The organism is Ruegeria sp. CDSC002 (assembly GCF_059610905.1).
The window spans coordinates 57,091-112,182 of the sequence record NZ_JBXWOM010000002.1; the positions used below are offsets into that span (position 1 = coordinate 57,091).

At 58.1% G+C, this 55,092-nt stretch carries 58 protein-coding genes and 1 pseudogene (2 of these 59 cut by a window edge); 34 read left to right on the forward strand and 25 right to left on the reverse strand.

What is annotated here, in order from left to right; translation table 11 throughout:
• Nucleotides 1-1,120 carry the 5' portion of a heparinase II/III family protein gene (locus tag AC2FJE_RS04335; RefSeq protein ID WP_496697185.1) on the reverse strand. It extends 620 nt beyond the left edge of the window, so the window shows 1,120 of its 1,740 coding nt (coding positions 1-1,120); its start codon is at nt 1,118-1,120; the stop codon falls past the left edge of the window.
• A 90-nt stretch (nt 1,121-1,210) separates the two neighbouring features.
• Nucleotides 1,211-2,467: an RsmB/NOP family class I SAM-dependent RNA methyltransferase gene (locus AC2FJE_RS04340; protein ID WP_496760675.1), complete on the reverse strand. Its 1,257-nt coding sequence runs from the start codon at nt 2,465-2,467 to the stop codon at nt 1,211-1,213.
• A gap of 89 nt (nt 2,468-2,556) precedes the next feature.
• Between AC2FJE_RS04340 and AC2FJE_RS04345 the strand changes: the two genes are divergently transcribed.
• On the forward strand, nt 2,557-2,739 hold the full coding sequence (locus AC2FJE_RS04345) for a DUF1674 domain-containing protein (RefSeq protein ID WP_170550772.1): 183 nt from the start codon (nt 2,557-2,559) through the stop codon (nt 2,737-2,739).
• Nucleotides 2,740-2,743: 4 nt separating this feature from the next.
• On the opposite strand, the gene AC2FJE_RS04350 is transcribed toward AC2FJE_RS04345, so the two are convergent.
• Nucleotides 2,744-3,598, reverse strand: coding sequence for a LysR family transcriptional regulator (locus AC2FJE_RS04350; RefSeq protein WP_496755340.1), 855 nt, complete (start codon nt 3,596-3,598; stop codon nt 2,744-2,746).
• Nucleotides 3,599-3,697: 99 nt separating this feature from the next.
• Between AC2FJE_RS04350 and tmpA the strand changes: the two genes are divergently transcribed.
• From tmpA to AC2FJE_RS04370, 4 genes are all read left to right on the forward strand, one after another.
• Entirely contained in the window at nt 3,698-4,834 is a 1,137-nt protein-coding gene (tmpA, locus tag AC2FJE_RS04355; RefSeq protein ID WP_058274955.1) for a 2-trimethylaminoethylphosphonate dioxygenase, read from the forward strand.
• A complete protein-coding gene (tmpB, locus tag AC2FJE_RS04360) occupies nt 4,831-5,421 on the forward strand; it encodes a (R)-1-hydroxy-2-trimethylaminoethylphosphonate oxygenase (protein WP_282170215.1) in 591 nt (196 codons plus the stop codon). Before tmpA ends, tmpB begins: the two co-directional genes overlap by 4 nt.
• Entirely contained in the window at nt 5,418-6,086 is a 669-nt protein-coding gene (locus tag AC2FJE_RS04365) for an ureidoglycolate lyase (protein WP_109313582.1), read from the forward strand. Before tmpB ends, AC2FJE_RS04365 begins: the two co-directional genes overlap by 4 nt.
• 98 nt (nt 6,087-6,184) lie before the next feature.
• Nucleotides 6,185-7,045, forward strand: coding sequence for a hypothetical protein (locus AC2FJE_RS04370; protein WP_496755341.1), 861 nt, complete (start codon nt 6,185-6,187; stop codon nt 7,043-7,045).
• A 414-nt stretch (nt 7,046-7,459) separates the two neighbouring features.
• Here the strand turns inward: AC2FJE_RS04370 and dapB are convergent, their stop codons facing one another.
• On the reverse strand, nt 7,460-8,269 hold the full coding sequence (dapB, locus tag AC2FJE_RS04375; RefSeq protein ID WP_496739577.1) for a 4-hydroxy-tetrahydrodipicolinate reductase: 810 nt from the start codon (nt 8,267-8,269) through the stop codon (nt 7,460-7,462).
• 91 nt (nt 8,270-8,360) lie between these two features.
• On the opposite strand from dapB, the gene rbfA reads away from it, so the two are divergent.
• The 7 genes from rbfA (at nt 8,361) to AC2FJE_RS04410 (ending at nt 13,147) form a co-directional block, all read left to right on the forward strand.
• The gene (rbfA, locus tag AC2FJE_RS04380; RefSeq protein ID WP_058274960.1) at nt 8,361-8,756 is read left to right on the forward strand and encodes a 30S ribosome-binding factor RbfA; all 396 of its coding nucleotides are present in this window, start codon (nt 8,361-8,363) and stop codon (nt 8,754-8,756) included.
• A complete protein-coding gene (locus AC2FJE_RS04385; protein WP_496755342.1) occupies nt 8,753-9,490 on the forward strand; it encodes a phosphodiester glycosidase family protein in 738 nt (245 codons plus the stop codon). The genes rbfA and AC2FJE_RS04385 overlap by 4 nt, the downstream gene beginning before the upstream one ends.
• A gap of 60 nt (nt 9,491-9,550) precedes the next feature.
• A complete protein-coding gene (gene truB, locus AC2FJE_RS04390) occupies nt 9,551-10,456 on the forward strand; it encodes a tRNA pseudouridine(55) synthase TruB (RefSeq protein ID WP_496755343.1) in 906 nt (301 codons plus the stop codon).
• Nucleotides 10,457-10,477: 21 nt separating this feature from the next.
• Nucleotides 10,478-10,981, forward strand: coding sequence for a DUF1643 domain-containing protein (locus AC2FJE_RS04395; protein ID WP_282170211.1), 504 nt, complete (start codon nt 10,478-10,480; stop codon nt 10,979-10,981).
• Nucleotides 10,982-11,076: 95 nt separating this feature from the next.
• Nucleotides 11,077-12,084, forward strand: coding sequence for a calcium-binding protein (locus tag AC2FJE_RS04400; protein WP_282170210.1), 1,008 nt, complete (start codon nt 11,077-11,079; stop codon nt 12,082-12,084).
• Nucleotides 12,085-12,227: 143 nt separating this feature from the next.
• Nucleotides 12,228-12,497: a 30S ribosomal protein S15 gene (rpsO, locus tag AC2FJE_RS04405; protein WP_039543122.1), complete on the forward strand. Its 270-nt coding sequence runs from the start codon at nt 12,228-12,230 to the stop codon at nt 12,495-12,497.
• Between the two features lie 224 nt (nt 12,498-12,721).
• A complete protein-coding gene (locus AC2FJE_RS04410; protein WP_282170209.1) occupies nt 12,722-13,147 on the forward strand; it encodes a VOC family protein in 426 nt (141 codons plus the stop codon).
• Between the two features lie 45 nt (nt 13,148-13,192).
• Here AC2FJE_RS04410 and AC2FJE_RS04415 read toward each other — a convergent pair whose 3' ends face one another.
• On the reverse strand, nt 13,193-14,161 hold the full coding sequence (locus AC2FJE_RS04415) for a LysR family transcriptional regulator (protein WP_496760676.1): 969 nt from the start codon (nt 14,159-14,161) through the stop codon (nt 13,193-13,195).
• 80 nt (nt 14,162-14,241) lie between these two features.
• On the opposite strand from AC2FJE_RS04415, the gene AC2FJE_RS04420 reads away from it, so the two are divergent.
• The 4 genes from AC2FJE_RS04420 to AC2FJE_RS04435 are packed head-to-tail and all read left to right on the forward strand — an operon-like array spanning nt 14,242 to nt 21,834.
• Nucleotides 14,242-15,771, forward strand: coding sequence for a trimethylamine methyltransferase family protein (locus AC2FJE_RS04420; protein WP_496760677.1), 1,530 nt, complete (start codon nt 14,242-14,244; stop codon nt 15,769-15,771).
• Nucleotides 15,771-18,137, forward strand: a complete 2,367-nt coding sequence (locus AC2FJE_RS04425) for a GcvT family protein (protein ID WP_496760678.1) — start codon at nt 15,771-15,773, stop codon at nt 18,135-18,137. Before AC2FJE_RS04420 ends, AC2FJE_RS04425 begins: the two co-directional genes overlap by 1 nt.
• Nucleotides 18,134-20,512 (forward strand): GcvT family protein, encoded by a 2,379-nt coding sequence (locus tag AC2FJE_RS04430; protein ID WP_496760679.1) that lies wholly within the window; start codon nt 18,134-18,136, stop codon nt 20,510-20,512. The genes AC2FJE_RS04425 and AC2FJE_RS04430 overlap by 4 nt, the downstream gene beginning before the upstream one ends.
• Nucleotides 20,509-21,834 (forward strand): aspartate aminotransferase family protein, encoded by a 1,326-nt coding sequence (locus tag AC2FJE_RS04435; protein WP_496755349.1) that lies wholly within the window; start codon nt 20,509-20,511, stop codon nt 21,832-21,834. The genes AC2FJE_RS04430 and AC2FJE_RS04435 overlap by 4 nt, the downstream gene beginning before the upstream one ends.
• A gap of 117 nt (nt 21,835-21,951) precedes the next feature.
• Here the strand turns inward: AC2FJE_RS04435 and AC2FJE_RS04440 are convergent, their stop codons facing one another.
• Entirely contained in the window at nt 21,952-23,553 is a 1,602-nt protein-coding gene (locus tag AC2FJE_RS04440; protein ID WP_282119569.1) for a BCCT family transporter, read from the reverse strand.
• 255 nt (nt 23,554-23,808) lie between these two features.
• Between AC2FJE_RS04440 and AC2FJE_RS04445 the strand changes: the two genes are divergently transcribed.
• From AC2FJE_RS04445 to AC2FJE_RS04455, 3 genes are all read left to right on the forward strand, one after another.
• The gene (locus AC2FJE_RS04445; protein WP_496755350.1) at nt 23,809-24,693 is read left to right on the forward strand and encodes a hypothetical protein; all 885 of its coding nucleotides are present in this window, start codon (nt 23,809-23,811) and stop codon (nt 24,691-24,693) included.
• Nucleotides 24,694-24,886: 193 nt separating this feature from the next.
• Nucleotides 24,887-27,037, forward strand: coding sequence for a polyribonucleotide nucleotidyltransferase (pnp, locus tag AC2FJE_RS04450; RefSeq protein WP_496755351.1), 2,151 nt, complete (start codon nt 24,887-24,889; stop codon nt 27,035-27,037).
• 228 nt (nt 27,038-27,265) lie between these two features.
• Nucleotides 27,266-28,285: a Hint domain-containing protein gene (locus AC2FJE_RS04455; protein WP_496755352.1), complete on the forward strand. Its 1,020-nt coding sequence runs from the start codon at nt 27,266-27,268 to the stop codon at nt 28,283-28,285.
• A 70-nt stretch (nt 28,286-28,355) separates the two neighbouring features.
• Here AC2FJE_RS04455 and AC2FJE_RS04460 read toward each other — a convergent pair whose 3' ends face one another.
• Nucleotides 28,356-28,991 (reverse strand): DUF1326 domain-containing protein, encoded by a 636-nt coding sequence (locus tag AC2FJE_RS04460; RefSeq protein WP_282170200.1) that lies wholly within the window; start codon nt 28,989-28,991, stop codon nt 28,356-28,358.
• A 236-nt stretch (nt 28,992-29,227) separates the two neighbouring features.
• On the opposite strand from AC2FJE_RS04460, the gene AC2FJE_RS04465 reads away from it, so the two are divergent.
• The 4 genes from AC2FJE_RS04465 to AC2FJE_RS04480 all read left to right on the forward strand — a co-directional run bounded on the left by AC2FJE_RS04465 (nt 29,228) and on the right by AC2FJE_RS04480 (nt 31,678).
• Nucleotides 29,228-29,500: a PepSY domain-containing protein gene (locus AC2FJE_RS04465; protein ID WP_282170199.1), complete on the forward strand. Its 273-nt coding sequence runs from the start codon at nt 29,228-29,230 to the stop codon at nt 29,498-29,500.
• Between the two features lie 23 nt (nt 29,501-29,523).
• Nucleotides 29,524-30,045: a helix-turn-helix transcriptional regulator gene (locus tag AC2FJE_RS04470; protein WP_109313601.1), complete on the forward strand. Its 522-nt coding sequence runs from the start codon at nt 29,524-29,526 to the stop codon at nt 30,043-30,045.
• Nucleotides 30,046-30,195: 150 nt separating this feature from the next.
• Nucleotides 30,196-30,885, forward strand: coding sequence for an outer membrane protein (locus AC2FJE_RS04475; protein ID WP_282170198.1), 690 nt, complete (start codon nt 30,196-30,198; stop codon nt 30,883-30,885).
• A gap of 70 nt (nt 30,886-30,955) precedes the next feature.
• Complete coding sequence (locus AC2FJE_RS04480; RefSeq protein ID WP_282170197.1) at nt 30,956-31,678, forward strand: glycosyltransferase family 25 protein; 723 nt, start codon at nt 30,956-30,958, stop codon at nt 31,676-31,678.
• A gap of 57 nt (nt 31,679-31,735) precedes the next feature.
• On the opposite strand, the gene AC2FJE_RS04485 is transcribed toward AC2FJE_RS04480, so the two are convergent.
• Nucleotides 31,736-32,386 carry a peroxiredoxin gene (locus tag AC2FJE_RS04485; RefSeq protein WP_058274981.1) on the reverse strand — a complete coding sequence of 217 codons (651 nt, stop codon included), beginning with the start codon at nt 32,384-32,386 and terminating at the stop codon, nt 31,736-31,738.
• A 206-nt stretch (nt 32,387-32,592) separates the two neighbouring features.
• Here AC2FJE_RS04485 and AC2FJE_RS04490 point away from each other — a divergent pair, with 206 nt between their 5' ends.
• Nucleotides 32,593-34,032, forward strand: a complete 1,440-nt coding sequence (locus tag AC2FJE_RS04490; protein ID WP_496760680.1) for an aldehyde dehydrogenase family protein — start codon at nt 32,593-32,595, stop codon at nt 34,030-34,032.
• Nucleotides 34,033-34,090: 58 nt separating this feature from the next.
• Here AC2FJE_RS04490 and AC2FJE_RS04495 read toward each other — a convergent pair whose 3' ends face one another.
• The 3 genes from AC2FJE_RS04495 to AC2FJE_RS04505 all read right to left on the reverse strand — a co-directional run bounded on the left by AC2FJE_RS04495 (nt 34,091) and on the right by AC2FJE_RS04505 (nt 36,500).
• A complete protein-coding gene (locus AC2FJE_RS04495) occupies nt 34,091-34,525 on the reverse strand; it encodes a glyoxalase superfamily protein (protein WP_496755355.1) in 435 nt (144 codons plus the stop codon).
• Nucleotides 34,526-34,703: 178 nt separating this feature from the next.
• The gene (locus AC2FJE_RS04500; RefSeq protein ID WP_496760681.1) at nt 34,704-35,597 is read right to left on the reverse strand and encodes a cation diffusion facilitator family transporter; all 894 of its coding nucleotides are present in this window, start codon (nt 35,595-35,597) and stop codon (nt 34,704-34,706) included.
• 51 nt (nt 35,598-35,648) lie between these two features.
• The gene (locus AC2FJE_RS04505; RefSeq protein WP_058275230.1) at nt 35,649-36,500 is read right to left on the reverse strand and encodes a methylated-DNA--[protein]-cysteine S-methyltransferase; all 852 of its coding nucleotides are present in this window, start codon (nt 36,498-36,500) and stop codon (nt 35,649-35,651) included.
• A gap of 118 nt (nt 36,501-36,618) precedes the next feature.
• On the opposite strand from AC2FJE_RS04505, the gene nth reads away from it, so the two are divergent.
• Both nth and AC2FJE_RS04515 read left to right on the forward strand, forming a co-directional pair.
• A complete protein-coding gene (gene nth, locus AC2FJE_RS04510; RefSeq protein ID WP_282170193.1) occupies nt 36,619-37,263 on the forward strand; it encodes an endonuclease III in 645 nt (214 codons plus the stop codon).
• Entirely contained in the window at nt 37,260-38,249 is a 990-nt protein-coding gene (locus AC2FJE_RS04515) for an adenosine kinase (RefSeq protein ID WP_282170192.1), read from the forward strand. The genes nth and AC2FJE_RS04515 overlap by 4 nt, the downstream gene beginning before the upstream one ends.
• 8 nt (nt 38,250-38,257) lie before the next feature.
• Here the strand turns inward: AC2FJE_RS04515 and AC2FJE_RS04520 are convergent, their stop codons facing one another.
• The 4 genes from AC2FJE_RS04520 to sigZ all read right to left on the reverse strand — a co-directional run bounded on the left by AC2FJE_RS04520 (nt 38,258) and on the right by sigZ (nt 41,854).
• Entirely contained in the window at nt 38,258-39,097 is an 840-nt protein-coding gene (locus tag AC2FJE_RS04520; protein ID WP_496760682.1) for a DUF547 domain-containing protein, read from the reverse strand.
• The gene (locus AC2FJE_RS04525; RefSeq protein ID WP_496755359.1) at nt 39,094-40,467 is read right to left on the reverse strand and encodes a radical SAM protein; all 1,374 of its coding nucleotides are present in this window, start codon (nt 40,465-40,467) and stop codon (nt 39,094-39,096) included. Before AC2FJE_RS04525 ends, AC2FJE_RS04520 begins: the two co-directional genes overlap by 4 nt.
• 72 nt (nt 40,468-40,539) lie before the next feature.
• A complete protein-coding gene (locus tag AC2FJE_RS04530; RefSeq protein WP_496755360.1) occupies nt 40,540-41,250 on the reverse strand; it encodes a glutathione S-transferase family protein in 711 nt (236 codons plus the stop codon).
• A 64-nt stretch (nt 41,251-41,314) separates the two neighbouring features.
• The gene (sigZ, locus tag AC2FJE_RS04535; RefSeq protein WP_496760683.1) at nt 41,315-41,854 is read right to left on the reverse strand and encodes an RNA polymerase sigma factor SigZ; all 540 of its coding nucleotides are present in this window, start codon (nt 41,852-41,854) and stop codon (nt 41,315-41,317) included.
• 186 nt (nt 41,855-42,040) lie between these two features.
• Between sigZ and AC2FJE_RS04540 the strand changes: the two genes are divergently transcribed.
• Complete coding sequence (locus AC2FJE_RS04540; protein ID WP_109313614.1) at nt 42,041-42,685, forward strand: NYN domain-containing protein; 645 nt, start codon at nt 42,041-42,043, stop codon at nt 42,683-42,685.
• Here AC2FJE_RS04540 and AC2FJE_RS04545 read toward each other — a convergent pair.
• The gene (locus tag AC2FJE_RS04545) at nt 42,682-43,176 is read right to left on the reverse strand and encodes an RNA pyrophosphohydrolase (RefSeq protein WP_496760684.1); all 495 of its coding nucleotides are present in this window, start codon (nt 43,174-43,176) and stop codon (nt 42,682-42,684) included. The genes AC2FJE_RS04540 and AC2FJE_RS04545 overlap by 4 nt on opposite strands.
• A gap of 138 nt (nt 43,177-43,314) precedes the next feature.
• Here AC2FJE_RS04545 and AC2FJE_RS04550 point away from each other — a divergent pair, with 138 nt between their 5' ends.
• The 3 genes from AC2FJE_RS04550 (at nt 43,315) to AC2FJE_RS04560 (ending at nt 46,064) form a co-directional block, all read left to right on the forward strand.
• On the forward strand, nt 43,315-45,342 hold the full coding sequence (locus tag AC2FJE_RS04550) for an NADPH-dependent 2,4-dienoyl-CoA reductase (RefSeq protein WP_282170185.1): 2,028 nt from the start codon (nt 43,315-43,317) through the stop codon (nt 45,340-45,342).
• Between the two features lie 96 nt (nt 45,343-45,438).
• Complete coding sequence (locus AC2FJE_RS04555) at nt 45,439-45,690, forward strand: hypothetical protein (RefSeq protein WP_496755361.1); 252 nt, start codon at nt 45,439-45,441, stop codon at nt 45,688-45,690.
• Nucleotides 45,687-46,064, forward strand: coding sequence for a hypothetical protein (locus AC2FJE_RS04560; RefSeq protein WP_109313618.1), 378 nt, complete (start codon nt 45,687-45,689; stop codon nt 46,062-46,064). The genes AC2FJE_RS04555 and AC2FJE_RS04560 overlap by 4 nt, the downstream gene beginning before the upstream one ends.
• Before the next feature lie 26 nt (nt 46,065-46,090).
• Here AC2FJE_RS04560 and AC2FJE_RS04565 read toward each other — a convergent pair whose 3' ends face one another.
• Nucleotides 46,091-46,531, reverse strand: a complete 441-nt coding sequence (locus AC2FJE_RS04565; RefSeq protein ID WP_282119589.1) for a DUF4399 domain-containing protein — start codon at nt 46,529-46,531, stop codon at nt 46,091-46,093.
• Between the two features lie 228 nt (nt 46,532-46,759).
• On the opposite strand from AC2FJE_RS04565, the gene AC2FJE_RS04570 reads away from it, so the two are divergent.
• Nucleotides 46,760-47,665: a LysR family transcriptional regulator gene (locus tag AC2FJE_RS04570; protein ID WP_282170182.1), complete on the forward strand. Its 906-nt coding sequence runs from the start codon at nt 46,760-46,762 to the stop codon at nt 47,663-47,665.
• Nucleotides 47,666-47,749: 84 nt separating this feature from the next.
• Here AC2FJE_RS04570 and AC2FJE_RS04575 read toward each other — a convergent pair whose 3' ends face one another.
• The 5 genes from AC2FJE_RS04575 to AC2FJE_RS04595 form a co-directional block, all read right to left on the reverse strand.
• Entirely contained in the window at nt 47,750-48,652 is a 903-nt protein-coding gene (locus AC2FJE_RS04575; protein WP_282119591.1) for an OmpA family protein, read from the reverse strand.
• The gene (locus AC2FJE_RS04580) at nt 48,649-49,221 is read right to left on the reverse strand and encodes a peroxidase-related enzyme (RefSeq protein ID WP_282119592.1); all 573 of its coding nucleotides are present in this window, start codon (nt 49,219-49,221) and stop codon (nt 48,649-48,651) included. The genes AC2FJE_RS04575 and AC2FJE_RS04580 overlap by 4 nt, the downstream gene beginning before the upstream one ends.
• Nucleotides 49,222-49,226: 5 nt before the next feature.
• A complete protein-coding gene (locus AC2FJE_RS04585; protein ID WP_282119593.1) occupies nt 49,227-49,946 on the reverse strand; it encodes a GNAT family N-acetyltransferase in 720 nt (239 codons plus the stop codon).
• The gene (locus AC2FJE_RS04590) at nt 49,943-50,665 is read right to left on the reverse strand and encodes a competence/damage-inducible protein A (protein ID WP_496755363.1); all 723 of its coding nucleotides are present in this window, start codon (nt 50,663-50,665) and stop codon (nt 49,943-49,945) included. Before AC2FJE_RS04590 ends, AC2FJE_RS04585 begins: the two co-directional genes overlap by 4 nt.
• Before the next feature lie 70 nt (nt 50,666-50,735).
• Nucleotides 50,736-51,299, reverse strand: a complete 564-nt coding sequence (locus AC2FJE_RS04595; RefSeq protein ID WP_496755364.1) for a TetR/AcrR family transcriptional regulator — start codon at nt 51,297-51,299, stop codon at nt 50,736-50,738.
• Between the two features lie 99 nt (nt 51,300-51,398).
• Here AC2FJE_RS04595 and AC2FJE_RS04600 point away from each other — a divergent pair, with 99 nt between their 5' ends.
• Nucleotides 51,399-52,154 carry an SDR family NAD(P)-dependent oxidoreductase gene (locus tag AC2FJE_RS04600; RefSeq protein ID WP_496755365.1) on the forward strand — a complete coding sequence of 252 codons (756 nt, stop codon included), beginning with the start codon at nt 51,399-51,401 and terminating at the stop codon, nt 52,152-52,154.
• A gap of 39 nt (nt 52,155-52,193) precedes the next feature.
• Nucleotides 52,194-52,910, forward strand: a complete 717-nt coding sequence (gene sfsA / locus AC2FJE_RS04605; protein WP_496760685.1) for a DNA/RNA nuclease SfsA — start codon at nt 52,194-52,196, stop codon at nt 52,908-52,910.
• Between the two features lie 27 nt (nt 52,911-52,937).
• Here sfsA and AC2FJE_RS04610 read toward each other — a convergent pair whose 3' ends face one another.
• Nucleotides 52,938-53,753, reverse strand: coding sequence for a class I SAM-dependent methyltransferase (locus AC2FJE_RS04610; protein ID WP_496755367.1), 816 nt, complete (start codon nt 53,751-53,753; stop codon nt 52,938-52,940).
• A 200-nt stretch (nt 53,754-53,953) separates the two neighbouring features.
• On the opposite strand from AC2FJE_RS04610, the gene map reads away from it, so the two are divergent.
• The gene (gene map / locus AC2FJE_RS04615; protein WP_282119598.1) at nt 53,954-54,766 is read left to right on the forward strand and encodes a type I methionyl aminopeptidase; all 813 of its coding nucleotides are present in this window, start codon (nt 53,954-53,956) and stop codon (nt 54,764-54,766) included.
• Here the strand turns inward: map and AC2FJE_RS04620 are convergent.
• Nucleotides 54,754-54,933: a hypothetical protein gene (locus tag AC2FJE_RS04620; RefSeq protein WP_496755368.1), complete on the reverse strand. Its 180-nt coding sequence runs from the start codon at nt 54,931-54,933 to the stop codon at nt 54,754-54,756. The genes map and AC2FJE_RS04620 overlap by 13 nt on opposite strands.
• Nucleotides 54,934-54,956: 23 nt before the next feature.
• Nucleotides 54,957-55,092 (reverse strand): annotated as a pseudogene (locus tag AC2FJE_RS04625) (HAD family hydrolase) (it continues 500 nt past the right edge of the window).

A 55,092-nucleotide genomic window follows, 5' to 3' on the forward strand; every position in this document is an offset into this window, starting at 1 on the left:
ACGGTGTCGCCCGACCCGCACGCCGCCATTCCGTCCCAAAGCTTTCGCCCGATCCGCAATTGACCACCAGTGGTCTGCGGCCCGACGTCAGTTCGAACGCCAGGGTCGAAGCATGGGCGTTGTATGACGCCGCCCCCTTGGGTGGAGTGGCAGCATCCACAATCACGCTGGTTCTGGCCGCATAAAGTCGGGCAAATCCCATGGACAGCCCCGTGGTGTGATGTGGCCTGACACCGCTTTGCGCCAGTGCCTGATCCAAACGCCCTTCGACACCGCGCCCACCGCCGTGAAACCGGGCCAAAGCCCCGTCCGCATGGCGCAGGCTGCGCAAGGTGGGGGCCATGCGTTTGATGGCACTTGCCTGCGCCCCGGGCGTGCCCCGGCCCAACGCGCTGAGCGCGGCCGAGGTCCATGAAAGCAGCATAAAGACCTCAAGCAGCTCTTCGGGGTTGCGGGTTGGGATACCGCCCTGTTCGTCTACCTGACTGTCACACTCGCGTGCCAAAGCACGAAGGGCAGGATCAGCCATTTGCTCCAACCCCTCCAGCGCCAGACCAGCCTGCACCAGCCCGGCAAGCGCCTCAAACCGGGGAAGACCGGGAGTCGCTGCCTTCCAGCGCTTGGACAAAAACCATGTCTGTTGGGCCAACGAACGAAAAAACATCCTGCTTTGATGTTCATCTGCGCCGCGCAACAGGAAAATCGCATGGTTGATCCAGCGTATAACGCGCCGACCGGTCAGATCAGGTGCCCAGCCCGGCCCCTGACCGCGGCCATGCGCGTTAATCCAGCCCCAGACCCACCGCTGGGCCTTTTCACGCGCGCGCATATCGCCAACAGCCGCCAGATCGTCGAGCCAGGCAAAGCCGTGGCGTTCATTGTCAAAACCGGTACTGGGCGCGGTCACATCCCACAGCTCGGTATCCTGAGCCTCGACCAAAAAGCCTGCGAACAGCAGATTTCCGGCGACCAACTGACGCCCGCGCGCAAATGAGCCGACCGTGCGTGGTTCCGGCTCGCCAACAAACCCCGAGACCGCTTTGCGACGCTGGCTGAGCCGCGCGTAGAGACGGTTCTGAAACCGTGTCCACTGATTGGTCATGGTATCTGTCTTCGACATGACGCTCGTTACTCTGCCCCTTGCGCTCTGCTGGCGCCTGAGACCCAACGATAGACCGGGGCGATCGTCAAGTCATCGAAAAGCGTGCTTCTACGCCGATTTGTTCAAGCGTGCGATGTAGAACCCATCCATTCCACCAAGATCAGCCCAGTAATCGGGCCGCAGACGCAGGCCGCCTTCCTCGGTGATCCATTCGGACTCGATTCCGGCAATGGTCAAAGCCGCCCGATCCACCGACATATCGGGGTGTTGGTCCAGCGCTTCTTCGACCTGCACCTCGCCCTCATCCGGCAGGAGAGAACAAGTGCAATAGACCAGCCGCCCGCCGGGTTTCAGCAAGCTCCAGGCGTGGGCCAGCATCCGGGCCTGCAGCTCGATCAGCTCACCGAATTCCGATCCGTCTTTGGCAAAAGGCAAGTCAGGGTGCCTGCGGATCGTTCCCGTGGCAGAACACGGCGCGTCCAAAAGGATGGCGTCATACTGGCCCTGATGTTCAAGCGCGTCGCCCGCGACGACAGTGGCTTTCAGCCCGGTGCGTTTGAGGTTCTCATGCACCCGCGCCAATCGCGTTTCCGAAACGTCGAGCGCCGTAACATCGGCCCCAGCCGCCGCTAGTTGCAGTGTTTTTCCACCCGGAGCGGCGCAAAGGTCGAGGATCTTTTCGCCCAATTTCGGGGCAAGTATGCACACTGGAATAGCGGCCGCCGCGTCCTGCACCCACCAATCACCTTTGCCATAGCCCGGAAGGGCAGTGACCTGACCGGCATCATGCAGCCGCGTCGAACCGGTCGGCAGGACTTCACCCGGTCCGCTGGCACCCGGCTTCACAGTCAGGTCAAGCGGTGCGCCGGCAAATTGCACCTTTTCCATTCCCGCGATTGCATCCTCCCCCCAGGCCATGATCAGCGGATCACGCAGCCATTCGGGCAAACGCGGCACGCGCATTTTGGGCCATGCTTCGGGCCCTTCGGCGGCCACTTTACGCAACACGGCATTCACCAGGCCTTTCAGCCGTCCGTGCTTGCGTGAACGCCCTACAATGTCGACCATTGAATTCACCACACCATGTGCCGCTTCACCGTGGCACAGCTCGACCGCGCCAAGGCGCAGGGCATTATGCACAGTCAAAGCGGGGGTACGGTTCAGGTGGTTTTCCAGCAGACGATCCGCACGCTCCAACCCGCGCAAGGTTTCCAGCGTCAGACGTTGCGCCCGCGCGCGATCTTCAGGGGCCAACCGGTCCAGCGCACCGGCGGCCAGACATTCGGACAGCAGGCGTCCTTCGCCCAGTATCTGATCCAGCAGATAGATTGCGCTGCGTCGGGCGGCTGTTGCGTTGTCGGACATGGAATCGCCTTTGAATAAATCCTCGCCCGCATTGCCAATGGCGGACGCGGGCGTATATCAAGCCCATGCACGGAAAGGAACCCGAAGTCATGAGTGACGACCGCAAAGACCTGCCGCCTGCCGCCCAGCGCGCCTTGGCCGAAGCCGAAGAGCGCCGTCGCAAGGCAGAGGCCAAAGCGAAAGAGATGCCAAAGGAACTGGGCGGTCGCGACGGTCCTGACCCGGCCCGCTATGGCGATTGGGAGAAGAAAGGCATCGCGATCGATTTCTGATCGCCTATCCCCGCAGAGCTTCCAGAAAATCCGCTATCAGAGCGCGCTGCTTCTTTGATTTCGCCCGTTCTTCCGGCCATGTCAGCCAATACCCATCTTTCGTTTTCAGCTCGGGCAGGTGCAACCGGCGCAACCGCCCGTCCTGTAGATCCGCCTTGGCCAGTGGCACCGACCCCAACGCTACGCCCATGCCCTGACGTGCCGCGGACAACGCGTGTTCCATTGAATCGAAGCTAATGGTCGACGTCGTCACATCGCCCTGCTCAGCCTTTCGCGCCCAGTCTCGCCACCCCGGCCGTTCTCCGCGCAGATCAATCAAAGGCGCGCGCCATTCAACACCCGGAGCCGCCATCGGCACCAACACTTCGGCTGCGATCAATTCGGAATCCCGCCCGGGCCAGGCACCGCGACCATAGCGGATTTGCAGCCATGTCCGCTCTTCATCCAGCGACGACCGCCGCGCCACGGAATCGGTCAGGACACGCACCTTCGGCTGCACCTCCTGAAACCGGGCAAGACTTGGCACCACAAGCGCATGGATGTGCGATGACAAACCGGCCACCCGCAATTCGCGCGGGGATTTTCCAAACAGATCCTCGGTATTGCGTTCAAGCGCCTGCAAACTGTCTTGCACCAGTGGCAGATAGCTTTCCCCTTCGACAGTCAATGATACGCCACGCGCCTCACGCACAAACAACGTGCGCCCTAGCCAGGCCTCTAGGTTACCGATCCGCTGGCTTACCGCCGCTTGTGTCAGACCAAATTCCCTCGCCGCTGCCGAAAACCCGCCCAGACGCCCCGCCGCCTCGAAAACGCGCAGCCAATCCAAGGGCGGCAACCCGATCTTTTTCTTAGCCATAAGTTTTTCCAAGCCTCAGCAGAAAGAAGGATTAATTGTCGTAATGCCACAAGAGGCGTATCTCCTCAACCAAAGCCCGCGCTGAACAGGAGACCCCCCATGCTGCGCTCTGCCACCCATGACGCCTCGGTTGTGACCGTAGAATTCGACACCGGCACAAAGGCTCGCTTTCACGCCATCTGGCTACGCGACAACGCGCTGGACCCCGAAACGCGCGCGCCCGGCAATGGCCAACGTCTGATCACCATCGGTGATATCCCCTCAGACATTTCGGTTAGCGCCGCCGAAATCAGCAATGGTGATCTGACAGTCACCTTTCAGCCAGAAGGCAAGACCGTCACCTTTCCCGCCGACTGGCTGGCCGAGCACGGCTATGACCGCGATCAAAACCGCCCCATGGGTCGGACGGCTCCCGACATCACCACCTGGGGACGCGGCATCGACGCGCCCAGCGCTGATTGGGATGAGGTCCACGCCAATCCCAGCGCCAAACGCGGATGGCTAGCTGCGGTGGCCGAATACGGCTTTGCCAAGCTGACCGGCGGCCCGACCGAACCGGAATCCCTGCTGAAAGTCGCCGATCTGTTCGGCTATGTGCGCGAAACCAACTATGGCCCCTATTTTGAGGTCCGAACCGAGGTGAACCCGACCAACCTCGCCTATACAGGCCTTGGTCTGCAGGCGCATACCGACAACCCCTATCGTGATCCGGTTCCGACGCTGCAAATTCTGTATTGCCTGGAAAACAGCGCCGAGGGTGGTGATTCCATCGTGGTTGACGGCTTCCGCGCTGCTGAAAAACTGCACGAACAGAACCCGGAAGGTTTTGCCTTGCTGGCAGGCTACCCCGCCCGGTTCGAATACAAGGGCTCGGACGGTATCTGCCTACGGTCACGCCGCCCGATGATTGAGCTGTCACCGGATGGAGAATTGGTCGGTATCCGGTTCAACAACCGCTCATCCGCGCCGTTCGTCGACGTGCCGTTCGACCAGATGGAGGCCTATTACGCCGCCTATCGCCAATTGGGCGAGATCATCGACGACCCTGCCATGGGCGTGTCGTTCAAACTGGAACCAGGCGAGAGTTTCATCGTCGACAACACCCGCGTGCTGCACGCGCGTCTGGGCTATTCCGGTGCGGGGTCACGCTGGTTGCAGGGCTGTTACGCCGACAAGGACGGGTTGCTGTCCACATTGGCCGCGATGGAAATGAGTCAACCGGAGGCCGCAGAATGAAGCCCGATTTCTCGACCCTGAGCCGGGACAATATCGTGGCCTTCATCGGCGATATCTTCGACCGCCGCGGCGGTGAGGAATATCTGGGTGAGCCCGTCACCATGGCTGAACACATGTTGCAAGGTGCCACGATCGCCGAGCAGAACGGCCAGCCCGAGGAAATCATCGTTGGCGCATTGCTGCACGATATCGGCCATTTCACCTCCGAGTTCGGCACTTATCACCCAGATGACACCGAGGACCGTCATCACGAGGATGCAGGCGCTGAGGTGCTGGAACAGTTCTTCCCCTCGGTTATCACCGATTGCTGCCGCTATCACGTGGCAGCCAAGCGGTATCTCTGCGCCACCAAACCGGAATATTTCAACCGTCTCTCCACCGCCTCGGTCCATACGCTTGAATTACAGGGCGGGCCGATGAGCGCTGAAGAGGTCGCAGAGTTCGAAAGTAATCCGAACCTGAAAGAGATCGTTCAGGTGCGCTATCTGGACGAGGCGGGCAAGCGGGCTGACATGGACACGCCGGATTTCACCCATTTCGCACCGATGGTACAGCGCATGGTCGACAGGCATCTGGGCACATCATGAGCGCGCCTGAATATATCTTCGAGGCCAGTTCAAAACCGTCCCTTCCCTGGCACGAGGTTCCGCTGATCCGGGCCACGGACACGTCGGTCAAAGGCTATGGCTGTCTGGTTGATGACCCCGATACCTTCGAGATTGAAATAGCTCGCTGGCCCCAACAGGGCTGGCGCCAGATTGACGAAGGCACCGGCGACGAGGGCGGCTGGGTCGAAGGTACGTTCAAATGCGATTGGCAGGGTGACGTGCTTTATGGTGAGAACGAGGCCGTCAAAGGCCACTATGTTCTGGGTTGGTCCGCTGATCCACAACAGGCGCAGACCGACCTGCAGACGGCACCGCGCGATCAGGTTCTACTGTGGCACATGAACTACCACCCCGATGGCGGGCAGATGTTCTGGCCGCTGGACAACAAGCCCTTCATCGTGCCTGTCGCCCTGCCCGGCGACAACCTGACGCCAGAAAAGGTGGTCGCATTCTGGTGTGACGGCACGCGTGGCCTCTATATTCATCCCGGCATCTGGCACGAAGGGATATTCCCCGTCGAAGACAACCAACGCTTCCTTGATCGGCAGGGCCGGGTGCACGCCCGGGTCAGCGCCGATATCGGCAAAGAGTTCGGCGTTTACCTTGCCTGCCCCTTGCGCGCGGACAAGATACGCGATCTGTAGCCAAACCTGTCTCCTCCGGGCGGCGCTTTTCAGATTCCCTTAACCTTTGCCGCAAACTTCTGTGATACTCTCCCTGTGCGTGCACAAGGGAGGCGCAGATGGGATTGAACCGTCGGAAATTGGTACAACTAGGCACCGCAGCCACCGCGAGTGCGGCGCTACCGCGATTTGCTATCGGCGCAACTGGCCAGAATGAGGCGTTCGAGGCCGAGTTCGCCGAAACACTGGCTGGTCTCAAAGCCGCGTTCGCCAAGCTCGGGTTTTCCGAGTCACAACCTTTTTCGATTGTCACCGGGAACGTCGACTATAATGGCGGGCTGCGGCACGATTTCGAGCAAAAGAAATTGCAACCAAACGCTTTCGTCATACAACCACTGGCTCGCGTCGCAGATGTGGAAGAAAAAAACCGCCCCGATGTCCTGCCCCTGTTTCACGAGGTTGGCTGCCATCCGGAAGGCGCGGTCAGCGGGCGTGACACCACGGAACTTATGGTGCGTCTTCTGACTGAAGAGTTCAGCCTTGACCCGTCCCGCATTGCTTTTGTCAGCGTGCCTCAGGCCGATGACGTGCGCCCGGTTCTGGATGGGATGAACTTGCCGTTCTCGCAAAAGGTCCTGCTGCGCGATGAGGCCGAGGCCCTCGCCGCCCGCGATGCTTCGGGCTTTTTCTTTCCCGATCCGTTTGGCGACGACTACATCGTGACGATGGGTGTCTACTACCGCGTCGGTGATGCTGATGAAACCGCCCCCACTGCCTATCCCCCGTCGGCCAATTGGACCGAGATCGGAGAAATTATCATCGGCGGTGAGGCCGCACCCCTTGGCATTTCCATCGGGGCCGAGCGCCTGACCTATGCCCGGACCGGCCAATACCCGGCGTGGGACGAACGGCTTGGCGCATTGTTTGCCAAAGTAGAACAAGAGGGCACGGACCCTCCCGGTCTGGTTGCGTTTCGCTAATTTAAACAGCATGTTAGCGAGGACTACGAGAGTATAGAATTGCTGACTCTGTTTTTGTTCCAGCTTGGGTTTGTGTTTTTGGCGTCCCTATCATCATGGGCAGCCATGATCTTTCTGACTTCGGTTTTTCCGATATTCAAATTCAAGGAAGAGTTTGTTGACTACTGCATTCGAACGCGCGGCACGCCGCCATCACGCAAACGGCTGCTTCTGAACGCCTATGGGGCATGCAACTATTTTTTCATATCAGAAATATGCAACGGTCTAAAGCCTAACGGGTTACGGATCGTCCCCAATGCCAATTATTTTCACTTTTTCGTGGATGGGGTGGCGTCATTTTTTACTGCGGTACTTTTTTGGATTATAGCGTTAATAGTTTTTGTTGTGGTGACCACCTTCATCTAACCGCAACGCTTACAGCCCCAACACATCCACCATGTCATATTGGCCGGGCGCCTTGCCCTGCCCCCACAGTGCCGCCTTCAGCGCACCGCGGGCAAAGATGGCGCGGTCGGTGGCCAGATGGCGCAGGACGATGCGTTCTCCGGGGGCTGCGAACAGCACGTCGTGTTCGCCCACGATGTCACCGCCGCGAATGGCATGGAACCCGATATCGCCCCGCTTGCGCGCGCCGGTAATTCCGTCGCGGCCCCGATCGGACACATCGGCCAGATCAACCCCGCGCCCTTCGGCGGCGGCCTCGCCCAGCATCAGTGCTGTACCCGAGGGCGCGTCGACTTTGTGGTGATGGTGCCCTTCGATGATCTCGATGTCGAAATCTTCATCCAGCGCTGCGGCGACCTTTTTGGTCAGTTGCACCAGCAGGTTGACGCCAAGGCTCATATTCCCTGCCCGCACGATGACCGCATGGCGAGAGGCCGGTTCCAGCGCTGCGATCTGCTCATCCGACATGCCAGTGGTACCAATCACGTGGACGCACCGTGCCTGCGCGGCCAGTGCCGCAAACTCCAGCGTCGCCTCGGGCGCCGTGAAATCGATCACCGCCTGCGCCTGCGAAAACGCCTCTAGCGGGTCGTCTGTGACGTTGACGCCCAGCGCCTGACCGCCCATCGCCTCGCCCACATCCTGACCGATCCAGTCATGGCCCGTCCGCTCAACAACACCAACCAAACGCGCCTGATCGCTGTCGGTGACGGTCTTGATCAGCATCTGCCCCATACGGCCCGAAGCCCCTGTGATGACGATCCCCGGAATATGGGTCATTGCGCTGGTCCTTTTTTTGAATTCGGCTCAAAGCCTCCTACCCCGTTCGCGCCCGCTTGGCAAAGCCCTGCTTTGGGCTTAGATCGGGGATATGGCAAAGAACAAATTCCACGATGGCCCCGGCCCGTCCCAACGACAGCTCCGTGTCGGCGAACTGATCCGCCGCACCCTGTCCGAGGTTCTGGCGCGCGGAGATGTCCACGACCCCGACCTGAACCGCATGTCAATCACCGTGGGTGAGGTGCGCACCTCGCCCGATCTGAAGATCGCCACCGCCTATGTGTTGCCCTTGGGCGGCAAGGGGCAGGAGGATGTGATCGCGCTGCTGGCCCGCAACAAGGGTGAATTGCGGCGGGCGGTCGGCAAGAAGGTCGGTCTGAAATTCTCACCCGATCTGCGGTTCCGGCTGGATGACACCTTTGACCGAATGGATGACACGCGCCGCATGTTCGATCAGGACGCGGTGCGCCGCGATCTGGACGAGTGATCCGCGCATTTGTCATTTTGGGCGCGGTCTTCTGGGCCGCGCAGGCCTCAGCGGTCACATGCGAGAAGGTGACCCATGAGGACAAGCGGTACACCATCTGCGAGGTGGATGCCGCCAGCGAAGAGTTGCGCCTCTTCCTCAATGATGAAGACGGTAAGGTGCTGGGCCATTTCTCATCGGTGAACGAGACCCTGGCCCCACAGGGAAAGCGTCTGGCATTTGCCATGAACGCGGGCATGTATCATGACGACCGCTCGCCTGTCGGGCATTATGTCGAAGGCGGCCAGGAACAGATGCGGGTGATCCCCAATGCCGGGCCGGGCAATTTCGGTTTGTTGCCGAACGGAGTGTTTTGCATCCGCGAAGGCCGCGCCGACGTGTTTGAGACATTGGATTATGTGGATCAGGCCCCGCAGTGCCGTTTCGCCACGCAATCCGGTCCTATGCTGGTCATCGACGGGGAATTGCACCCGCGATTCCTGCCCGATTCGACCTCGCGCTACGTGCGCAACGGCGTTGGTACCAGCGCGGATGGGACACGGGCAGTATTCGCGATCTCGGATGACTATGTCACCTTCCACGAATTCGGCAGCCTGTTCCGCGATGTCCTTGAAACGCCGAATGCCCTGTTCTTCGACGGCAATATCTCTCGTATGTATGAACGCGCGGGCAATCGGTCGGATGTCGGGTTTTCGCTTGGCCCTATTGTAGGTGTTGTCGAAGATACGCCCTGAAATTGACAGTGGCAGAACGATCCGTTAGGTCGCGCGCCTCGGTAAGATTCAGGGTGTAGAATGGGACGCAAACGCAAGGGTCGCGACATTTCCGGTTGGCTGGTGGTGGACAAGCCCGCGGGCATGACCTCGACCGCTGTGGTCAACAAGGTTAGGTGGGCGATGGATGCCAAGAAAGCGGGCCATGCAGGCACGCTGGACCCCGAAGCAACCGGCGTTCTGGCCGTGGCTTTGGGTGAGGCGACCAAGACCGTTCCCTACATCACCGACGCGCTGAAGGCCTACACCTTCACCGTCCGTTTGGGTCAGGCGACCAACACCGACGATGCCGAGGGCGAAGTGATCGCACAAAGCGACGCGCGCCCTTCGGATGACGATATCAAACAGGCGCTGGCCCCGTTTCTGGGTGATACCATGCAGGTCCCGCCCAAGTTCTCGGCCGTGAAAATCGACGGCCAGCGCGCCTATAAGCTGGCCCGCGATGGCGAAGATGTGGAATTGGCCGCGCGACCGCTATGGGTCGAGGAACTGATTTTGGTCGACCGCCCCGACGAAGACCACGTGACGTTGGAAATGACCTGCGGCAAGGGCGGCTATGTCCGCTCAATCGCCCGCGATCTGGGCGCAGCGCTGGGGTGCCACGGACACGTCCGGGAACTGCGCCGCGTCTGGTCCGGCCCGTTCGAGGTTGAAGACGGGTTGAGCATCGAACAGATCGATGAAATGGCCAAGACAACCGAACTGGACGACTACCTGCACCCGCTGGAAACCGGCCTCGCCGGTCTGCCTGAATTGAAATGCACACCCGAAGGCGCAACCCGCCTGCGCAACGGAAATCCGGGCATGGTTCTGGCCTCGGACGTGGAATACGGCGATGAAGCCTGGGCTTCGCTGGACGGCAAGGCCGTGGCGGTGGGGATCTACAAATCGGGCGAATTGCACCCCAGCCGGGTGTTCGTTACCTAAGCCACGTGCTAGGCGAAGGGCATGATTACCCGAACGCACACTAAGGGCGACGCGCCCTCAACCGCCATCTATTCCGATTGCGAGAAATATCGCTATAGCCTGACCCGTATCTGGGATCCTGCGGGGCGCAAAGCGCTGTTTGTGATGCTGAACCCGTCAACCGCGACCGAGGTTCAGAACGACCCGACGGTGGAACGTTGCGAACGCCGCGCGCGGGCGCTGGGGTTCGGAGCATTTCAGGTAACCAACATCTTTGCCTGGCGCGACACCGACCCGCGCAAGATGCGCGCTGCTGCCGACCCGGTAGGACCCGAGAACGACGCGGCCATATTGGATGGTGTTCAATGGGCCGATCAGGTCATCGCCGCATGGGGCACCCATGGTGCACATCTGGACCGCGGCCCGGCGGTTGAGACGCTGCTGCGCGGCACCGGTCAGCAACTGTTTCATTTGGGGCTGACCAAGGCCGGACACCCCAAGCACCCGCTTTACATCGCCTATACCCAACAGCCCGAACCGTGGTGACCGACGGTTAACCACAAGTTCAGCTTGGCTTTGACCAACTGACTGATCACATGGGATATTTCATCCTCGGAGCAGTGCGTTCTCGGAGGGTTGCCATGTTTCTGTTCGGATTGCTGAGCCTGGCCGCAATGGGCGGAGCAGCCTATGCGATGGGCGGTATTATGGAGGCTGACGACGACACCGAAGAAGACGAGATCATCGAAGATGAACCGCAAGAGGTCTCTGACGGCAGGTATCTTGAGATTGGTGAAAACATCGACGAAGTCGAAGAGGCCTCGACCGGGACCATAGTCTCGGAATTCGAAGGCGATCTGGTTGTGGCCGGGGACGACAACACAAACATTCTGACTGGACAGGATGGCGACGACCAGATCAACGGCTACGGTGACGACGACACTGTGCTGGGGGGCATGGGCGATGACACCCTGCATGGCGGCGATGGCGGTGATACAATCCAGGGCGGCGAAGGCGATGATGTTTTGCATGGCGAAGGCGACGATGACGTCCTGTCCGGAGATGATGGCGACGACGAGCTTTTTGGCCATTTCGGCGACGACAGGCTGGACGGCGGCGATGGGGATGACGATTTGTACGGCGGTCAGGACAACGACACGCTGACCGGAGGCGCGGGCGCCGATGCGCTGCATGGGGGCTATGGCGACGATGAGCTTGCTGGTGGCGCAGGTGAAGACGTCTTGTTTGGCGGCGACGGTGACGACGTGCTGACCGGTGAGGATGGCGAAAACGAAGACTCCGTGGATTTTCTGAATGGCGGTGCCGGCGACGACATTATTGCTGTCCATAGCGGTGATATCGTGACCGGAGGCGAAGGCGCCGACAGCATCCACCTGAACCCCGAGGATGACGACGATGCCGTCAAGGTCATGGATTTTGAACCCGGGCAGGACAAGCTGTTGATCTCGTGGGAAGGCGAGGAATATCCGGAGATCAACATTGAAACAGACACTGAAAACGAAAACCTGACCCGTATCATGGTCGACGGACAAGACGTCGCCCAACTGCTGGGTGCCAAGGGGTTGACCCTGGACGATATCCAACTGATCAACGGTCAGGAACTGTCGCAGCTCAATGCGCTGAGTTGAAGCAATAGAATCTCTTTGCCATTTGCCTGAAATCCGCTTATACGCGCCCATCCGCATCGGAATCGGTGCGGTTTTCTCCATGGGCCTGTGCTGGACGACATCCCGGCCTGCGCCATCAACTCTAACCTTTAAAGGAGACCCCGATGTCGATTACTGCCGCTGAAAAAGCACGCGTCATGAAAGAATTCGGCACCAAGGACGGCGACACCGGTTCGCCAGAAGTCCAGGTTGCCATCCTGACCTCGCGCATCACCACCCTGACCGAGCACTTCAAGACCCACAAGAAAGACAACCACGGTCGTCGCGGTCTGCTGAAAATGGTCGCCCAGCGCCGTAAGCTGCTGGACTACCTGAAGGGCAAAGAAGAAGCGCGCTATCAGGACCTGATCAAAAAGTTGGGCATCCGTCGTTAATTTCGGATCTTACCGCTTTTGGATTTCGGACGCCCGCCCTAATTGGCGGGCGTTTTTTGTTGGATCAGGGAACGCGCGCTCGGAGTAGCGGTATGGTGGGGCTCAATCCGGCTTGCAGTTCACAAACTCTGTCGGCACTATCCCGGGACCTGATCAACAGCTGCTCAATACCTCAGTCCCCCAAGCACACATCCAGTGTGTGACGACAAGTAAAATGGAACCAAATGAAGCTGGAATTTCATCATATTAACCTGGTGGCAGACGACGTTGACCGCCTACACGACTTTTATACAAACGTCTTGGGTTTGGGTGATATTCCGCAGCATAATTTCCCGCGCTCTGAAGCAACCGAAGACTCGGGTTATGACGGCCAAATCCGCTTTGCAACGGACGGCAGCATGCAGATGCACCTTGCGGAACGGGACTTTGACGTCGCTTTCAAAAATGATCAGGTCATCAATCCAGTGAGCCGCGGACACATTGCGTTCCGAACGGATGATCTTACCGCGGTCTTGAGGATACTTGATGAAAACGCGGTTCCTTATTCGGACTATGGCACAGCCTTTTCGAAAGAGTGGCACCAAGTGTTCTTTCGCGACCCCGAAGGCAATGTTGTCGAAGTTCATCAACAGGTAGCGACTTTGGGCTAAAACTTAGCCCGAAGTTCCCCGCACTGTTCAGCTTGTGACGGCGCGCTAAACCATATCGTACTCTACGCTTTTGGCTCCGATGTCGCCCATGTGGCCGGTGATGCGCTGCACCAATTTCTGCCTGGACATGTCTGCAAGCGCCTCCGGAAAACTCTGAAGCTCTTCCTTTCTGGCGACAACTGTCAAAGTGCGTGAAAGGCCCGAGACCGGAAGATCTTTCAACTGCAGACTCATATTCTCGACCAAACCATCAATCAGCAATGTCGGCGTCAAAAGGCTGAACCCCTGGCCTGCGGAAACACAGGACGTAACCATGCTGGATCGGTCCGCCTGGATGACCTTGTCGGGCTCAAACCGCAATCGGCGCAGATGCTGCGCAATCTGGCGGCCCGCGTTGGTTGTATCCCCGAACCGAACTAAAGGAAGCCGCGTTTGGATCGCCTCCAGGCTGTCCGTCGGGCCGTCATATGTTTCTGGCAGGACCAGAAGGTATCGTTCGGTCAGAACGTGATGACGCTCCAGACCATCCATATCCAGAAACGGGTTAGATGTGATCGCGAGGTCCGCTTGTTTCGTCCGCAGCAGGTGTTCATGGTTACCGCTTTGACCGGCGTGCAGGGTGATATCTTCAACGTTGAACTCACGCTGCGCAAAATCGACCAACGAGGGCGTCAACGTCGTGGCGATCGAGGCTTGAATGCCGACCCGCAGCAAGGACAGGGACTTCTGGCCAACATGGCGCAATTCCGTTTCCATGTCCGAAAGCGCATCCAGAATTTTCTGCGCTCTTCCATGCAAACGCGCACCCGCATAGGTCAGCCGTGCCGGTCGCGTACTGCGATCCAGAAGCACAGTACCAAAAGCCTTTTCCAACGCAGTGACGTGCTGGGAAGCCGCCGGCTGCGACAAATTCAGAAGTTTTGCGCCAGCCCGCATCTGACCCGTTTCCGCAACGGCGACGAAAACCTCAAGTGAACGCATCAGACTTGGTGAGAGTTTACGATGATCCAGCATTGCTCATCCTTAGTATAAATAACCTTTATACTGTTGGAATTTTCTTGGTTTACGTCAAGCACTCGGTCAACGCTTCGACCATGACACGTTCGCGCTCATCTCGACGCCGCAGGGCCGCTGGACCTCGCACTCTTCCCGAGGCGCGCGCGCCGTTTATTCTGCGCAAGCTTTCGACCTTCAATGTCCTCAGCGAGGCAGGGTTGGAACAGATCGAGGCCAATGCTGATACCATCCTTGCCGAAATCGGGATGGAGTTCCAGGACGACCCTGAGATTCTAGGCATTTTTGCCGATGCAGGCTGTGACGTAGACGGCTCGCGCGTGCGGTTCGCGCCGGGGTTCTGCCGCAAAACGATTATGGCAACCGCGCCAGCACAGTTCGTTCAACACGCCCGAAACCCAGCCAACAACGTTCAGCTGGGCGGCGACGCCAGCGTGTTATGCCCGGCTTGGGGTCCGCCCTTTGTGCACGATCTGGACCGCGGGCGGCGCTATGCCTCGCATCAGGATTTCGTCGACCTGATTAAGCTGCATCACAGCCTGCCCTGGCTGCACCATTCGGGCGGCGTGGTCTGCGAACCGGTGGATTTACCGGCCAACAAACGCCATCTCGACATGCTCTATGGTCATATTCGCCATTCTGACCGCGCCTTTATGGGGGCCTTTATCGGGGCCGAACGCGCGGGTCACGCGATAGACATGGCGCGGATTGTCTTCGGCGAAGACTTCGTGGCGGAAAACGCCGTCCTGTATTGTGTCTCGAATACAAACGCGCCGTTGGTGATGGACAGTCACATGTCGGGCGCGTTGAAAACCTACGCCCGCGCCGGGCAACCGGTCGCTTGCACCCCTTGGGTTCTGACCGGGGCCATGTCGCCGTCTACCGTTGCCGGGACGTTGGCTCAGGTGTTGGCCGAGACCATGGCAGCGATGACGCTGACCCAACTGGTGAACCCCGGGGCACCCTGCTTGATGGGCAGTTTCGCCTCAACCATGTCGATGAAATCCGGTGCGCCCACTTTTGGTACGCCCGAAGCCGGGTTGATGGTTTTGGCGGCCGGTCAGCTTGCCCGCAGACTGGGGGTGCCGCTGCACACGGTTGGCACGCTCAGCGCCTCAAAAGTTGCGGACGCCCAGAGCCAGCAAGAGGCTACATGGGGCCTGATGATGTCGATGTTCGCGGGTGCCAATCTGATCAACCATGCCACGGGATGGCTCGAAGGTGGGTTGGTGACCTCGTTCGAAAAAACGATCTTGGATCATGATCTGTGTGGCAAAGTCGGACGGTTCTTCTATGGAATCGACATGAGCGAGAACGCTCAGGCGATGGAGGCAATTGCCGCGACTGGACCGGGGCGGCACTTTCTGGGCTCTGAGCATACGCAGGCCAATTTCATGTCCGCATTGTTCCGGCCCTGGATCCCGGATGACAATTCATTCGAACAATGGCACGCGGCCGGAGAGTTGGATGCCGCAGCCCGCGCCAATGCAATCTGGAAAGAGCGGATTGACGCATACGAAGATCCCGGTATCGACCCTGATATTGACGCGCGGTTGCAGGATTACATCGCGATGCGTAAGGCCGAGAAGCCAGATCAGGATTACTTCTGATGAGCCGTGTCTTGATCATCGGAGGTGGCGCTATTGGTCTGAGCCTGGCCTACCACCTGGCCAAAGGCGGTTCGAATGACGTCACTGTTCTGGAGCGCAATCAGCTGACCTCGGGCACGTCCTGGCATGCGGCGGGGATTGTCGGCCCGCTGCGCGCAACGCCAAGCATGACCCGATTGGCAATGGCCGCACGTGAGGTTTTTCCGACCCTTGAGGCCGAGACTGGCATGTCCACTGGATATCGCCAAACCTCTGGCTATTGGCTGGCCCGCGACCCTGCCCGCCTGGACGAGCTGCGCCGGATTGCGAATCTGGGCCAGACGCTGGGATTGACCCCACGCATGATCGAAGCCTCGGACGTGCCCCTGTCACACCTTGATCTGAAGAACCATGTCGGTGCGCTGCATGTGCCGGAAGACGCCAATGTGAATCCGGTCGATTTGTGCATGGCATACGCCAAAGGTGCACGGGATCGTGGCGTTTCAATCCGCGAATATACCGGGGTTCAGTCCCTGCGGAGAAAGGGTCAGCGGATCACGGGTGTAACCCTGACCGATGGGACGGAACTGGACGCCGATCAGGTCGTTCTTGCCACCGGCGCTTGGTCACGTGAGCTGGCCGCCAATGTTGGCGTCGCGCTTCCGTTACAGGCGGTCGAGCACATGTATGTTGTCACCGAACCGATGCCCAACCTGCCCAACCCTTTCCCAGTGATCCGAGATCTGGACCGGGGCATCTACATCAAGGGCGATGCGGGCAAGCTTGTGATCGGCGGCTTTGAACCCAACGCCAAATGCTGGGACGCATACGGCCCCGAAGGCGACCGACCCTTTCTTGAACTGGCCGAGGATTGGGATCAGTTCGCCCCCTTCATGGAGGCCGCGCTAGAGCTGTGCCCCTGCCTTGAAACCATCGGTATCCAGCATTTCATGAATGGCCCCGAAAGCTTTACCGCGGACACAAAGCCGCTTGTTGGTGAAACCACGGTCGATGGTTTGTTTGTGGCTGCGGGTATGAACTCGGTCGGGGTCATGTCTTCGGCGGGGATTGGGCGGGCGCTGGCGGATTGGATGGTCGACGGCCACCCCCCGATGGACATGTGGGAAGTCGATGTCGCCCGGGTCGACCCGCACACAGCCAGCACCGAACATATGGCCGACCGCATGGAAGAGGCCGTCGCGGATCTTTTCGCTTTGCATTGGCCATATAAACAGCCCAAGGCGGGTCGAGGTCTGCGCACCACAGCACTGCACGATTTCTGGGCGGAGGCCGGGGCACATTTTGGCCTGACGGCCGGTTGGGAACGAGGGCTGTATTACGGACCGGCACAGCCCTATTCGACAACAGATCAGGGGTGGTGGCCGCTGGTTGAGGCCGAAGCGGCGGTCTTGGATCAGGGCACTGCGCTGATTGACCTAAGCCCGTTTACCAAACTGGACATCACCGGGCCGGATGCTCTGAAGGCATTGAACTTCCTGACGACCGCGCAGATGGACGTGCCCATTGGTCGGGCTGTCTATACACAGATACTTAACGCGCGCGGTGGGATCGAAATGGATGTGACTATCACGCGGTTGGGTAGGGATGCGTTTCATCTAACCTCGGGCGCCGCCACGCGGATGCGCGATCGGATGTTTCTGCGCAGGCATTTGAAGGGCGAGGTATCTGTCAGGGATGTGACCGAAGCATTCTGCACAATCGGTGTGATGGGAGGTGGCAGCCGAACGCTGCTACAGGGTCTTGGCAGCGTTCCAGAAATGGCATTTGGCTATGCCGCCACCGCCGAAATGGCAGGCATTGCTTGCCGCGCCACGCGCGTTAGTTTTGTCGGAGAATTGGGCTGGGAACTAACCATACCCAACGCTCAGGCCCCTCAGTTGTTCGACACCCTTCACAAGGCAGGCGCGCGCCCGCTGGGCCACTATGCGGTTGACGCCTGCCGGCTGGAAAAGGGCTTCAAACACTGGGGGCATGAACTTGGCCCCAAGATCACTCCGCTGGAAGCCGGTCTGGGGTTCACCATCGACTGGTCCAAGGAGTTTCAGGGCAAAGCGGCGCTGGAACAGCAAAAGTCCAACGGCTTGCAACAGCGCCTGATCCTTCTGCAGGTTCACGGCAATGCCCTGATGTTGCATGACGAACCGGTGTTCGAGAACGGCATCCATGTCGGGCTCACAACCTCGGGCGGGCGCGGGCCGCGTACGGGGCTGAACCTGTGTTTTGCCATGGTCGCGGTCCAATCGGGCGAGACGTTGACCCAGATATGCGATCGAAATTTCGCGGTTCGGGTTGCTGGGCAGGACTATCTGGCGCAGCCCTTGCGACGTCCGCCCTTTGATCCCTCAGGCGAAAGGATGCGCGCATGATCAAGGCGCAGGTTGTCATCATCGGTGGCGGCGCGATGGGCGTGTCGCTGATGTATCATCTGATCAAGGCGGACTGGTCCGATGTCCTGCTGGTCGAGAAAAACGACCTGACCCATGGTTCGACATGGCACGCGGCGGGACTGTGCACCCATTTCGCGCATAATCCCACCATTCAGGAATTGCGCGCCACCTCTGTTCGGCTTTACCGCGATATACTTCCGCGGGAAACCGGACGCGATTGCGGCTTTCACCGCTCTGGCGCGATGCGGATTACCCGCAACCCCGACCGAATGGATGAGTTCCGCCATGTGGCCGGTCTGTCCGAATTCACCGGCTACCCGCTGGAGGTCCTGACGCCCGACCGGATCGCCGAGCTCTTCCCTCTGGCCAAACTGGATGGGCTGATCGGCGGGATCTATGAACCTGATGACGGCCATGTAGACCCTACGCTGGCGACCCACGCAATGGCTGAGGTTGCCCGGCGTGGCGGAGCTCGGATCATACGCAATTGCGCAGTCACCGCGATTGAGCGTCAGCAGGATCATTGGCGGATTGAGACTGCGAAGGAGATCATAGAAACCACCCACGTGGTCAACGCCGCAGGCACCTGGGGCTGGGAAATCGGGCATATGATGGGACTCAACATCCCGTCTGTTCCGGTGCTGCACCAATACCTGGTGACGGACACGGTGGCGGCCGTATCGTCCCGGATCAAAGAGGGTCTGCCCGAACTGCCGATCATTCGCGACCCTGAAGAAAGCTGGTATGTGCGGCAGGAACGCGATGGGCTGATCCTGGGGCCTTATGAAAAGGACGCCAAGGTCTGGTCCGTTGATGGTGTGCCACCCGAGTTTGGCGCGGACCTGATGCCGCCGGATCTGGACAGTGTGGAACACATCATCATGGCCGCAATGGAACGAATACCGGCGCTGGAAACCGGTGGTGTAAAATCGGTGATCAACGGGCCGATTACCTTCACCCCGGATGCAAATCCATTGATCGGACCTGCACACGGGCTGGAAAACGCCTGGATTTTGACCGGCTCGTCCATGGGGGTGATGGAAGGTGGTGGCGCAGGTTGGTTCCTGGCCCATTGGATGACCCACGGCGCGCCGCCGATGGATGCGCTGGCGGTGGACTCGCGCCGCTTTGGGTCCTGGGCAGATCGCGATTACCGCGTGGCTAAGGCCGTCGAGTGTTTCGGCCTGCAATTCGGCGTGCACTATCCGCATGAGGAACGGCCCGCAGGGCGCGGCCTGCGGCTGTCCCCGCTGCACGACCTGATGGTCAAACGTGGCGCGGTGATGGGCGCGGTTTATGGGTGGGAGCGTCCAAATTGGTTCTCAAACACGCCCGGAGCAATCGCCGATGAAACTTTCCGCCGCGCCAATTGGTTCGAACCCGTGGCGCAAGAGGTCGAGGCCGCGCACAATCGCGTCGCCATGGCCGACTTGTCGGTGTTTTCGAAATTCGACGTCACCGGCCCCGATGTCGCGGCCTTCCTACAAGCATTGGGCGCGAACCGCGCGATCCCGCCGGGCCGGATCGGCCTGACCCATGCGCTGACCCCGGCAGGCGGCGTATTGTCGGAATTCACCGTCACCCGCTTGGCCGAGGATCACGCCTATCTGACCAGCGCCGCGGCGGCCGAGCAGATCGACCATGATCTTCTGACGCAGGTTGCCAAGGGCTTTGACGTCACCATCCGAAACGTCTCTGAGGATCTGGCAGTTATCGGCGTCATGGGGCCCAAATCCTCCGATGTGTTGCCCGAGTTGAAACATATGCCATGGCTCACCGCGCAAGAGATCCATGTAGCGGGGTTTCCCCTGCGCGCCTTGCGAGTATCCTATCTGGGCGAATGCGGTTGGGAACTGCACGTGGCTAAAGAACATGCCGTGCAACTTTTCATGACGCTTGAAGAGATCGCCAAACCTCATGGTCTGGGATTCTACGGGGCCTATGCCGCAAACTCAATGCGTCTTGAAAAAGGCTATCCTGGTTGGGGCAGTGATCTGACGACCGAACGCAGCCCATTTGAGGCAGGTCTGACCCCGTTTGTCCGCAAGGACCTACGCGACGAACTAGCAAGGGACAACGCATGGGAAATGGTGCTGCTTGAGGTCGACGCCGGTGAGATAGATCCGTTCTGCGCGCACACGGTCTGGAAAGATGGTCTGCCTGTCGGCATCGCCACCTCGGGTGCCTATGGCCACCGGACCGGTAAGGTTCTGGCTTTGGCCTATCTGCGCGACCCGACTGCGCGAGACGGGCTAACCATCTCAATACTGGGCCAGCATGGTGCGGCAACGATCCTGCCTGAGCCCCCCTTTGACCCCGATAACTCACGCCTGAAAACCGGAGGTTCCAAATGACCGACCACCCCCTTCACACCGACTGGAACTTCTCGAAAACAGCCGCGCGACGGGACCAGTATTATGCCGCCTCGCTGACGCGCTTTACCCCGTTTCGCGAACCGATCGTTTTCAAGAAAGGTCAGGGCCAATACCTTTGGGATACGGAGGGGCGGAAATACACTGATATGTTGGGCATGAATGTCTGTATCTCGGTCGGACATTCGCATCCGCGCGTGGTGGCAGCGGCGACCGCGCAAGCGCAAGAGCTGACCCATTGCACGACAATGTTTTATCACCCGACACCTGCGCATCTGGCCGAAGAATTGGCTGCGACGATGCCCAAAGGAAATGACTGGGTGGTGCATCTGACCAACTCCGGATCCGAAGCGGTTGATCTGGCGATGACCATGGCGCGCACTTACACAGGCAATCTGGATTTACTTGCGCTGCGTACCGCCTATCACGGACCAACGGCAGCAGCGCAGTCGATCACCGGCATCTCGGGCTGGCGTCACCCGGGCATGCCCGGCAACGTTGCCTTCGTGCCGGAACCCAATCAATACCGCGGCATCTTTGGGCCGGGCACGCAGCCCTATCTGGGTGAGATCGATCGCACAATCGCCACAGCCACATCCGGCAATGTGGCGGGCATCTTTGTCGAAAGCGTGCAGGGCTATGGTGGCATCATCGAAATGCCGCCCGGTTATTTGTCCGGCGCAGCCGAACGCGTGCGCGCGGCAGGAGGTCTTTATATCGCGGACGAGGTGCAGTCGGGCTTTGGCCGTACGGGCGAGAATTTCTGGGGGTTCGAAGCGGACGGCGTTGTTCCCGATATCATCGTCATGGCCAAGGGTCTGGGGAATGGCTTTCCGATTGGTGCAGTTGTGGCCAAGAAGCATATCGCCGAACCCATGGCAGAGAGGTTTATGTTCCACACCTATGGTGCCAACCCGACCTCGGCGGCGGCAGCCCGTGCGGTTCTTGCCGTTATGCGGGACGAAGGGTTGCAGGAAAACGCCCGCGTAGTGGGGGCCGCTTTGCTGGAAAGGCTGCACGGCTTGAAAGACAAGTATCAGGTCATCGGCGATGTTCGCGGGAAAGGCCTTATGCTTGCACTGGAGTTCGTCAAAGACCGGGACAGCAAGACGCCTGACAAGGACATGACAACTGAGGTTTTCGAAGCCTGCCGCTCACAAGGAATTATCCTGTCAAAGTCCGGTCCGTTTCAACAATGCTTGCGGATGGTGCCACCGTTGTGTTTGTCGTTGGACGACGTGGATCAGGTGGCGAACAGTCTTGATCAGGCGCTCGAAGCTGCCGTGAGTGTCGCCAAAGCATAAGTAGCGGGGCCATCGGCCCATGCTATTTGGCTTCGAATGATCCGGACGTTCATAGTTGTCCGGGGACGAAAATCGCCCGCCAAAAGGCGGGCGTCCAAAGCTTCTCGGATCAAGCCCCTACATCTTGGCTTTTTCTGATTTCAGCGCCAGCCACAAGCAATAGCACATGATCAGAACCACCAACGTGAACGGGATACCTGTCGAAACCGCAGCACCTTGCAGTGCAGAGAGGCCCCCGCCAAGCAGCAGCGCAATGGCGACCAGACCTTCCAAAGTGCACCAGAACACCCGCTGAACCACCGGTGCGTCCATCTTGCCACCCGCAGTAATCGTGTCGATAACCAGCGAGCCGGAATCCGACGAGGTGACAAAGAACACAACGATCAGAACCAGGGCGATTGGCGCAACAATACCGTAAAGCGGCAGTTCTTTGAGAAAACCGAACAGCGCACCTTCAGGGGCGTAGCTGTCGATCACTGTGGCACGCACACCTTCGGCTCCACCTGCGTTCAACATGTCGATGGCGGCACCGCCAAAGGTCGACATCCACAAGGCACAAACAGCCGTCGGTGCCAGCAGGGCGCAAAGGATGAACTCGCGCACTGTGCGACCTTTTGAGATGCGGGCGATGAACATGCCCACAAAAGGCGACCATGCGATCCACCAGGCCCAATAGAAGGTCGTCCAGCCGTGGAAGTAACTGGTGTCTTCGCGTCCGAACGGGTTCGACAGCGCCGGCAGGTGGTACACATAATCCACCATCACGTTGAAATACCGTGCGATGGCCGTGCCGACGCCAGTAACAACAATCACGAAGATAAACAGGCCCACGGCCATGATCATGTTGATTTCACTCAACCGTTTGACGCCAGCATCCATCCCCATCAGGACCGAACCCAACGCAATCAACGTGATACCGATAATCAGCAGAACTGTGACGGTTGGGCTGGGTTCGATACCGAACACCTCATTCAACCCTGCCGCAACCTGCTGCGCGCCAAGACCCAGCGAGGTGGTCAGGCCAAAGAGCGTCGCAAACACAGCCAAGGTATCAATGATATGGCCCCACCAACCCCAGACGCGTTCGCCCAGGATCGGGTAGAAGGCTGAACGCAAGGTCAGGGGCAGATCAAGGTTATAGGCAAATATGGCCAGGCTTAGACCAACAGCGGCATAGACCGCCCACCCTTCCAGCCCCCAGTGATGGATTGTACCGACAACTCCAGCATATTCATTGCCCGGAACAGCGATGTCGATGCCCAGTGGCACCGCGTTGCCATCTTCGGCAAAATTGTAATAGACGGGCTCCATCACTCCAAAGAACAACAGCCCGATGCCGATACCAGCCGCGAACATCATCGCAATCCATCCGGCATAGGAATAGTCGGGCTTTGCGTCCTTGCCACCGATCCGCACCTTGCCAACCGGCAACACGATCAGGACCAGGCAGAACAGCGTGATTGCGTCGACCGAAAGAACCAGAAACCAGTCAAACGTGCTGGTGAGCCATGGTCGTAGCCAGCCAAACAGTGTCGCGGTACCTTCTTGGTTGGCCAAAGCGATCAGAACGAACGCAAAGATCAGGATGCTCGAGATCAAAAAGACCGGGTTGTGGATGTCCAGACCGAATGGTCGGACGTTGTCTTGCCCAAGCTCGTATTCGGTCTCGAAGTCATAAATCCGGGGGTCCGGATCCAGCATTTTCTTGGTTTGTGCCATTCGTCTGCCCTTCTGTTCGCTAAGTGCAAACGCCAAGGTATTCGACCAGCGGACGGAAACGAGATTTTGTCCCTTGGCGTTTCTCCGTCAATTCGACCGCGGGCTTCGTGATAACAGCTTACACTGACGACATAATTTCACCAAACGCATTCCTGTTAGTGAATGCAATTGCGTTGCACTCACCCCTTGTAAACTAATCGCCTTCAGGTAGTTTTCGCGCCTTGATACTTTCGCTCTATTAACAGGCCCTGCCCTATGACGCTTATCTTCAACTCTCTTCTACTGTCGATGCGGGTGATGCTGCACATGATCGTCCCCGTTCTTGTGATTAGCCTCGCCTCAGTTGTTGTTTGGACGGTTCTGGGTATTTTCACCCTCGGGATGGCCAATTACATTAGCGGACCGGTCACAACCGCTTTTTTCACCCTTTTCGGAATACGCACAGCGCTTGCGCTGAAAGGGGATAAGCGACACACGGATTACAGGGCCATGGCCCTGTATTCGGTAATGTACGGGTTGTTTTTTGCTGCTGTACTATGGGTTCTGAAACTGATTGTGGCTGTATCGGGCATTGCATATGCCCTGTGGCAGATCGGGGAACCGATATCTTGGGCCGCTTTCCAGAACGTTCCCAAGCCGGCTCTGGGCGCTTTTGGCCTGCTTGCCGGAGGTAGCAGTCTGATCGTGATGTGCTTTGTATGGGCTGCGTTCTACGCGATCATGGCCGTACCGATAGCCAGCGCCGCACAATCCGCCGGGCGCCGTGCGCCGAGCCACGCCTTCTTCAATGGGCTGGGGCGTAGTTTCATACCGCTGTTCTGCGTCTTCTTCGTTTCGATCTTCCTGCAGCTCTATTTTGGCTTCTACACAGCTTTTTACGCCCTGCTTCCGATCCTTATGTCGGTAATCTCGATCCTGACGGCACAGAGTTTGCCAAATTTCGATCTTGAAATCATTCTTAGGGGAGCCGCCGCAGGTGGGGCTTTGCTATGGCTGAATTCGTGGCTCTGGTCGGTGTGTGCTCTGGCGTTTTTGAAATCCGAAGGGGATGACACAGTAGCCGTGGCTGCCCCGTCCCCGGATCTGGAAACAGCAACGGATTTGCGGGCATTGCGAAAGTCGCGCGAGCGTTCTTTCTGAATTCCGGCGGGAACCCTGCTGTAAGCGAGACCTCTTTCAATCCGCCCCAATCTCATGTATGCGCGCGGTATCTGAGACGTTGTGCCCTGATCCCGGCACTCAGACGAAAGCTAAAATGGGATCGGCGGCAATGGGGCCGCCATGCAAACGGGAGACCCGCAGGGGCGGGAGTGCTCCCATCTAGGATACGCATATGTTTGATGTAACGAAAAAATCTATGCAGTGGGGCGAAGAGACGCTCACACTGGAAACCGGCAAGGTTGCCCGTCAGGCTGACGGCAGCGTGATCGCGACACTGGGCGAAACCAGCGTAATGGCGAACGTGACCTTTGCGCGGGCGCAAAAACCGGGTCAGGACTTTTTCCCTCTGACCGTCCATTATCAGGAAAAATACTATGCCGCCGGCAAAGTTCCGGGTGGCTTCTTCAAGCGCGAGGCGCGCCCGACCGAAAAAGAGACGCTGACCGCGCGTCTGATCGACCGTCCGATCCGCCCGCTGTTCGTTGACGGCTTCAAAAACGAAGTTCTGGTGATGTGCACCGTGCTGTCCCACGATCTGGTCAACGACCCCGACATGGTTGCGATGATCGCTGCCTCGGCTGCGCTGACTATTTCCGGCGCGCCGTTCATGGGTCCGATCGCCGGTGCCCGCGTTGGTTTTGAGGACGGTGAATACGTTCTGAACCCGACTGTTGACGACATGCAGGACCTGCGCCTGAACCCTGAACAGCGTCTGGATCTGGTTGTTGCCGGCACCAAAGACGCCGTGATGATGGTTGAATCGGAAGCGTACGAGCTGTCCGAGGCCGAAATGCTGGGTGCGGTCAAATTCGCACATGAGCAGATTCAGCCGGTCATCGACCTGATCATCGCGCTAGCCGAAGACGCCGCGAAAGAGCCGTTCGACTTCCAGGCACCCGACTACTCGGAGCTGTCAGCCGCAGTCAAAGCTGCCGGTGAAGAGCAGATGCGCGCCGCTTTCGCGATCACCGACAAGCAAGAGCGCACCGCCGCTGTTGCCGCTGCGCGTGAAGCAATCAAAGCAGCGCTGACCGAAGAGCAGCTGGAAGACGGCAACCTCGGTTCCGCAATGAAGAAGCTGGAAGCTGGCATTCTGCGCGGCGACGTCGTCAAAGGCGGCAAGCGGATCGACGGTCGTTCGACCACCGATATCCGTGGAATCGTTGCAGAAACCTCGATGCTGCCCCGGACGCACGGTTCCGCCCTGTTCACCCGTGGCGAAACTCAGGCGCTGGCCGTAACCACGCTGGGCACCGGTGATGACGAACAGTTCATCGACGCGCTGCACGGCAACTTCAAATCGAATTTCCTGCTGCACTACAACTTCCCTCCCTACTCGGTTGGTGAAGTTGGCCGCGTGGGTGGCCCGGGCCGTCGTGAGATCGGCCACGGCAAGCTGGCATGGCGCGCGTTGCAGGCGGTTCTGCCTGCGGCGACCGACTTCCCCTACACGATCCGTATCGTGTCAGAGATCACTGAATCCAACGGCTCCAGCTCGATGGCGTCGGTCTGCGGCGGTTCGCTGTCGATGATGGATGCGGGCGTTCCGCTGAAAGCACCAGTTGCCGGTGTGGCCATGGGCCTGATCCTGGAAGATGACGGCGACTATGCCATTCTGTCCGACATTCTGGGTGACGAAGACCATCTGGGCGACATGGACTTCAAGGTTGCGGGTACCGAAAACGGCATCACCTCGCTGCAGATGGACATCAAGGTCGCAGGCATCACGCCTGAGATCATGGAGAAAGCCCTGGCACAAGCCAAGGACGGCCGGATGCATATCCTGAGCGAGATGGGCAAAGCCCTGTCCGAGACCAACGATTTCTCGGTCCACGCCCCGCGCATCGAGACGATGAACATCCCGACCGACAAGATCCGTGAAGTAATCGGTTCGGGCGGTAAAGTCATCCGCGAAATCGTCGAAGTGTCGGGCGCCAAGGTCGACATCAACGACGACGGCGTCATCAAGATCGCCTCGCCTGATGGTGAATCGATCAAGAAGGCGTATGAGATGATCCACTCGATCGTCGCTGAGCCGGAAGAAGGTCAGGTTTACACCGGTAAAGTCGTGAAGATCGTCGACTTCGGCGCCTTCGTGAACTTCTTTGGCAAGCGCGACGGTCTGGTCCACGTGTCCCAGATCGAAAACCGCCGCCTGAACCATCCGTCGGACGTTCTGAAAGAAGGTCAGGAAGTGAAAGTCAAGCTGCTGGGCTTTGACGATCGCGGCAAGGTCCGTCTGTCGATGAAAGTTGTCGATCAGGAAACTGGCGAAGAAATCGTTCCCGAGAAGAAAGAAAAGAAAGAGGAAAGCGCAGAGTAATCTGCCCCTCTTTGAATGCAGAAAGGCCCCGGTGATTGACCGGGGCCTTTTTTTGTCTTTGCGCCTTCTGGTTAGGTCAGATGCTCTGGACTTACTTAACCCGCCTCACTCTGCCATTGGTGCCATAGGTCCCGAAAAAAGAAATCAGCACCTTATATAATACACGCATTGCGTGTATTATAGTGGGGATGAAGATGAGTGTTTCAATTTCAGGGGCATCGTTAATCCATGAATTTTTTTACACTATATCAAGTAAGCGCCGATCCGCTTGGTAATCCGAATGTCACCGTCACGAACGCCTTTCAGGTGGCAATTACCGACAATGACAACCAACTTGAAAACCCGGACGCCGATGGCAGCCAGCAATTTGATGTGAGCGGCATCGCTGGGTTGAATACTTCCGAAGATTTCCAGGTTTTTGAGAATTACACCGCCAATGTCGGCGGATCGCCAGTTACTTTTACTTTGCTGCAATGGCAAGGAACTCAGTACATCGTTGTCACATCCGGTCAGGTTGCGGTCAACGATGTTCTGTCAGGCAACACACTGACGCAAAACCCTGCGTCGCCTTCGGTCTACGATACACTTCCAACTTTCGTTTGCTTTACTTCCGGGTCCCTGATCCTTACGCCGTCAGGTCGACGCCTAATTGAAACACTGGAACCCGGAGACGAAGTGATCACGGCAGATGGCAGTGCGCAGCCGGTGCGCTGGATTGGCCGACGCCAGCTATCTGCGCAAGAGTTGAAACGTGATCCGCACCTTTGCCCGGTTCGTATCCGCGCCGGCCGCTTTACCGAAGGTTGTCCTAGTCGAGATCTTCTAGTCTCTCCCCAGCATCGGATTGCTGTAACCTCTGCTGTTATGGAGCTGTACTACTTTGATACTGTAATGCTGGCCCCGGCCAAAGGTATGGTCGACGGTCAGGGCATCGAACAACTCCCTCCGGAACAAGGGGTCGAATACATCCATATATTGTTCGACAAACATGAGCTGGTGAATGTCGAAGGCGTCTGGTCCGAGTCCTTTTTCCCCGGCGACACCACAATGAGCGCAATGGCCACGGCCACCAAACGCGAGCTGTTTGAACTGTTCCCTGAACTTATGTGCAGCAAAACGGGTTATGGCGAGACCGCTCTGCCAGTCCTCAAACCCTACGAAGTCCGCCTACTTCGGTCAGACCTGTCGGTCCCAATGATTTTTCCGAAAAAAGGTGACACCACCTACGCAGCGGAACACTCTGCCTAAGTCCACTTTCGGGTTTTCTATGAGCCTATAGGTTCAGGTTTGGTTTAGGCATGCCCGATTGTCGTATTTGTCAATTCGCCACGCCAGACGGCCCGTGTTTCATCACATGCCACTGCCCATAACTGTCGTTCAAATCCAGTTGGATCGCCGCATCTGCCTTGGTTGAGGCGCTGCCTATCTCGGCCAGGGTAAATTCGATACCACCGGGAATGTCGATCCGTACGCGATGCGGACCACCGCCATGTGGGGCCTCGATAGGACGGCCGGTTGAGTTCAGCACCTCACCGATTGAGACTTTGGCAGTGCGCCCCTCCATGTCCATCTCAAAATCAATCGGCACATACAGGGTCTCGTGAACGGTGTCGCACATCGTGCGGAAGACATGCCAATGGGTTGCCATTTCCTCGGTCTCTTCCCCGTGAAAGACCTTTTCCAATGCGGCCCGTTGCGCGTCCGAGGCGCTTGGGTCGATGATCACCTGCATCTGACCGCCGCCCTCAAAGATCGGGCCGGGCCAGGCATAGATCAGCGCAGCCTTTGTACCGGCAAGGTTGGTGTCGCCAAAATGCCCTTTCGAAACTTCTAGCACCTCAAAGCCGCGACAATTTCCGTGGGTTGGTAGCTCCTCAAACTGGCAAGGGCAGGCATAGCCGCAATTGCAGTTCCCGAATGCATCGCCTTCAACGTACCAATCTGTGAATGCCATCGTCTTCTCCTGTTTTACACAGCCTGAACGCCCGACGTCTTGGTTACATGCCTGTAGAATTCCCCCCTCTAAACCTAACACAATTCGGGCAAATGCAGAACCAGGCGGCCTGAAACCGCATTTTACCGGGATAAACCTTGGTCCAATTCCTTGCCTTTCAACCAAAAGCCAATCGCAGCGCACGCGCCCTGTTCCCAGTTTCACAACATCGCCACAACGCAAAAAGGAGATGCAAAATGGAAACCTTGAAACTGCTGACACTGACCGGATTGATTGCAACAGCGCCGGTTCTTGCACTGGCCAATGTCGCGCTGGGCGACAAACTGGGCACCACCGAGTCCGATATCCGCACGGCCCTGGAGGCGCAGGGATACGAGATCGAAGAGATCGAATTCGAAGATGGCGAGATCGAGGTTGAACTCATCAAAGATGGCGTAGAAACTGAATTGGTCTTGTCCGAGACGGACGGCATGGTAACTGCCATCGAACTCGAAGAGGACGACGATTGATCGGATAAAATCACAGGAGCCTCATGAAGCTTTCACAAACGTCATTGCTTTGGCTCCTTCTGGTGGTGCAGGCCGTCTGCGCCGCCTTTTTCGTGACGGACGCGATGCTGGACTGGACCGGCGGGGAAAGCGCGGGCTTTCGCCACCTGCATAGTTTCGAACTGGTTCTGGCCCTGGCATTGATCGGCGGTCTTGCCGCGACGATTGCATTGATCCGGTCCCAGAACAGGCGTGTGCGCGACATGCAGCGACAGCTGAGTGTCGCGCAGGGCGCGTTTGCTCAACTCATTGCCTCTCAATTCACTGAGTGGAACCTGAGTGATGCTGAGCGCGACGTTGCCCTGTTGTCTATTAAGGGTCTTTCGATCGCAGACATCGCGACTTTGCGGCAAACCAAAGAAGGCACGGTCAAAGCGCAATGCGCCGCGGTGTATCGCAAGGCAGGAGTTACGGGACGCGTGCAATTGCTGAGCTACTTCATCGATGAGTTGCTTTCCGAACCTTTGCTTACAAACAGTTCTGAAAGGTCGAATTCGACCACATAGAACGTGAATCAAAGTGTCAGCTCGGTACTGATCTTATTCACTCACACACGCCCAATATCCTGTGAATTGAAGTGAAGGGCTGGCGCCTTTCATTCCTGCCTCTACTGCCCACATGGGCGCCATACCAATTGTGGAACAAAGGACATGGTCATGGTTACGCGTCTTCTTCTCGCCTCGACTGCTTTGACGATCAGCGCGTCCGCGCTGGCCGCACAGAGCCTGTCGGATGGTCTCTATATTCAGGGTTTTGCTGGGTACAGCCAGCTACAGGACAGCGACTTTAGCGGCACGATCAATGGATCGTCGCAGTCAGTAGATACCGATTTCGATGGTGGCTATGGGCTGGGTATCGCGGTCGGCAAAGAGATCCCGCAGTGGTCGAACGATCAGTTTGGCACCCGGATCGAGCTGGAGCTGTCCTACCGTGACAACGATGTGGATGGCGTCAATTTTTCGGGCAACGGGCCCGGCGCAGAAGGCAACATTTCGGGTGACGTGTCGCAGACATCGCTGTTCGCCAATGTGCTGGTTGATTTTAAACAGGCAGGGGCCTTCACGCCCTATGTCGGTCTGGGTCTTGGTGCCACCTATTCTGATCTGGACTTTGTCTACGGGCCGGGCGTCGAATTGAACGACACCGACACCACCTTTGCTGCGCAAATTATTGCCGGTGTAGCCTATGAGATCAGCCCAAATACCTCTCTGACCCTGGACACCCGATATGCCCGCGCATTCGACGTTTCCTCGGCACGCTTGGCACCAAACGGCGCGTCCACGGGGACGGTCGAGGATGACATCGACGCCTTCAGCGTCAATGTCGGCCTGCGATACGGTTTCTGATACTTCACGGGGAAGTGTTTCTTTCGGGTTTCTCTTCCCCCTCCCGCCCCTGTGTTCTATGCACTGTGGCATGAGGACTTTTGTCATCCATATGACTGCAAGCACAGCGCGGCGACCCAATGCCGAACGGCTGTGTGCCAGTCTGCCCAATGCGGAACTGTTCGAGGCCGTCAACGGGAAGGATCCCGCACAGATCGCGGATGTTCAGTTGTTTCCAGGCGACCTGTATCGCCCCAGATATCCATTTCCGCTGCGCCCGGCAGAGATCGGCGTTTTTGAAAGCCACCGCCGAATCTGGCGCAAGCTGGTCGATGAAAAGATCGACCGCGCCATCATTACAGAGGATGATCTGCGCATAGATCCATGCCGCATGGCCGATGCGTTGGAAATGCTGGAACCGCTTGCAACCCCGGATCATTATATCCGAATTCCGGTGAAGCAGCGTGAGGATGCGGCGCGAACGCTCGCAAAGCAAAACGGAATGCGTCTGATCCTGCCAAAGATCATTGGCCTGCAATGCGTCTGTCAAATGGTGGGGCGGCGTGCAGCTGAACGGTTGCTTGCCATAACCAACAAAATCGACCGGCCGGTGGACACGTTCCTGCAAATGCACTGGGTGACAGGACAACCGATCCTATCCTTGCAGGGCAGCGGCAATCAGGAAGTCGCGCAGGAAATCGGCGGTTCGACCATTCAGGCAAGCCCGCCGTTGGCCGACAAGCTGACGCGCGAATTCAAACGCGCGGCTTATCGTCGGAAACTGTATCTGCACCCTCAAAGATCCGCCGCTTAAGCGGCTTTTAAGGTGCTTTGGAACCGGGCGGAGCTTTGAGCCCCGCCCGAACTTGTTTTAGCTCGGCGCTTTCGTTTTACGCAGGTAAGGGAAGATCGTTTCGAACTCACCAAACTTTTCTTTTGCTTCGTCGTTCGACACGGCAGGCGGGATTATCACATCTTCACCTGGCACCCAGTTTGCGGGGGTGGCCACGCCCTTAGCGCTCATTTGCAGACCGTCCAGCGCGCGCAGGATTTCGGCAAAGTTCCGGCCCACGGTCATCGGGTAGGTCATCGACAGTTTCAACTGTTTGTCCGGGCCGATAATAAAGACCGAACGCACGGTTGCACTGTCGGCAGGGGTGCGGCCATCGGGCAGGTACGCCTCGGCGGGCAGCATGTCGAACGCCTTGGACACGGCCAGGCCGTCGTCGGCGATGATCGGAAAACCGGGGTTGGCGTTGCCATACGCCTCGATGTCCTTCTTCCACTTTTTGTGGTCCTCGACACCATCGACGGAGACGCCCATAACCTTGGTATTGCGGGCTGCCCATTCGTCGTTCAGCTGTGCAACGGCCGAAAACTCAGTGGTACAGACCGGTGTGAAATCCTTGGGGTGTGAGAACAGGATCGCCCAGCTGTCACCGATCCAGTCATGGAACTGAACAGTGCCCTGATCCGTCTCTGCAGTGAAATTCGGAACGGTGTCATTGATGCGCAAACCCATGGGGCATCTCCTTTTTTGTGAAACAAACCGAGTCGGTCGCTGGAAACCTAATAACTCTGCGCCATTGTTAAACCATTCGCTGCTTGAAAGGGTATTCATTTTTGAGGAAATTAATTTGATCAAATTGCGCCTTGCCACACAGATACGCCGGTGCCAGAGTGGCGCAAATTCCCGCCATCCGGGCCACGGGATCAGGAGGATACGTGATGATCGAGAAACGCAATTTCTACATTGACGGAACATGGGTCGCCCCATCTGCAGCGAATGATTTCGAGGTGATCAACCCCTCGACCGAGGAACCCTGCGCGGTGATCTCACTGGGCACGCAAGCTGATACCGACGCCGCAGTTGCTGCCGCAAAGGCCGCCCTGCCCGGCTGGATGGCCACACCGGTCGAAGATCGCATCGCGCTGGTCGAGAAACTGATCGAGATTTACCAATCCCGGTCCGAAGATTTGGCACAGGCGATGTCACTTGAGATGGGCGCGCCAATCGACATGGCGCGCACCCAGCAATCTGGCGCGGGCATGTATCACCTTGCGAACTTTGTGCGCGCAGCCAAAGCGTTCCAATTCGACCGCCCTCTGGGCGATCACGCGCCCAATGACAGGATCATCTATGAGGCCGTCGGTGTTGCCGCCCTAATAACGCCGTGGAACTGGCCGATGAACCAAGTCACGCTCAAGGTTGGCGCGGCGGCGATTGCAGGCTGCACCATGGTTCTGAAACCCTCCGAACAAAGCCCGCTGAACGCAATGATTTTTGCCGAGATGATGGATGAGGCCGGCTTCCCCGCCGGTGTATTCAATCTGGTGAACGGCGATGGCGTCGGCGTCGGCTCGCAACTGTCGGCGCATCCGGATGTGGATATGGTCAGCTTTACCGGCTCGACCCGCGCAGGAACAGAGATCTCAAAAAGTGCTGCAGACACCTTGAAGAAGGTACATCTGGAGCTGGGCGGTAAGGGCGCAAACGTGGTCTTTGCCGATGCCGATGAAAAGGCCGTCAAACGCGGCGTTCTGCATATGATGAACAACACCGGCCAAAGCTGTAATGCGCCCAGCCGCATGCTGGTGCAACGCCCGATCTACGATCAGGCCGTGGAAACCGCGGCCGAAGTGGCCAGCTTGGTTTCGGTGGGCAGCGCGCAGGAAGAAGGCCGCCATATTGGCCCTGTCGTGAACGAGGTGCAGTGGAACAAAATCCAGGACCTGATCCAGAAGGGCATCGACGAAGGCGCCCGACTGGTGACAGGCGGCACCGGTCGGCCCGAGGGGCTGAACAAGGGCTATTATGTACGTCCGACCGTCTTTGCCGACGCCAATAACCAGATGACCGTCGCGCGCGAAGAGATCTTTGGCCCGGTCCTGACCATGATCCCCTTCGACACCGAAGAAGAGGCGGTCGAGATTGCCAACGACACGCCATACGGCCTGACCAATTACGTTCAGACACAAGACGGCGCGCGGGCAAACCGAATGGCGCGGGTATTGCGTTCCGGCATGGTCGAAATGAATGGCCAGTCGCGCAGTGCAGGATCACCGTTTGGCGGCATGAAACAGTCCGGAAACGGGCGCGAAGGCGGCTTGTGGGGGTTGGAGGATTTCCTTGAGGTCAAAGCCGTCGGTGGCTGGGCGGCAGAGTGACGCCAGACCAGAACTTAACAAAAGGGCGCGGCGGTGGTTACCCGCCGCGCCCTTTTCTTTACGTGGGTCGCACGATCAGTTGCGGTTGGCCGTCCGAGGTATGCCGCGTGGATCGACCATCCCAGCCAATCTCACCGGTTACGCGCTGACGATAGGCCGAGAAGCTGTTGAACTGAACGACATCCACGGGGGTGTCAAAATGTAACGTAACGCGCCGATGCGACCCGTCACCCAATAGGGTCATACCACGGATTTCCGCCCTGAAGGGCTGCCCTAAATAGAACCCTTCAACCCGGTCACCAACACGCAAATGCATGCGATTTCCGGCCATGGCGTGCAACGTATTCCAATCGCGCACCCCATGTTGATGCGCCAACAATTCCAGCGATTCACTATGCGAGAGCGTGACCCCCGCACCGCGCAGCCTATCGCGCAGTCGTTTTGCCTGAGCTTTTAGCTCCTCAAGTGGAGCAATACTGTTTGAACGTGTCATTTCTTGCCTCGTTTCCTTAAACGGGCGCCAAGTCAGGACGGGGTTCGCATTGCCATCCGCGCGCCAGGAAAGGGCAACAGATGTTCATCAACCGGGTTTCACCAATGCCAAATGGCTGCGAACGGCAGGGGACCCGAACCTGAGGGCGACATTTCGCACTGGCGGATGTGTCTGTCAATCAGGCTCTGGTACTTTTTAACTCGCTGTCCGGTTCCAGATGGATGACAAAAACTGACCCCGGAAACTTCCTGTTCAGGGCCGCCTCGATATCGTCGCAGATGTCATGCGCGGCCGCGACCGACATGGCACCGTCAACGACAAGGTGAAACTCAACGAAAATCATGTTGGCTGACCTGCGACCGCGCAGATCATGATACTCCAACGCCGGGCCCAAATTGGCTTCGATTGTTTCGCGGACAGAAGTCAATTCCCCATCGACCAGCGAAGCATCCATCAATCCGTCGACCGAGCTGCGGATGACCTTCCACCCCTCCCACAGAATGTTCAACGCCACCAGAATCGCGATGATCGGATCAAGGACCAACCAACCTGTCGCCATCGCAATCAGCAACCCGACAACAACACCGACCGAGGTCATAATGTCGGTTAATATGTGCTTTCCGCTCGCCTCCAACGCCGGTGAGGATTCTCGTCGCCCAACCCGCAACAGCAGAAACGCCCAGATGCCATTCAGGCAGGTGGCGCCCACATTAATGGCAATACCCAGTAACGGTTCCCCGGCCAGATGCGGATTAGGCAGGGCATAGACGGCTTCACGAATGATCAGCAGCGCGGCCAGAACAATCAATGTTCCCTCAATAACCGCCGACAAGTACTCGGCTTTCTTATGCCCGAACGGGTGTTTCTTGTCTGGCGGCATGCCAGATATCCGCACCGCAAAAAATGCAAGCAGAGCGGCCGCCACATTCACCACGGATTCCAAGGCGTCCGAGAGCAGGGCGACCGAGCCCGTCACCCACCAGGCCAGCAGTTTCAGCAGCAAAACCGCCACTGAAACCGGAATGGCCCACGCCGCGAACGTCTGTGTGATCTGCCTGCTGTCCTGCTTCATAGAATCTCACTATCACAGGATGCAGCAGCGCAAAGTTTGTTTTTGACGTGACTATGCGTCGGCCTGAGCGGCCTCGAATGCCAGCATTGCGCGTTTGACCGGCAAGCCCCAGTGATAGCCACCCAGCCCACCGGATTTGCGGAGCGCCCGGTGGCAAGGGATCAGCCAGCTGACCGGGTTGCGGCCAACCGCAGTACCCACGGCGCGCACTGCTTGTGGCGATCCCACACGTTGCGCAATCTCAGAATAGGTGGTGACCTGACCCGACGGGATGTGCATCAGCGCCTCCCAAACCTTGATTTGCAGGGGCGAGCCAATGAGGTACAGCGGCGTAGGTTCCAACCGGTCGCTTGCCGCGCCAAAAGCACTTAGAACCCAAGGGCGCAGACGCATCGGATCTTCTATGAACTCGGCCTTGGGCCAGCGTGAGATCATATCCTCCATCGCGGCCTCTTCGCCAGTTTCGGCCCCGAAGGCAATGCCGCAGATACCCTTATCGGTTCCCATGACCAGTGCCGGGCCAAAGGGGCATTCGAACCAGCCCCAATAGATCGTCAGCCCCACGCCTCTGCGCGCGTATTCGCCGGGGCTCATGGATTCCCATTTCAGGAACAAATCGTGCAGACGGCCACTGCCGGACAGGCCGACGTTGTGTGCGGTTTCCAACGTGGTGAACCGTTCCCGCAACAATGCCTTGGCGTGGCCCAAGGTCAGATATTGCTGGTAGCGTTTCGGCGACACCCCCGTCCAACGCGAGAACAGGCGCTGGAAATGCGCCGGGCTCATATCCATCTGGCGGGCTAGCTCTTCCAGGCTCAGGCCTTCTCCGCCTCGATCAATCAGGTCGATCGCGCGGCGCATGACGTTGTAGTGGTATCCGCTTTCCGGTGTCTGGACGTTCATGGCTATTACCTCATATTCTTGACCAAACCATAGCGCGCAGGTTACGCCCTCGCGACCCGGAACTTGCGCATTGGCTTTGGACTTGTATCGACGCGCCCCGAACGGCATTAAGACGCGGATGGCAAAACAACTCGGATATCACCGGATCCGCGAGATCTTTACGCGCTTTCAGGAAGCCGACCCCGAACCCAAGGGCGAGCTTGAGCATGTCAACGTCTATACTCTGGTCGTTGCGGTGGCGCTGTCTGCGCAAGCCACCGATGTAGGCGTGAACAAGGCCACCCGTGCGTTGTTCAAGATCGCCGACACACCGCAAAAGATGCTGGATCTGGGCGAAGAAGGTCTGATTGAACACATCAAGACCATTGGCCTGTTTCGGCAAAAGGCGAAAAACGTCATTAAGCTTAGCCGTATTCTGGTCGACGAGTATGGCGGCGAGGTGCCCAATTCCCGCGCCGCGCTGCAATCGCTGCCGGGTGTGGGCCGCAAGACGGCCAATGTGGTGTTGAACATGTGGTGGCGGTATCCGGCGCAGGCGGTGGACACGCATATCTTCCGTGTAGGCAACCGCTCGGGCATCTGCCCAGGTAAAAACGTTGACGCCGTCGAGCGCGCCATCGAGGACAATATCCCCACAGACTTTCAGCTGCACGCGCATCACTGGCTGATCCTGCATGGCCGCTATCATTGCAAGGCGCGCAAACCCATGTGCGGCACCTGCATCATCCGCGATCTCTGCGAATTTGAGGACAAGAACCTATGAAAACCTACCAACTGACCGGCATCGGAAACGCAGTTGTGGACGTGATTTCCCAAGCCGACGACAGTTTCCTGGAGTTGATGGGCATTGAAAAAGGCATCATGCAGCTGATCGAGCAGGAGCGTGGCGAGGTCCTCTATGCCTCGATGGAAGGCCGCGTACAGACGCCGGGTGGCTCGGTCGCCAACACCATCGCCGGCGCAGGTGCGCTGGGGCTGGATTCAGCGTTTATCGGGCGGGTTCATGATGACGCTCTGGGCCGGTTTTACGCGGATGCGATGAACGAGGACGGCGTTGATTTCGTGAACCCTCCGGTTCCGGGTGGCGAACTGCCGACCTCGCGCTCGATGATTTTTGTCTCGCCCGATGGGGAACGGTCAATGAATACCTATCTGGGGATTTCCTCGGAACTGTCGTCGCAGGACGTATCGGATGACGTCGCAGGCAACAGCCAGATCATGTTCCTTGAGGGGTATCTGTTCGACAAGGAAAAGGGCAAAGCTGCGTTTCTAGAGGCCGCGCGCGCGTGCCACAAAGGTGGCGGCAAGGCGGGTATCGCCATTTCCGACCCCTTCTGTGTGGAACGCCACCGTGTCGATTTCCTGCTGCTGATCGAAAACGAACTTGATTTCGTCATCGGCAACGAGGCCGAAATCAAATCCCTGTTCGAAACCGGCGATCTGGAAGAGGCGCTGGCCAAAACCGCCGCGATCTGCCCGCTTGTCGTATGCACCCGCTCCGGCGACGGCGTGACTGTCCTAAGCGACGGGCAACGCGTCGACGTACCGGTCGAGAAAGTCGTGCCCGTGGACGCAACCGGTGCGGGCGATCAGTTTGCCGCCGGCTTCCTGTTTGGCATGGCCACAGGCCGCGATCACGAAGCCTGCGCCAAGATCGGCAATATCTGCGCCCGCGAGGTCATCAGCCACATCGGCCCGCGCCCCGAGGCGAACATGCAGGACCTGCTGCGCGCCGAAGGGTTGCTGTAATCCGCTGATTAAGATCCAGCCGCCGCGTCGTTCAAAGCCCAGTTATACTGATACGCTTTGACACGCGGCGTCTGCTGAAGACGGGCGCGCAGCTCGGGTTCTGCTGCTGTCGCGATATAGGCCAGCACGGATTTTTCATTCGGTCCGAAATCCTCGCGGAACCAGATATAGATCTTTGACAGGATCAATCCGCCGCGTTGGTCGAACTGCACGCCACGCGGATCGTTGATATAGGCGTGCTCGGCAGCAGCGAAATCGCGCTCCAATGTCTCGGCCTGCCAGGCGCGATCCATCAGGTTAGGGCAGCCCACAGCGGCGCAGTTCAGCGCATAGTGGATGCGCGGTTCGCCGAATGTGGGCCGAATAATGCGGTGTTCGATGTCATTGAGGGTCAACTCCTGCCCGGCCACCCGCGCCAAAGGTTGATTCCACGGCCCAATCGATAATGGCCCATCCTTGATGTCGCGGATCGAAGCAACGGGATAGTTTTCAAGAACCACATCCACCGTCAGCGCATTGTACAAGTTTATCCAATAGGCCAGTTGCTGGTCACGTGTCAGCCGCGCAGGGTCAACGGCTTGCAGATCGACCAGATATTCGTCCAGGCGCGCGCGGTCTGCCTGTGTCACCTGCCCGTAAGCTACCCGGTTCACGCCCTTCCCGTCGGCTACGACATAACGGTGCAGAAAGGCGGTCCAGTCGCGGTGATCGACCTTTTCGCCCGGCGGGGACGCAAATCTGGTCAGGGTCTGCCCCGACAAAGCCTCGGGGGCGGGCAAGGCCAGACGCTCGACACTTGCGCAAGCGGTCAAAACCGGAAGCAGAAGCAGGATCAGAAGTTTTCTCATGAGACGTCCTTTTGGTTCCGGCGCGTGGCGCGCATCTGCCCCTTGAGCCGCTTGAGCGGGGCCAGACCCGGATCGCTCAGGTCCGGCAGATCGGGTCCAGCGGACAGGTGGGGGACGGCGGCATTCCACCAGCTTGGGCCTGAAGGCCCGTCCACCCGATCCGGTGCGACCAGATGCATGTCACGCTGCGCGTTGTGAACGCACATGGACAACGGCCCGTTTGCGGTTGCGACCATAAAGACGCAAGAGGCACAGCGATCATCCTCCAACGCGTCGGCGGCCATGAAGTTATGAATGAAGACCGATTGCCGGCGGACAGGTCCCCGCAACAAGCCGCGGCCCAAACGCAGCACGCATTTCAGCAGATGCAACCCGGCCTGCAGCGCTAAAAACGGGTTGCGCCGCGCCATACGCCGGACGCTGTCACGGGTGTCGATATGGCCGTCGGTTGATTGGTCGGCCCGGCTTAGCGCGGCGATCACCTTCTGCGTCAGGCGTTTGGCGGACAGAATCGAAACCGCACGCCCGCCGGCAGTCACAACACTTGCGTAGCGATTGCATTTTGCATGGCCCACGGCGGCCGTGTCAAAATGCAGGGGCGTTTCATATCCGACCTCGACGGCACGCATGACACTGTCCTGCGTGATCGCGTCGGGACGTCCGCGCAAGACCCCGCGCCCGGTATCCGCTTGCATCTGAAAGGACACAAAAGCCACCTCGGGGCGGTCTCGCATGAATCGTGCCAGCGCAGACAGTTCAGCAATATTGCCGCCGAAGACCGTCGTGTTGAACAATACCCGCAGGCCCAGTCCGCGCGTGTGGCGGATATAGGCGCGGCGCACCACATTTAACTCAGTCTCGCTGTTGAACCCCTTGCGCTCCTGCGTCATGTCGACGTGAAAGGCCACGTCATCCAACCCCGCCGCCGCAAGCCGCGTCAGAAACGCCCGGCTGGCGCGAATGCCGTTGGTCATCAGGCACGACCGCATGCCCAGGCGGCGAATTTCACGGCACAGTGCCTCTAGGTCTTCCACCTTGCGCAGGGTCGGATCACCCCCCGTCAGCTGGACCGAGACACCGGGGCCATAATGGCTGTGAATTGTGGCAAGACGCGCAAACAGAACCGACAGCGGTGGGTCATAGGTCATCTCGGCTCGGTCCGAGAGGTAACACAGTGTGCAATCCAGATTACAGCGTTGGGTGACCTCAAGCGCGACGCAGGCGATGGGGTAGAACCGGCCTGCCGTCTGCCCTGCGCCATATTCCCCGCACCCTTGCAGACCGCCGCGCAAAGGCGCGCGACGGTCGGTGCCGGTAAACTTGCGTCCGGCGGGTTTTACAGAAGAGAGAGTTGGGGCCGTGTCCTTCATACCCGTCAAGCTAGACAGGTCGATCAGATGCGGCCACGCCCCCTCACGCCAACGTGCGGCTTAGTGAGTGAATCACCCACAGCACCCGCCGGATTGTTTCACCTGAGCGGTTGCAGGCGCTTCGTTCAGGTTCGCACCCCGCCCCAACCACGTCCGGTCTGCGAGATAGAAATCGGTGAACCGGGGTACAAAATCCTCGGAAACGGTTTTCTGCGGGATGCCGGTCGCCATCAAAGCCTGTTGCCACGCTTTCACCTTAGGATAGTCAGCCAACATATCGTGCCCGCTGTGATCGGCCACGATTGCAGCCCGGTGAAGCAACGGCAACCAAGCCATATCGACATTGCCCAGCGCCTCACCCGCAAAGAATGGGCCACAGCTAAGCTGCTTTTCGGCTTTCGCGAACGAGGCGTTCAACTTGGTCGTCCGATCCGCAAAGATCACCAGATCCGCGCTTTGCATTGCGCTGCACTGAACAAGGTAGTGCTTGCTGGCCTGATAGCTCCACGCGCGGTTCAGAGCGCGCTGTTCGGGTGTCAGATCGGGTTGCAGCGGGGCGGCCACCTCATCGAGGTATTCGGCAATCGCGTCCGACTCAAACAGCGCTATACCGCTTTCGGTCACCAGAACCGGAACCTGACCTGTCGGCGACAGCTCTAGAAACCAATCCGGCTTGTCGCTGAGGCTTATGTAGTCGATCTGATAGGGTACCTGCTTGGCTTCCAACAGCGCAGTGACGCGCTGAACGAAGGGGCAGATTTTGAAACTGATGATACGGATCATTTGTCTTTCCTTTTGCTGGTTTCATCTGTCAGACGAAGCCCGCATCAAAAAGACGACGATCAGATCAACATTTTTTGCAGGATTTCGGTTTTTTCTGCACGTCCGCGATATTGCCTCGCACATCCATTGAGATATTGCAGCAATCCACGAACGCTTTTCGCAGCTCTGCCCGGCCCTTTTGAACCCGGGATTTAAGCGTTGAATACGCCAGCCCCTGCGCCTGTGCATAATCCTGTTGGGACATGCCATTGATGTCGATCTCCATCAGCATGTCTGCGGTTTCCTGCGGCAACCCGCGAATGAAAGGTTCGACGCATCCCTCAAGGTCCTGACGCGTTTCCGGATCATCCCGGTGATACCAAAGATCATCCGGATGCGCCTCGACACGGCCGGATTTTCGGTAATGGTCGATGATCGTGCGGTCGGCCGTTTGAAACAACCACGGTTGCAGTTTGGCAGGGTCTTTCAGGTTGGACAGACCGGTGAAGACCTTGACCGAGATCTCTTGCAACAGGTCTTCCACATCCGCGGTGTTGGACACACGCGAATGCAGAAACGCCTTCAGGCGCGCGCGGTACTTGGGCCAGATGTCTTCAATCTGCATGCCGCTTTATGACAGGTGATCGGCAAAGGCGGCAACCACCTGCTCGTACTCCGCACGTTTGTAGGAACCGATTTTGCAGGTCTGCCGGCGCGATTTTTGGCAAGGCGAGGTTGCCAGCTACAACGCCAAAAATTTGCCTCAGTGTCGATGAATCTCATCGCCAATTAGATTAATTCCGGATTTTTTATGACACTTCGCGTAGCTGTTTTGGTGGACGGCGACAATATCAGCGCCACTTACAAAAAATACGTTGGCCGGATCGCTCAGAAATATGGGCGTATCGACGTCGCACGGGTTTATATGAATGCTCAGGTTTCTTCGGCGTGGCATGAGGCCAGCGAATATCACCTGATCCATAGCGGCACGGGCAAGAACGCCTCAGATATTCTATTGTGTATCGACGCAATCGAGTTCGCCTTGAACCGGGGCATCGATGCCATGGTGATCGTCAGCTCGGACGGCGACTTTACGCACCTGCATCGGCGGCTACGCGAATTCGGCGTCAGGACAGTCGGCGTTGGCGAAGCCAAAGCACCACAGCACGTTCGGGATAATTGCACTGTGTTTGTTGAGCTTCAGCAAAGCCGAGCCTCCGAGGCGTCCGACCTCGACAGAAAAATCCAGACTGTAATTTCTCAGGGCAGCCAGAATGGGCAAGGCATACCCATCGCCGATCTAAACGTGCGTATGCGTCGGTTACACGATATCAAGATCAGTACGTATCCCGAAAAGAACTGGCGCGGATACCTGACCGCGCGCGACGATTTGTTCGAACTGGACCCCAAAGGACCTGCCGCACGCGTTCGCTTCAAGCCCCAAGGCTTTGGTTAGCGCCCAAAGCCCAAGTAATCGGCAAAGGCGGCAACCACCTGTCGGTAAACCTCACGTTTGAACGGCACGATCTCGTCAATCAGCTGACCGGGCTCCTGCCATTTCCACTTGATGAATTCCGGGTGCTCGGTCTGGATGTCGATCTGATCGTCGCGGCCGGTGAACCGCAGAAAGAACCATTTCTGTTCCTGCCCGCGATAACGGCCTTTCCAGATTTTCGGCACGATGTCGTGTGGCAGATCATAAGGCAGCCAGCCGTCTGTTTCGGCGACGATCTCGACCAAGTCCGAGGTTACGCCGGTTTCTTCCCACAGCTCGCGCAGGGCTGCATCCCGTGGATCTTCGCCCTTGTCGACGCCGCCCTGAGGCATTTGCCATGCATCCTTGTGGCGATCATTGCGCTGACCGACGAAAATCCTGCCCTCGGTATTCATCAGCATAAGCCCCACGCAGGGGCGATAGGGCAGTTTGGCGATCTCTTCGGGGGTCATGTGCAGCCTCGTGAATGTGCTTTGAGACGTCTGTATCAAGCCCCAAGGCGCCAGCAAAGGGTGTGACGTTAGGTTTCGCGTGACAACGTTGACGCGAAGGTCAATCTAGCGTCGACAAATCGGGAGGGAGAGTTCGCCATGACTGCGTACCCAAATATGCTGGCCCCGCTGGATCTGGGCTTTACGACTTTGAAGAACCGCGTCCTGATGGGGTCGATGCACACAGGGCTTGAGGAAACCGGCGACTGGAACCGTGTGGCCGAGTTCTATGCCGACCGCGCCCGTGGCGGTGTCGCATTGATGGTGACAGGCGGGATTGGCCCGAACCTTGAAGGATCGGTGCTGCCCGGCGCGTCGATGATGACCAATGACAAAGAAGTCGCGAACCATTCCATCGTCACACAGCGGGTGCACGACGCGGGGGGCAAGATCGCGATGCAGATCCTACATGCGGGTCGCTATGCCTATGGTCCGAAATGTGTGGCCCCCAGCCCGGTGAAATCCCCGATCTCGCCCTTCCCGCCGAATGAGCTGGACGAGGAAGGTATCGAGAAACAGATCAGCGACATCGTGAACGCTGCCGTTCTGGCCCGGAAAGCGGGTTATGACGGGGTCGAGATCATGGGGTCCGAGGGATATTTCCTCAACCAGTTCATTGTGAAACACACCAACAAGCGTACCGACCATTGGGGCGGGTCCTATGAGAACCGTATGCGCCTGCCGATCGAAGTCGTTCGCCGCACGCGTGAAGCCGTAGGCACTGATTTTATCATCATCTATCGCCTGTCGATGATCGACCTGATCCCCAATGGCTCGACCCATGAAGAGGTCGTTGAACTGGCCCAGCGTATCGAAGAGGCCGGTGCCACGATCATCAACACCGGCATCGGCTGGCACGAAGCACGCATTCCGACCATCGCCACCAGCGTTCCGCGCGCGGCCTTCGCCTGGGTAACGAAAAAGCTGATGGGTAAGGTTTCTATCCCCGTCATCACCTCGAACCGGATCAACACGCCAGAGGTAGCCGAAGAGGTCCTGTCGACGGGTTGCGCCGACATGGTGTCTCTGGCCCGTCCGATGCTCGCCGATGCAGATTTCGTCAACAAGGCAATTGCAGGTGAAGCGGCACAGATTGCGCCGTGCATTGCCTGCAACCAGGCGTGTCTGGACCACACCTTTAGCGGCAAGTTGACCTCGTGCCTTGTGAACCCGCGCGCTTGCCATGAGACCGAATTGGAAATCACCACAACTGAAGCGCCAAAGACGATTGCCATTGTCGGCGCCGGCCCCGCGGGATTGTCCACCGCGATGACCGCAGCACAGCGCGGACACGACGTGACCCTGTTCGATCGCGCCTCGGAGATTGGCGGCCAATTGAACATGGCCAAGCAGGTTCCGGGCAAAGAAGAGTTCTGGGGACTGGTCGATTGGTACCGCACCATGATGACCGATCTGGGTGTGAAGGTAGAGCTGAACCGCGAAGTCAGCGCTGACGACCTGACCGGCTTTGACGAGGTGGTTATCGCTACTGGTGTCATTCCGCGCGATCCGCAAATCCCGGGTCAGGATCGGGACAACGTCATCAATTATATCGACGTGCTGCGCGAAAAGGCGGATGTCGGTAAGTCAGTCGCCGTGATCGGTGCCGGCGGCATCGGGTTTGATGTGTCCGAATTCCTGCTGGAAGACGGCCACAGCGTTACCACCGACCTGCCCGCATGGATGAAGGAATGGGGCGTCACAGACCCGGCCGAACACCGCTCGGGCCTGGCACCTGAGGGTCCGCAACCTGCGGCACCTGCGCGTGAGGTCACTCTGTTACAGCGCAAGAAACAGGCGCATGGGAAAGGTCTGGGTAAAACAACCGGCTGGATTCACCGCGCTACGCTAAAGATGAAGGACGTCAATTTTGTGGGCGGCGTGAATTACGAGCACATCGACGAAGACGGCCTGCATGTCAGCTTTGGCGAAGAACGTGCTGATCCGACCGTGATCGCGGCGGACACAATCGTTATGTGTTCCGGTCAGGTATCCGAGCGCAGCCTGGCGGATGCGTTGATCGACCAGGGTATCACTCCGCACGTGATCGGCGGTGCGGATGTGGCGGCAGAGTTGGATGCTAAACGGGCGATCAATCAGGGGACGCGGCTGGCGGCTACGTTCTAAAGCAACACCTCAATTGAACTGCAGGAAGTCGTCTCGAAAGAGGCGGCTTTTTTTGTGCCGCTTGACTCTATTGGTATTAATATACATATGTACGCCATGAGTCAGAAAACAGAACGCACCCAAACGGGAATTCGTATCGAAAAACGCCTGCTGAAAGTCCTCAAGGGGCTGGCAGAGTCGCTGGACATGACCCTTGGCGATCTGATCGAGGGGATTGCTCTGCATAGCTTTGAGAACAAGCCAGCGTTTTCCGAGGAAACGCTGGAGAAGATCAAACAGCTCAAAAGTGTCTACGACCTCGACTGGACAGCCGAGGACAGCCACCGTTTCAAGGAGGACGGAGAATGAGCACCGACATCACCAGCGCGTTTGAGGCACACGCCATCGATAACACAACGTTCGGACATGCCGAACATGTACAGGTCGCATATGACCTGCTGCGAAAGTACGATTTCATCGATGCTGCAGCGATCTACGCCAAAGGGATCCGAACACTTGCGGCCAAAGCCGGCGCCCCGGATAAGTTCAACCTGACGATCACTTACGCATTCATGAGCCTGATCGCAGAGCGTCTTGCCAGTTCACAATCCAGTACTTTCGAGGCATTCATTGCGGAAAACCCCGATTTGATGGCCAAGACCGCCCTCAGCCAATGGTATCCACAAGAACGGCTGAATTCGGCGCTGGCGCGCCGTATTTTCCTATTGCCCGACGTGGCATAGTTGCCTGCGCCGCGAAGGCACGTCGGCTACTCGACCGTTATCGTGATCACCTGGGACACAATAGGAGGGGAGTGTGGCACATGCCCGGCATCGCCCAGCACCAGTTGCAGCGTGTGTGCACCAGGGGCCAATTCCGTTGTCACCTCGGTCTGTCCCCCGCCGAAATGCAGATGGTTGTCGTCCGCAGGCAGACCATAGGCCAGCTCGTCCACACCGTCCTCGCCCTCACCCAATGGCGGGCGGTCGATCAGCAAATGGTGGTGCCCGGTATTTTCCACCTCGGTTCCGGCGGGGGCCACGCCCATCCCGCTTAGCCCAAAGACCACGGTCACCGGCGATGAAACCGTGTCGCCATCCGACAGGTTTACAAAATAGACCCGTGCGTCTGGGTTCGACGGCGTCTCGCCACCAGCCCATACAAGGGTTGCGGACAGACATATGGCTGCGATGGTATAAATGGCTTTCATGATCTCCTCCGTGGTCACAAATTTGCCATTGTCACCCTAGCATATCTGGCCGAAATCACCCAAAACCCTTGGCTTACAGGCTTTGTGGCCATCTAGGAAACCATCGTTTCCGCGTTTCCCATATGCAAACGATCCGAATTGAAACCCTGATATTATCCCATGTCCGCCCTGTTTCCGCCTAGATTGGACGTCAGGTTGGAAAAAAGGACTAAGACCTGGGGAATGAGAATGGACCGACTGACCGAAATGGAAGCCTTTGCCAATGTGGTGGACCAAGGTGGCTTCACCGATGCGGCCAAGAAAATGGGCATCTCCAAATCGGCCGTGTCAAAGCATGTTTCCAGCCTCGAGGCCCGTCTGGGCGCACGGCTGCTGAACCGCACGACCCGGCGCGTGTCGCCGACGGAAATTGGCCTGGCATATTACGATCGCGCACGGCGCGTTCTAAATGATGCGGGCGAAGCTGATGCGCTTGTGACTTCGATGCAATCCGCTCCCTCGGGTCTGCTTCGGATCAGCGTTGCAACGGATTTCGGCGTCAATCATCTGTCTCCAGTTCTGTCGGATTTTCTGGCGGCCTTTCCTGATATCACCGTGAATATGGTGCTGAACAACCGCTACGTCGAGTTGATTTCAGAAGGGTTCGATGTGGCCGTCCGGATTGGTGAGCTGGAAGACAGCACCCTGCGCGCCCGTAAACTGACAGAAACTGTCAAGCGGATGGTCGCAGCGCCCAGCTATGTCGAGAAATTCGGCCGACCGCAGAAAATTGACGATCTGAACGAACACAAGCTGCTGCATTACTCCAGCCAGTCTTCTGGCAACGTGTGGAGGCTGACCGCGCCGTCGGGTGAAAAAAGACAGGTTCGCACCGCAGGGTGGCTGAGCGTGAACGATGGGCAATCCCTGTTGAACGCCGCCATCTCTGGTCTGGGGATCGCATATCTACCCAGCTATCTGTACGCAGAAGCGCTGAAATCCGGTGCCGTTGTGGATGCGATGCCATCGCTTCCGGACGAGGTGCAGGGCGTCTACGCCGTTTACCCGCCCGGACGCTTTACACAGCCCAAGGTGCGGGCATTCATAGATTTTCTCGTCGATGCCTTTCACGAAAAAGGCCCGATGGACTGGTGAATTAACCTCGGTAAACTGTACGGCCCGCGCCAATTGCGTGGGCCCTTTTTTTTGCAGATCATGATTTGGTCTGCACCGCAGGCTTTAGTTGATCAGCAAGACCGCCTCGACCCGGCGATTCAAGTCGCGGCCTTCCGGCGTGGCATTCGAGGTGAGCGGGGCCAGATAGCCGATCCCGCGCGCTTCGACTCGGTCTGCCGCGATCCCATGCGCCTCGATCAACCGGGCACGCACGGCCTGCGCACGGCCGGTACTGACCGAGATATTGGCATCCAGCGCACCCGTGTCATCGGTGTGACCCACAAGTGCCAGCCGGATGTTTGGGTTTTTGTCCAGAAACTCCGCAACCAATTTCAGCGACGCAAAAGGCCCTTCGCCCAACGTCATCTCTCCGGTACGGAAATGAAGATCTTCCAATATTGCATGGCCGTTTTGCTCCAATTCGGCCAACAGGTCGCTGGACGACGTGACTGGCTCGTCGATCACAAGCGGCGGCGGAGCCTCTGCACCCACCGGTGTGACGCGGATCATCTGCACATACCCGTCAGGCGGATTGCGGCTGACCAGCAGGCTGACTACATTGCCCCCCCGAATGGCGGACAAAAAGCGAAAGTCCTGAATGGCCACATACATGTCCGGTGTGGGCACGACTTCGGTGCCAAATCGAAAATCGAACCCGCCACACGTTTTGGCCTGACACTCAAGCAGGATCTCGTACCCCTGCGCGGCGATCTGATCCCGCAGCGGCGCCAGCAATTGCAGCGTGGTGCTAGAGCCCGATTGCAACCGCCACGTTAACCGCTCGACCTTTCCTTCAACCTCTCTTGCGGGCACCGCACCGTCAACGAAAGGGCCGATTGGCAGCTCATAGCTGTCCAATTCACTCGTCCGGTCGCTGACCAGCCGTGCGCCAGAGGGCAACGTCAGGTTCTGTGCAAGACCCTGACTGGCCATCATCATCAGAAAAAGGACTGCGGTTCGTATCATCGGGCCTGCGTATGGTATTCGTTGTTCGGGGCCATCGCTGTTGCGCTGGCCACCCGGTTCGACATGTTGAAAAAGCCGGTCACATTGGCAATGTCCCAAATGTCCCGGTCGCTGAAACCAACATCGCGCAGATGTTGGCGATCAGGTTCTTCGATCTCAGTACTGGCGGTCGTCATCTTGGCAGCAAAATCCAGCATGGCGCGCTGACGATCGACCAGAGGGGCCACGCGGTAGTTCATAACCAGCATCTCGCCCAATTGCGGATTGCCCGACAATTGCCGAACAGCTGCACCATGGGCCACCAGACAGTAAAAGCATTTGTTGATCGCGGACACGACCACCGCAATCATTTCGCGTTCCAGTTTTGACAACCCGCTGTCACCCAACATCAGGTCGTTATAATTCGCCGTAAACGCGTTCAGCTTCTCGATGTCGAACGCATAAGCCTTTAAAACATTGGGCACAAAGCCCAGTTTTTCGACACAGATATCAAAGTATTTCTGCGTCTCAGGCGGCAGCGGATTCACCATCGGCAGGTCCAGCGCGGTGGGCAGGGTTTGGTCGGTCACGGTGGTCACTCTCCTTGGACAAGCTGACGGTAATGGTATTCTCCGGTGATCTCCATCCCGAGCGCATGGTAAAGACCATTTGCCCCGTCATTGGCCTTGGTGCAGATCACGCTCAGCGTTTTTGCGCCGTTCTTCTGCGCCCAGATTGCAGCCGCGCGCATAGCCCATTTTCCCAAGCCCTGACGCCGGTGGGCTGGCAGGATTTCCAGCGCATGGATCATGGCGACGTCGTCGTGAATGGCGACAAAACCGGTCCCCGCCGGGTGATCGGAATGACGCAGGAATATCCCCGTTTTCGGTCCCTCGGCCCGGTCCATGATAGCCAGCCGCTCTGGCCCGATACCGCCTTGCGCCCAGATCTCGTTCATGATCGCCAGTGGACTCCAGATGGTAAAGGCGGTGACCCGAGGGATGGGCGTATCGGTCAGGTGGTCGACCGGGCATTGGTAGATGTTGACAGGGTCAAGAATGTCATAGCCACGATCCGCAAGCTGCTGATCCAACCCTTCGTCGCCCGGTCGCAGGCAGAATATGAGTCGCTGCCCCATCGCGCGCATCGCCTCTTCTGCAGCTGTGATGTCAGCGCCGGTTGCTAGTGCCACAGCGCTGGCCGCAGACACCCGCGAACCGCCACCCAACCCTTGTCGCAATCGAAATGGACCTAATGTTTCGAACCGAGCCGCCGGCCATGTGCCGTCGACAACGTCGGTCCAGTTCGGGCTCAAAGCTCCAGCTCTTTTGCCAACCGGGTCGTGGCCGCATCGACCTGTGACCCGTTCGTGCCCCGAACAACCACGTTAGAGCCGAATACACCATTTACCTGAAACGGATAGCTGCCGATGGCGAGATCAGGGTAATCCTCAGCCAAAGCCGACAGGGTCGAGGCGATATCACCTTCACCCCGGTTGACCCGCAGCGTTTGCGACAACAGGGGATCGCCGCCGGTCAGCTTAGGCAAAACACTGGCGACCATGGCCTGAAAGATTGTGGGGATACCCGCCATCACATGCACATTCCCAAGCGTGAACCCTGGTGCGGTCGAAACGGGATTATCGATCAATGTCGCCCCATCCGGAATACGCGCCATACGCAGGCGCGCGGCGTTCAGTTCCAACCCCGAATTCTCATAGTGCCGCTCCAACAGCGCTCGGGCGTCGGCGCGCACGTCAATCGATGCACCAAAGGCGCGGGCAATGCAGTCGGCTGTGATATCGTCATGGGTCGGGCCTATTCCGCCGCTGGTGAACACATGATCAAAGCGGTCCGACAGGGCGCGCACGGCCTGTTCGATGGCAGTTACGTCATCGCTGACCATACGAACCTCCTTAAGATCGATGCCTTGTTTGGTCAGTTCCTGCGCAAGGTAATGCATGTTCGCATCCCGGGTGCGTCCCGACAGGATTTCATCCCCGATCACAAGCATTGCTGCGGTTGGGTTCGGCATGACCTGTCCTTTCCTGATATGGCACAGGCCGCAAGATATCGTTCCTGCTGAACCTCGCAAGGCCCGTTTGTCATTCTCGCAGCGTTTGGGCAGGCAAATCGGCAGTGACGCGTTGGAACAGGTCCATATCGTTCATCGACCGCGCCAGAATCATCGCCCCTTCCAGGCGGGCAATCGTTTCCCCTGCTCGGGCTTCGGGATTCGCGGCCCCTGCGGCCCGGAAAACCGTTTCCAGCCATACGAGATTGCGTTCGAAAAACTCACGCGTTCTTCTGGCGACCGGGTCCGGCAACCTTGCGATTTCAGCACCGAACATACCGCACAGGCACATAAGGTCCTGTTCGATCAATGCTTGTCGATATGCCGCCACATATTGTTCAAGAGATTCCAAAGGCGTGGCTTCGTCCAACCGTCCCAACGCCCCCAGGAACCGATCAGTGTACCGGGTAACCAGCGCCTCACCCAAAGCTTCCTTGGTGGGAAAATGGTAGTGAATGCTGGCCGATTTGATGCCGATTTCTGCTGCGATGTCGCGAAAACTGAAAGCATAATATCCGCCTTGTCGCGCCATACGTTCGGCCACATCCAAAATACGGCTGGCAGTTTCTGACAAGGGTTTTTCTGTTTTGGGCATCTGCACATCAATCTAAAAATTACCTACCACTAGATAGGGGGTTGTATTTCAGTTTCCAAGCTCAATATATCTACCTATCAGTAGATAGGGAATCTGATCATGACACAGACAACAACACTTATCGTCGGCGGATCCAGCGGAATGGGTCTCGCCACAGCGCGCCAAATCATAGCAAGCGGCGGGCACGTGACCCTTGTCGGGTCATCCGCTGGCAAGCTGGACGCGGCGAAAGCGGAACTTGGCGGCGCCGCGGACATACACCGCGCGAACCTGCGTGATGCGGCAGACGTCGAAAGGCTGATCAACCAGATCAAATCGGACACGCGTCACATTCAGGGATTGGTGAATGCAGCCGGGACATTCGCGCCAAAACCATTCATGGAACACACGGCCGAGGATTACGACAGCTATCTGGACCTGAACCGCGCGACCTTTTTCATCACGCAGGCCGTGGTCGAAAACATGATAGCCAACGGAGGCGGAAATATCGTCAACATAGGCTCTATGTGGGCAAAACAGGCAGTTCGCGCCACACCGTCCTCGGCCTATTCGATGGCCAAAGCCGGGCTTCATTCCCTGACGCAGCATCTGGCAATGGAACTGGCGGAACATAAGATCCGAGTGAACGCCGTTTCTCCGGCAGTGGTGGTGACCCCCATCTATGGTGCCTTTATCGCGCCGGACCAGATCGAGGCGACCTTGACCGATGCTTTCGACGCTTTCCACCCGATCGGCCGCGTCGGTCGGCCCGAGGATGTGGCGCATACGGTCACCCATCTTCTGTCCGATGATGCGGGTTGGGTCACTGGGGCAGTCTGGGATGTTGATGGTGGCGTAATGGCGGGCCTCGTCTGACACTTCCCATACGGGCGGGCGCGCGTTAAGCCGGGTGGCATGAAGTTTGCCACCCCATTGATCCCCGCCCGCCTGATCCGCCGCTACAAACGCTTCCTGGCCGATTGCCAGTTGGAGGACGGGCGTGAAGTAACCGCCCATTGCGCCAATCCGGGGTCAATGATGGGTTTGGCGGAACCCGGCGAGAAGATCTGGTTGGAACCCAACGATGACCCGAAGAAAAAACTGAAATATGGCTGGCGTCTGGTCGATCATGAGAACGGGCATTTTACCGGTGTTGACACCTCGGTGCCCAACAAAGCCCTGCGCGCGTCCCTTGAAGCCGGTGAAATACCTGAGCTTGCAGCCTATGAAACCGTCCGTCCCGAGGTGAAGTACGGCGAAAACAGCCGTATTGATTTTCTGCTGACGCAACCTGGCCTGCCCGACGCCTATGTCGAGGTCAAAAGCGTGACCCTGTCCCGTGAACCATGTTTGGCAGAGTTCCCCGACAGCGTCACCGCACGCGGTACCAAACATCTAGGAGAGCTGACGGCCATGGTGACACAAGGACATCGCGCGATCATGTTGTATCTGGTGCAACGCACCGATTGCGATCGGTTTGGTTTGGCGGCGGATATAGACGCGGCCTATGCGGCAGCATTTGAGACAGCACAGGCGAAGGGTGTCGAGCGATTGGTGTATGGTACGCAAATTTCGCCCGACGGTGTTTGGGTGGATACCACACGGTTCGGGGACTTTAACCTGCCCGGATAATGTCACCCGCCCACCGTCAGGTCCGGTTCACCCCTTGTTTCGGCATTCGAACTGGGTTGCTGACAGGGGCATCACCATATCACTGGCCACAAATCTGGACCGCAGCGCCGACAGCATTTCGGCCACAACCGCATCCGGATCGACGCCTCCGCGCGCTCTGATTTCGTCAATCAACGGATTTCCATACACCAGAGCTGTCGCAAATTTCTCAAGGTCGGCGATTGGTTTGTTCAGCCTGATGGTTTCGTGCGTAACGGTTCCCCAACCTGCGGCCTCAAGGTCCGCGTGTACGATGTCGGGGTCGCCATAGTGGAACGGGACCTTGTAGAATCCCGGTGGGTTTTCGGGAAAGAACGTCATCGCCGCTTTGTGAGCTGTTTCGGAAAACGGGTTTTCGGACATTTCGCTCCAGACGTTGAAAACGTACCGGCCACCTGGCTTCAGAACACGGGCAGCTTCGCGATATGACGCAGTTTTGTCTGGAAAGAACATCACGCCAAACTGGCAAACGATCAGGTCAAAACTGTTGTCTTCGAAGGGCAGTTCCATTGCGTTCGCTTGGACAAACTCGACATTCTCACTGCCGGAGAACTTTGCTTTTGCAATCTCCAACATGGGCGGATTAAGGTCCGAAACCGTCAGCGAAACAGACGGGTTTAACGCGTTGCGCAGCTTACGGCTGACAATTCCCGTTCCTGCGGCAAGCTCCAGAACGCGACCCGTTTCAAGGCCACCACACAGCCCGGTTAACCTGTCGGCATAGTCTACGAAAATGTTCGGTCCCAGACCCTGATCGTAATGGTGTGGAATTTCACCGATAAAACTGGCAGAATTGCTGGACATTTTGACCCTCCAAAACGATCTCACTGGGAAAGAACAACATTCTATCTGAAATTATGATTTTGAGCGAATTTGACAGGCTTTGCAGCCTTGATCCGGGGGCGTTCCGCGCCATCTAACACCCGCAAACGCGCACCCTCTGGAACTTTCTGCACAAGCAGCGTAAAAGGCAGGCTGCGCGCAACATTTGGAGCTTAGCGTCGATGAAAGAACATCGTGGCCGCCTGACCAAGGACGGCATCCGCATTTACGAACAGGGTGACTTTGCCGGCATGCATGTGGCAGGGGCTTTGGCCGCGCGGATACTCGACGATATTGCAGAACATGTCTTTCCGGGCCAGACCACTGGCGCGATTGATGGCATGATCACGCAGATGGTCGAGGATGCAGGCGCGACATCGGCAACAATTGGCTACAAGGGCTATCAGCATGCCAGCTGTATCAGCGTGAATCACGTGGTCTGCCATGGCATTCCCGGTGACAAGAAGCTGAAGGATGGCGACATTCTGAACATCGACGTTACGGTCATCGTAGACGGCTGGTTCGGCGATACTTCGCGCATGTATGTTGCGGGCAAACTGCCCCGCAAGGCTGAGCGTCTGGTCCAAGTGACACATGATGCCCTGTTCAAAGGCATCGAGGCGGTCAAGCCGGGCAACACCTTCGGTGATATCGGCCACGCCATTCAGGCCTATGTCGAGGCGCATCGGATGAGCGTTGTCCGGGATTTCTGTGGCCACGGTCTGGGCAGGGTATTCCACGCGCCGCCAAACGTGCTGCACTATGGCCGTCCGGGCACTGGCGCAGTTCTGGAAGAGGGCATGTTCTTTACCATCGAACCGATGGTGAACCTTGGCCGTCCTGAGACGAAAACACTGGCCGATGACTGGACCGCTGTGACCCGCGACAAGTCACTGTCAGCGCAGTTCGAACACTCGGTGGGTGTGACGGCTGATGGTGTTGATATCTTTACCCTGTCACCGGGCGATAAGTTCCACCCGACCTATTCGTCCTGATCTGACGCCTGTTCGCGCAGGAGTTTCAGCAGCAATGTTTCCCTGCCCCACGGCGTAATCGCGTCGTGGATGAACACAGGCGCGCGCATTGGCTTAGGCTCGGGGCCGGTGCGGGCTTCGGCGTCCTTAGAAGGTGTCCAGAGAGGTGAGGTCAAAGCGCGGTCCATGGGCCGAGCTTACCATGGTCAGGTCAGATTCCCAAAAGCGTCGGAACCCCGGCCATGTCGGTGAAAACCTCTGCTCCGAGGTCCGCCAGAAATGCACCTTTTCCGTCAGGCACATAGCCCAGACAACGCATATTGGCACGGATTGCTGCGGTGACGCCG

Excerpts from the sequence above, each read along its gene's own strand:
- AC2FJE_RS04340 (WP_496760675.1), bottom strand. The coding sequence starts at position 2,467 with ATGTCCGACAACGCAACAGCCGCCCGACGCAGCGCAATCTATCTGCTG.
- AC2FJE_RS04345 (WP_170550772.1), top strand. The coding sequence starts at position 2,557 with ATGAGTGACGACCGCAAAGACCTGCCGCCTGCCGCCCAGCGCGCCTTG.
- AC2FJE_RS04350 (WP_496755340.1), bottom strand. The coding sequence starts at position 3,598 with ATGGCTAAGAAAAAGATCGGGTTGCCGCCCTTGGATTGGCTGCGCGTT.
- tmpA (WP_058274955.1), top strand. The coding sequence starts at position 3,698 with ATGCTGCGCTCTGCCACCCATGACGCCTCGGTTGTGACCGTAGAATTC.
- tmpB (WP_282170215.1), top strand. The coding sequence starts at position 4,831 with ATGAAGCCCGATTTCTCGACCCTGAGCCGGGACAATATCGTGGCCTTC.
- AC2FJE_RS04365 (WP_109313582.1), top strand. The coding sequence starts at position 5,418 with ATGAGCGCGCCTGAATATATCTTCGAGGCCAGTTCAAAACCGTCCCTT.
- AC2FJE_RS04370 (WP_496755341.1), top strand. The coding sequence starts at position 6,185 with ATGGGATTGAACCGTCGGAAATTGGTACAACTAGGCACCGCAGCCACC.
- dapB (WP_496739577.1), bottom strand. The coding sequence starts at position 8,269 with ATGACCCATATTCCGGGGATCGTCATCACAGGGGCTTCGGGCCGTATG.
- rbfA (WP_058274960.1), top strand. The coding sequence starts at position 8,361 with ATGGCAAAGAACAAATTCCACGATGGCCCCGGCCCGTCCCAACGACAG.
- truB (WP_496755343.1), top strand. The coding sequence starts at position 9,551 with ATGGGACGCAAACGCAAGGGTCGCGACATTTCCGGTTGGCTGGTGGTG.
- AC2FJE_RS04395 (WP_282170211.1), top strand. The coding sequence starts at position 10,478 with ATGATTACCCGAACGCACACTAAGGGCGACGCGCCCTCAACCGCCATC.
- AC2FJE_RS04400 (WP_282170210.1), top strand. The coding sequence starts at position 11,077 with ATGTTTCTGTTCGGATTGCTGAGCCTGGCCGCAATGGGCGGAGCAGCC.
- rpsO (WP_039543122.1), top strand. The coding sequence starts at position 12,228 with ATGTCGATTACTGCCGCTGAAAAAGCACGCGTCATGAAAGAATTCGGC.
- AC2FJE_RS04410 (WP_282170209.1), top strand. The coding sequence starts at position 12,722 with ATGAAGCTGGAATTTCATCATATTAACCTGGTGGCAGACGACGTTGAC.
- AC2FJE_RS04415 (WP_496760676.1), bottom strand. The coding sequence starts at position 14,161 with ATGCTGGATCATCGTAAACTCTCACCAAGTCTGATGCGTTCACTTGAG.
- AC2FJE_RS04420 (WP_496760677.1), top strand. The coding sequence starts at position 14,242 with ATGACACGTTCGCGCTCATCTCGACGCCGCAGGGCCGCTGGACCTCGC.
- AC2FJE_RS04425 (WP_496760678.1), top strand. The coding sequence starts at position 15,771 with ATGAGCCGTGTCTTGATCATCGGAGGTGGCGCTATTGGTCTGAGCCTG.
- AC2FJE_RS04430 (WP_496760679.1), top strand. The coding sequence starts at position 18,134 with ATGATCAAGGCGCAGGTTGTCATCATCGGTGGCGGCGCGATGGGCGTG.
- AC2FJE_RS04435 (WP_496755349.1), top strand. The coding sequence starts at position 20,509 with ATGACCGACCACCCCCTTCACACCGACTGGAACTTCTCGAAAACAGCC.
- AC2FJE_RS04440 (WP_282119569.1), bottom strand. The coding sequence starts at position 23,553 with ATGGCACAAACCAAGAAAATGCTGGATCCGGACCCCCGGATTTATGAC.
- AC2FJE_RS04445 (WP_496755350.1), top strand. The coding sequence starts at position 23,809 with ATGACGCTTATCTTCAACTCTCTTCTACTGTCGATGCGGGTGATGCTG.
- pnp (WP_496755351.1), top strand. The coding sequence starts at position 24,887 with ATGTTTGATGTAACGAAAAAATCTATGCAGTGGGGCGAAGAGACGCTC.
- AC2FJE_RS04455 (WP_496755352.1), top strand. The coding sequence starts at position 27,266 with ATGAATTTTTTTACACTATATCAAGTAAGCGCCGATCCGCTTGGTAAT.
- AC2FJE_RS04460 (WP_282170200.1), bottom strand. The coding sequence starts at position 28,991 with ATGGCATTCACAGATTGGTACGTTGAAGGCGATGCATTCGGGAACTGC.
- AC2FJE_RS04465 (WP_282170199.1), top strand. The coding sequence starts at position 29,228 with ATGGAAACCTTGAAACTGCTGACACTGACCGGATTGATTGCAACAGCG.
- AC2FJE_RS04470 (WP_109313601.1), top strand. The coding sequence starts at position 29,524 with ATGAAGCTTTCACAAACGTCATTGCTTTGGCTCCTTCTGGTGGTGCAG.
- AC2FJE_RS04475 (WP_282170198.1), top strand. The coding sequence starts at position 30,196 with ATGGTTACGCGTCTTCTTCTCGCCTCGACTGCTTTGACGATCAGCGCG.
- AC2FJE_RS04480 (WP_282170197.1), top strand. The coding sequence starts at position 30,956 with ATGAGGACTTTTGTCATCCATATGACTGCAAGCACAGCGCGGCGACCC.
- AC2FJE_RS04485 (WP_058274981.1), bottom strand. The coding sequence starts at position 32,386 with ATGGGTTTGCGCATCAATGACACCGTTCCGAATTTCACTGCAGAGACG.
- AC2FJE_RS04490 (WP_496760680.1), top strand. The coding sequence starts at position 32,593 with ATGATCGAGAAACGCAATTTCTACATTGACGGAACATGGGTCGCCCCA.
- AC2FJE_RS04495 (WP_496755355.1), bottom strand. The coding sequence starts at position 34,525 with ATGACACGTTCAAACAGTATTGCTCCACTTGAGGAGCTAAAAGCTCAG.
- AC2FJE_RS04500 (WP_496760681.1), bottom strand. The coding sequence starts at position 35,597 with ATGAAGCAGGACAGCAGGCAGATCACACAGACGTTCGCGGCGTGGGCC.
- AC2FJE_RS04505 (WP_058275230.1), bottom strand. The coding sequence starts at position 36,500 with ATGAACGTCCAGACACCGGAAAGCGGATACCACTACAACGTCATGCGC.
- nth (WP_282170193.1), top strand. The coding sequence starts at position 36,619 with ATGGCAAAACAACTCGGATATCACCGGATCCGCGAGATCTTTACGCGC.
- AC2FJE_RS04515 (WP_282170192.1), top strand. The coding sequence starts at position 37,260 with ATGAAAACCTACCAACTGACCGGCATCGGAAACGCAGTTGTGGACGTG.
- AC2FJE_RS04520 (WP_496760682.1), bottom strand. The coding sequence starts at position 39,097 with ATGAGAAAACTTCTGATCCTGCTTCTGCTTCCGGTTTTGACCGCTTGC.
- AC2FJE_RS04525 (WP_496755359.1), bottom strand. The coding sequence starts at position 40,467 with ATGAAGGACACGGCCCCAACTCTCTCTTCTGTAAAACCCGCCGGACGC.
- AC2FJE_RS04530 (WP_496755360.1), bottom strand. The coding sequence starts at position 41,250 with ATGATCCGTATCATCAGTTTCAAAATCTGCCCCTTCGTTCAGCGCGTC.
- sigZ (WP_496760683.1), bottom strand. The coding sequence starts at position 41,854 with ATGCAGATTGAAGACATCTGGCCCAAGTACCGCGCGCGCCTGAAGGCG.
- AC2FJE_RS04540 (WP_109313614.1), top strand. The coding sequence starts at position 42,041 with ATGACACTTCGCGTAGCTGTTTTGGTGGACGGCGACAATATCAGCGCC.
- AC2FJE_RS04545 (WP_496760684.1), bottom strand. The coding sequence starts at position 43,176 with ATGACCCCCGAAGAGATCGCCAAACTGCCCTATCGCCCCTGCGTGGGG.
- AC2FJE_RS04550 (WP_282170185.1), top strand. The coding sequence starts at position 43,315 with ATGACTGCGTACCCAAATATGCTGGCCCCGCTGGATCTGGGCTTTACG.
- AC2FJE_RS04555 (WP_496755361.1), top strand. The coding sequence starts at position 45,439 with ATGAGTCAGAAAACAGAACGCACCCAAACGGGAATTCGTATCGAAAAA.
- AC2FJE_RS04560 (WP_109313618.1), top strand. The coding sequence starts at position 45,687 with ATGAGCACCGACATCACCAGCGCGTTTGAGGCACACGCCATCGATAAC.
- AC2FJE_RS04565 (WP_282119589.1), bottom strand. The coding sequence starts at position 46,531 with ATGAAAGCCATTTATACCATCGCAGCCATATGTCTGTCCGCAACCCTT.
- AC2FJE_RS04570 (WP_282170182.1), top strand. The coding sequence starts at position 46,760 with ATGGACCGACTGACCGAAATGGAAGCCTTTGCCAATGTGGTGGACCAA.
- AC2FJE_RS04575 (WP_282119591.1), bottom strand. The coding sequence starts at position 48,652 with ATGATACGAACCGCAGTCCTTTTTCTGATGATGATGGCCAGTCAGGGT.
- AC2FJE_RS04590 (WP_496755363.1), bottom strand. The coding sequence starts at position 50,665 with ATGCCGAACCCAACCGCAGCAATGCTTGTGATCGGGGATGAAATCCTG.
- AC2FJE_RS04595 (WP_496755364.1), bottom strand. The coding sequence starts at position 51,299 with ATGCCCAAAACAGAAAAACCCTTGTCAGAAACTGCCAGCCGTATTTTG.
- AC2FJE_RS04600 (WP_496755365.1), top strand. The coding sequence starts at position 51,399 with ATGACACAGACAACAACACTTATCGTCGGCGGATCCAGCGGAATGGGT.
- sfsA (WP_496760685.1), top strand. The coding sequence starts at position 52,194 with ATGAAGTTTGCCACCCCATTGATCCCCGCCCGCCTGATCCGCCGCTAC.
- AC2FJE_RS04610 (WP_496755367.1), bottom strand. The coding sequence starts at position 53,753 with ATGTCCAGCAATTCTGCCAGTTTTATCGGTGAAATTCCACACCATTAC.
- map (WP_282119598.1), top strand. The coding sequence starts at position 53,954 with ATGAAAGAACATCGTGGCCGCCTGACCAAGGACGGCATCCGCATTTAC.
- AC2FJE_RS04620 (WP_496755368.1), bottom strand. The coding sequence starts at position 54,933 with ATGGACCGCGCTTTGACCTCACCTCTCTGGACACCTTCTAAGGACGCC.